We start from the raw sequence: 50345 nt of genomic DNA, 5'->3' as shown, positions 1-50345 counted from the left end.
CAGGCGGCGGCGCGGGCGCGGGCTCGGCTGTGGGTGGCGGCGCGGGCGTGGCTGCGGACGGCGTTTCGGCGGTTGCTACGGGCGGCGGCGCGAGCGCGAGCGCGGGCGTGGCTGCGGACGGCAGCGCCGGTGTGGCTGCGGACGGCGCGCCGGCGATCGCGGCCGAGAGCGGCGCCACCCGGACTTCCTAACCGCGCAGAGGACGGCCAGCCACGGGTGCGGGCGTCAGCGCCAGACACAACACCAGACATAACAAGGGCGGCCCCGGCTCGTCGCGCACAGCGCGAGCCAAGGCCGCCCCAACAAACCCCTACGCGCGAGCTACCGCCCGCGAAACAAGCGTCGCCAGGATCTGCCCCAGATCCATCCCCGCCGCCTGCACCGCCAGCGGCAGCAGCGAAGTCTCCGTCATCCCGGGCGACACGTTGATGCCGAGGACCTGCGGCGACCCGTCCTCCGCGACGATCAGATCGACCCGCGACAGATCCCGCAACCCCAGCGCCTTGTGCGCCGCCAGCGCCGTCTCCGACACCCGGGCCGCCGTCTCCGTGTCCAGCCGCGCCGGGGTGTGCCACGTCGTCAGCCCGGCCGTGTAGCGGGCCGCGTAGTCGTACACGCCGTCGCGAGGAACGATCTCGACGATCGGCAGCGCCTGCGGGCCCGAACCCAGGTCGACGATCGACACCGCCACGTCCTTGCCGGGGACGAACTTCTCGACGAGTGCCGTGGAGTCGTACGCGAAACAACCCACCATCGCGGCCGGCAGGTCCGCGTCCTCCCGGACCACCGCGGCGCCGAGGCCCGAACCGCCCTGGGCCGGCTTGACCATCAGCGGCAACCCCAGACGCTCGACGATCCGGTCGAGCACCGCCACCGCGCCCAGCTCGGAGAACCGATCGTGCGGCAACGCCACCCCGTCCGGCGTCGGAATGCCGGCCTCGCGCAGCATCGACTTGGCGGACGGCTTGTCCCACGCCAGGCGGGAGGCCTGGGCGTCACAGCCCACGTAGGGCACGCCGCACAGGTCGAGCACGCCGCGCAGCGAACCGTCCTCGCCGGTCGCGCCGTGCAGGGCGATGATCACCGCGTCGGGCGGGTCTTCCCGCAGGGCCGGCAGCAGCGTCACGTCCGCGTCGTGCATCTCGGCGTGGACGCCCACCGCCCGCAGCGCGTCGAGGACCCGGCGGCCGGAGCGCAGCGACACGTCCCTCTCGTAGGAGAGCCCACCCGCCAGAACCATTACGCGCACGTCTTCTCCGGATGCGACAGAAGCGACAGGATCGACCGAAGCCATGGGACTGATCATGCCAAGTCGGGGCCGGGAGCGTCGGCGGCGGCCGCGCCCCGGCGACGGTGGTGGTGCGCCGCGGCGGCGGGACCGAAGACCGCCCGCATCGCGAGCTCCTGCTCCATCACCCCGGCCAGCCGCCGGATGCCCTCACGGAGGCGCTCGGGCGACGCGTACGAGAAATTGAGCCGCATGTTGCTCGTGCCGGTGCCGTCCGCATAGAAGCCCGTGCCCGGCACGTAAGCGACGCGCGCCGCGATGGCGCGCGGCATCATCGCCTTGGAGTCCAGACCCTCGGGGAGGGTCGCCCAGACGAACAGGCCGCCGGTGGGATGGGTCCACGTGGTGCCGGCCGGCATCAGGTCGCGCATCGCGGTCAGCAGGATGTCGCGACGCTCGCGGTAGATCTCGCGATACGACTTGATCTGCTCGCGCCACGGCATGGCCGTCAGGTATTGCGTGACCGCCGCCTGGGCGAACGCGCTCGGGCACAGCACGTTCGCCTCGCTCATCATCACGAGTTTTTCGCGGACCGCGTGCGGCGCCAGGATCCAGCCGACCCGCAGGCCGGGCGCGAAAGTCTTGGAGAAGGTGCTGACGTAGAAGACGCCCTCGCGCCGGCGGGCACGCAACGGCAACGGCGCGTCACCCTCGAAGGACAACATTCCGTACGGGTCGTCCTCCACCACCAGCAGCCCGGCCCGTGCACAGATGTCGAGGATCTGCTCGCGCCTCTCCTCGGAGAGCGTCACGCCGGCCGGATTTTGGAAGGTCGGGATCGTGTAGAGGAACTTCGCCCGGCGTCCCGACCGCGCCACCGAGGCGATGGCCTCCTCGAGCGCCGACGGGATCAGCCCGTCGTCGTCCATCGCCACGTGGTGCACCTGTGCCTGGGCGGCCTGGAAGACCCCGAGTGCGCCGACGTAACTCGGCCCCTCGGCGAGCACCACGTCGCCCGGGTCCAGGAAGAGGCGGGCGAGCAGGTCGATCGCCTGCTGGCCGCCGACCGTGACCACCACGTCGTCGGGGGAGGCGCCGTGGATGCCGGAGAGCGCCATCACCTCGCAGATGCGCTCGCGGAGCTCGATCGTGCCCTGGCCGATGCCGTACTGAAGGCTGACCGCGCCCTGGTCGGCGGCGAGGCTGCCGAGCATTTCGCCGACGGCGTCGAGGGGGAGGGCGGCGATGAACGGTGAGCCGCCTGCCAGCGACACCACCTCCGGACGACTGGCGACGGCGAACAGGGCGCGGATCTCGGAGGTGGTCATCCCGCGCACGCGTCGCGCGTACACATCGGTGTAATCGTCCTGGGTGGTGCCGGTCATCTGTGCCCTCCCTAAGGCATGCCGGAACCCCAAATGGTAGACGGCGGCCGCTGCAAAGGCCCTCGGTTAACCGGCCGGATGCCCGACCTGGTCCCGTTCATGGATTTTGCGGCGTAGGATCCTCGCGGGGGCGCGGGGTAGGCACGGGACAGGAGCGGAGCGCCGCCCGGAAAGAGGGGGATTGCAGTGTCGCGGCGCCTGGTCAACCTCACCCTGGACACGCTTGAGGATCTTCCTCGTCCCTGCCGGGAGTGCGTCTTCTGGGAGCTCGACCCGGTGTCCGCCGAGCGGGCCTGCGCCACCGGCGATCCCGGCCTCGAAAAGGAGGCGTGGGTTTCGCAGACGCTGCTGGAGTGGGGCGCGTGCGGCAAGCTGGCGTACGTCGACGGCATGCCGGCCGGCTTTGTGATGTACGCCCCACCGGCGTACGTCCCGCGCTCGATGGCCTTCCCCACCTCGCCGGTGAGCGCGGACGCCGCATTGCTGATGACCGCGCACGTGGTGGCCGCGTTCGCCGGCGGCGGCCTGGGACGCATGCTCGTGCAGGGCGTGGCCCGCGATCTCACCAAGCGGGGCGTGAAGGCGATCGAGGCGTTCGGCGACGCGAAGTTCGGCGAGGCGGACGAGGAGAAGCAGGCTGGCTGCGTCGCGCCGGTCGATTTCTTCCTCTCCGTCGGCTTCAAGACGGTTCGCCCGCATCCGCGCTATCCGCGACTGCGCCTCGAGTTGCGCACGGCCCTGTCGTGGAAGTCCGACGTCGAGTACGCGCTCGAGAAGCTGCTCGGCTCGATGAGCCCCGAGACCTTGCTGCGCCCGGTGCGGCCGGCGACCGCGACACGCAGCGTCGAGAATTAAGAGCCGGCGCCGAGCGCCACCCGCAGCTGTCGCACGTCGATCGACCCGGTCGGCACATCGATCTCGACCGGGTAGTACATGCGCTGCACCGCGGCGAGGATCGCCTCCACGATCTGCTCGCGGAAGAGCGGGTTGACCAAGCGGTCCCGGTCGATCGGCGACGTCAGATAACCCAGATCCACGCGTACGGCGGGCATGCGCGTCAACCGCAGCAGCTCCCACGTCTTCGAGTGGATCCGGCAGTCGCGCATGCCGGTCCGCACCACGATCTCGCGCTGCACCAGGTTGGCCAGCCGCTCGCCGACCGTCGAGCTGAGGCCGTTGCCGGTGCCGTAGTGGTACGTCGCCACGCCGTGGGCCGCCTCGCTGTGGTGGCCGTCGAGGTGCAACGAGATGAGCAGGTCGGCCCCCAGGCTGTTGGCGAGCGTGGCCCGCTCGGCGCCGGTCATCGGCTGGGCCGGGTGCGGGCCGCGGGTCAGGTGCACCCGCATGCCGGCCGCCGCGAGCCGCCCCTCGAGCCGCGCGGCCAGGTCGAAGACCAGATCGGCCTCGGTCCAGCGCAGCGGACCCTCCGGGACCACCACGCCGAGATCCTCGCCGCCGCCGTGGCCCGGGTCGATCACGATGGTCTTGCCCATCAGGTTGGTGCCGGCCTGGCGGAAGGCCTCGGCCTCGCGCAGCCACTGCGGCCGGCCCCCGACGACCTTGCGGCCGAGCCGGCGCAGCGCCTTCATGGTCTGCGGACCGCAGGAGCCGTCCTGGGTGAGACCCACCTCGCGCTGGAACTGCGCGACCGCACGAGCCGTGCGCGGCCCGTAGATCGAGTCGGCGCGTCCGGTGTCGTACCCCATCTCGAGCAGCCGCTCCTGGAGCGTCCGCACGTCCTCACCGACCAGGGCGTTGGGCACCGAGTGGAACAGGGTGCGCGCGCCGAGCCGCCAGCGGGCCGCGTCCAGCGCGCCCCACGTCTCGTCACCGACCAGGCCGTCCACCCCGATTCCGCGGCTCTGCTGGAATGCCCGCACCGCGTGGTCGGTGGCGTCGTCGAAGACCTCCGATCCCTCCTCGGAAAGCAGCTCCAGGCCGACCAGGATGGATCGGATCTCGGCAACGGCCGGGCCGCTGTCTCCACGTCGGATGGAACGCACGCGCGACTCCCTTGAATGAGGTCCGAGGGAAAAGGAAGAACGACTCGGAGCGTACTCCGGTGACGCCGCCCCCACCGGACGGCAACGCCCCGCATCCCAGGGGATGCGGGGCGTGACGGATTGGCCTAGAGAGCCGACTCGATGAAGTTGACCAGGGCACTCTTCGGCTTGGCGCCGGTGACCGAATTGACGGGCTCGCCGCCCTTGAAGATGGTCAGCGTGGGCACCGACATCACCCGGTAGGCGCGCGTGGTCTCCGGGTTCTCGTCGATGTTGATGCTGACGATCTCCACCTTGTCGCCCATTTCCTTGGCGATCTCACCGAGCAGCGGGTCGACCTTCTTGCAGGGCATGCACCACTCCGCCCAGAAATCCACCAGCACCGGCTTGTCCGACTGCAACACGTCGCTTGTGAACGTGGCGTCGGTCACGGGCTTGCCTGCTCCCACGACGACCTCCCTTTACAGCTCTACGAATGAGGCGATGAAACGCTCGGCGTCGAGCGCCGCGGCACAACCCGTGCCGGCCGCCGTGATGGCCTGACGATAGGTGTGGTCGACGAGGTCGCCGGCGGCGAACACGCCCTGGATGTTGGTGCGGGTGGACGGCGAGTCGACCTTCACGTAGCCCTCGTCGTCGAGCTCGATCTGGCCCTTGAACAGCTCGCTGCGCGGGTCGTGGCCGATCGCCACGAAGACGCCGGTCACGTCGAGGACCTTGCTCTCGCCGGACTTGACGTTCTTCAGCCGGACGCCGGTGACCTTCCCATCCTCGCCGAGGATCTCCTCGACCACCGAGTTCCACTCGACCTTGATCTTCGGGTTGTTCATCGCCCGCACCTGCATGACCTTGCTGGCCCGGAACGTGTCGCGGCGGTGCACGATCGTGACCGTCTCGGCGAAGCGGGTCAGGAAGGTCGCCTCCTCCATCGCCGAGTCGCCGCCGCCGACCACCACGATGTGCTGGTTGCGGAAGAAGAAGCCGTCACAGGTGGCACAGGAGGAGACGCCGTGGCCGAGCAGCTCCTGCTCGCCGGGCACACCGATCGGGCGCCACGCGGAGCCCGTCGCGAGGATCACGGCGCGGGCGAAGTATTCCTTGTCGTGCACCCAGACCGTCTTGAGGCCCTCGGTGCCGGCCTCGGTCGGCTTGTCGGTGAGCTCGACGCGGGACACGTCGTCCGTGATGAACTCGGCGCCGAACTTCTCGGCCTGCGCGCGCATGTTGTCCATGAGCTCGGGGCCCAGGATGCCGTCGCGGTGACCCGGGAAGTTTTCCACCTCGGTGGTGGTCATCAGCGCGCCACCGGACTGGACGCCTTCGATCACGAGCGGCTTGAGATTCGCCCGGGCCGCGTACAGCGCCGCGGTGTAGCCGGACGGCCCCGAACCGATGATGATCAGATTGCGGACCTCGTCCACTGCCGACTCCCTGTCGTCTGAAATCGCCGGGTGAAGGCCCGGCGACACTGCACGCTAGAACGCCATGCTAGGCACACACCATTCCCCCCTCGCGCGGGCCGTGGCCCACCTCACCGGGGGGTGTCGCTCAGCGTACCGGGACCTTGGCCAGGGTGTCCGCGTGGCCGCTCACCGTGCCGCAGGACGGGCCGCTGGCCCAGGCCCAGGCGCCGTTGCCGGCGGTGAAACGCACCACGATCGCGGGCTTGCCTTCGAACTTCGCGTAGTCCACCGTCTCGGTGGTGATCGGACCGGCGCCGTTCGCCGCGGCGATCAGGTCGAGGCACTGCTGCAGCGTGGCCGTGGCGTTCAGCCGGGCCAGCGGCGCCGGAGCGGCGGCGGAGCGGCTGGACAGGATCTGGGCCGGCGCGAGGGCCAGCGTCTGTGCCGAGTAGTTCGTGCCGGTTGCCAGGATCTGTGGCGGCCGGGGGGCCTCGCCCTTTCCGGCGACGGCGGCTCCGGGTCCCGACTCGGCCCGCGCCGGGGCCGGCGCGTTGTTGTCCCGGCGGGCCGCCGAATCGGCCGCGCCGCCGGCGGTGGTGGCGGCTTTGTCAGCCGAGGAGGTGTCGCGGCCGGCGAGATAGTCGAGGCCGAACCCGACAAAGGCCACGGCCCCGGCGGCCACGGCGATCGGGGTGACCCAGCGCAGCCGACGACCCGCCCGGCGCTTCGCCAGATCAAATTCCTTTTCCCGTACGGCGTCGGCAGCGTCGCCCGCGTCCCGCACCAGGGTCATTCGCGGGGCGGCGAACGCCTCCTCCAGCCGCGCCGCCACGTCGTCGGGCATCGGCTCGGGCTCGAACTGGCCCAGCTCGGCCTGGACCGCCGCCATGCCGCCGCTGAGCGACTCGTAGGCGTCCCGCCAGGCGGGGTCGTCGGCGATCAGGGTGGCGACCACGGACTCGTCGGGCGTGCCGGCCAGGGCGCCGCCGATGTAGTCGGCCAGCAGGTCGATGTCGACCCCGCGGAACTCGGCCCCGGTCACCTCTCGTCCCTCCCCTCGCCCGACGTGGGCAGCGGTCGGCCCGCACCCGGTCCGGATGAGACGGCCTGGGCGGCCTGCTGGTTCCCCTCGGCGGCGTGACCCCGATCTCCCCGCGCCGCCGGCTCGTGGCCGCGCAGGCTGCTCAAGGCCAGTGCCATGCGGGCCCGGCCGCGGGCGCAGCGGCTCTTGATCGTGCCCTCGGCCACGCCGAGCATCGCGGCGGCCTCGGCCACCGGGTAGCCCTGGATGTCGACCAGCACGATCGCGGCCCGCTGCTCGGCCGGCAGATCGGCCAGCGCCTGCCGCACCACCAGCGCGGTGTCGTGATCCTCGGCCGGGGCGGCCGGCTCGGGAGCGGACGGGCGGTCGTCGCCGCGGTTGCCGTCGGGCAGGGGCACGGTCGGGTGGGCCTGCCGCCGCCGGATCCGGTCGAGGCAGGCGTTCACCACGATGCGGTGCAGCCAGGTGGTGACGGCCGCGTCGCCGCGGAACTTCGCCGCGTTGCGGTGCGCCGACAGCAGCGCGTCCTGCACCGCGTCGGCGGCCTCCTCGCGGTCGCCGATCGTGCGCAAGGCGACCGCCCAGAGCCGGTCACGATGGCGGCGGACCAGCACGGCGAACGCCCGCGCGTCGCCGTCGAGATGCGCGCGCAGAAGATCGGCGTCGCTCGCGCCACCCTGCGGATCCACGCTGACAAGCTATCGGAGTCGCGAACGGCCCGGCGACCCTGCCGATCAGTAGCCGTACACCTCGATCTTGTTGACCGCGACCTTGAAGCCGCCGTTGCCGTCGTCGGCCGGCGGCAGGTCGGTGAGAAAGACCAGGACGTACTGGTATTTCTGGTCGGGGTTGAACGCGGAGAAGACCCGGTTGGTGCCGTCGGTCTTGCCCTCGGCGTCGTCCTCGAGCTTCTTGTACGTCTTGACGATCTTGTCGTCACCCGAGGACGTGTCGCCCGGGTCGGTCGTGCCCGTCCGGATGTCCATCGTCACGCCCGGGGTGGACATCTCGACCCGCACCTCGGCCAGCGAGCGCGGGGCGCCCAGGTTGATCAGCACGCCCATGCCCGGCTTGCGGGTGCCGAAGTTGGACTGCTTGAAGCGCTGGGTCACCCAGGCGGTGTCGGGGTCGTTGTCGACCGTGTTCGCCGCCTGGCCGGTGTCCATCCGGTCGCCGTGCGGCGGGTCGACGATGCGCACCATGTCGGCGGTCAGCGGGATCTTCTTCGGGTTGGCCACCGGAGCCTGGGACGCGGTCGACGAGTCGCCGTTCGGCGTGCCGCCCACCTGGGCCGTGGTCGTCTTGCCACCCGAGGAGTTGGAGCTGGTGATCGCGCGGATGCCGAAGACCAGGCCGACGATCGCGATGACGACCAGCGCCGCGACCCCGACCACGATCTTCGAATTGTTGCGCGCCGGCTCGGACGTCGCGTTGCCCTGGGTGAAGCGCAGCGGGCCGACGTCCTCGTAGTCGTCGTCGGCGGCCGCGTCGAGCCGGGCCAGCTCGGCCGCGAGCGCGTCGGCCGCGGGCGCCGCGACCCGCCGGTCGAGCAGATCCATCGTCAGGTCGTCGAGGTAGGCCGGGACGCCGGCGCGGATCTGGCGCGGGGCGGCCGGGTTGCCGGACGTGTCGCGGGTGGCGTCGGGCAGCGCCGAGTGGCTCACCTCGGTCTGCGGCCAGTGCGCGGTCAGCGCGTAGTAAAGAAGGCCGCCCACGGCCCGGATGTCGCCCTCGGTGCTGTCGGCCGAATCGGCCCGCGCGTCGGCGAGCACCACCCGGCCGTCGTCGGCGATCAGCGTGGTGCCGGGGTGCACGTTGCCGTGGACCATGCCGGTGGCGTGCACCGCGGCGAGCGCGTCGGCGATCGAGTGGGCGATCGCGGTCGCCCGGGCCGGGTCCAGCGGACCCTCCTCGGAGACCATCTCGCGCAGCGACTCGCCATCGACCCACTCGCGCACCACATACGCCCGGGCGCCCTCGTCGATCGCGTCGTAGACGCCGACCAGGTTGGGGTGGATCACCCGGCTCGCGTCGACGGCGGCCTGCAGCATCTCGGTGGCGGAGTCGCCACCGGGATAACGCAAGACCACCGCGACGGGCCGCCGCAGCACGACATCGACGCCGCGCCAGACCTGCCGGCCCGCGCTGTCGTCGTTCACGTGCTCCTGGAGCTCGTAGCGCTCGGCCAGGATCTCACCGACGGTGGGTGCACCGAAGGTCATGACCGGCCCGTCCGCATCGGCCGCGGTCTCGTGGCCTTCGCCGACCTGGGTCACCCGTCCTCCCTCGGTGCTCGCAGCGCGGTTTCCCACGCTGGCGCAAAAGGCTGTGCATGCCGACACCGACCATACCCGCCCACGGCCACCGTACGGCAGGTCGTCCCCCCGGCGCGGCACCTCGGATTCTGCGGCCGGATGGCGGGCACTTCCGCCTCAACGGCGGAAAAACCGCAGCTCAGCGGCCGAGCTTGCGCCGCACCATGCCCATCACCTGGCTCACTTCTCGCACCCGGAGCAAAGTCGCGGCCGCGAGGTAGACGATCAGGATGACCGCGCCCCCGGCGAGCAGCTGCACGAAAGCCTCGCCGCGGCCGGACGGCGCGCCGGCGCCGGGCAGGAAGTGCACGACCAGCAGGCCCAGCGCGGCGGCGACCGCGGCGGCGATCAGCACCTTCATCAGGGCCGCGGCGACTGAGCCGAGGTTGAGCCGGCCGATCCGGCGGCGCAGCACGGCCAGCGAGATCAGCGCCGAGACGAGATAGGAGAGCGCGTTGCCGGCGGTCATCCCGGCGGCCGAGTGCGCCTTGCTGAGAACCGCGGCGAAGACCAGATAGGCCCCGATCCGCACCGCCACCACCGGCAGATTGATCAACGCGGCGGTCTTGTTGCCCTGCAGGGAGTAGAACGCGTACGTGCACAGGTAGCTGATCGAGAGCGGGATGACCGCGAACGCGGCCACGGCGAGCACCGTGCCGGTGGCGAGCGCGTTGGCGTTGGTGTACTTGCCGCCCTGGAAGAGCATCACCGCGATGGGTGCGGCGAGGACGCCGTACACGACCGCGATCGGCGCCAGCGCGGTGGCGGTCAGCCGGATGCCGCGGCTCAGGTCGGCGCTGACATCGGCGTACCGGCCGTCGGCGGCGGCCGCGCTCATCTTCGGCAGCAGCGCGGTCATCACCGACACGCCGATGATGCCGTGCGCCATCATCGTCAGCAGGAAGACGTTGTTGAATGCCAGCACGCTCGCGCTGTCCCCGTCGGCCACCCGGTTGAGGATGCGCACCACGACGAAGACGGCGACCTGGTTGGCGGCGACGTAGCAGAGCATCCAGCCGGCCAACCGGCCGATCTCGCCGAGGCCGAGCGAGCGCGGATCCCAGCGCCACTTCCAGCGGAAACCGACCTTGCGCAGCGCCGGGAGCAGGCCGATCGCCTGCACCACCATGCCGAGCAGGGTGCCGAGGCCCATCAGCAGGATCGCGCCGCCGCTGATCGTCTCTTCGGTGAGGTTGTCCTTGCTGAAGAACATGATGAACACGCCGCAGGTCGCGATCACCACGAGGTTGTTCAGGATCGGCGCCCAGGTCGGGGCGGCGAAGTGCCCGCGCACGTTGAGCACCGCGCCGATCAGCGCGGACAGGCCGGTGAAGAAGATGATCGGCAGGATCAGGTACGCGAAGTGGGTGACCAGATCCCGGTAGGCGGCGTTGTTGTCGCTGCTGGCCTGAATCGCGGTGATCAGCGGGGCGGCCGCCACCACCAGGATCGTCGCGATGCCGAGCGACACGATCGCGAAGGTGAGCAGCTTGCGGGTGAATTCGAGTCCGCCGTCCGGGTCACTCTTGCGCCGCCGCACCAGCAGCGGGATCAGCACGCTGGAGAGGATGCCGCCGAGCAACAGTTCGTAGATCTGCCCCGGCAGGAACTGGGCGCTGGTGTACGCGTCGCCGATGCCCGCGCCGAGGGTGATGCCGATCAGCGCGTTGCGCACGAAGCCGATGAGCCGGCTGACCAGGCTGCCGGCCGCCATGATCGCGGAATTGCCGGCCGTTCCGCCGTCGCCGTCCGCGTGCAGCTCTTCCGGTGGCAGCGCCTGCTCCTGACCGATGACTCCGGAGTCCACCGAGATCAGGGTGACGCCGTCCTCGGCGACCGGGCGCACACCATCCGGCGTGGCGTGCGCGCTGCGGTACAGGCCGCCGTTCACCCGAGCCTCCCGACTTGTCCCGACAATTGAGGGTTATTCACGACTCTCCGTGAGTTCGCAGCAAGAGCGAGGTTGGCGGCTTGGTCTCCACCGTCGTGAATAGCCCTCACCGGAGTCACCATAAAGGGGTACGTCATACCCGGCGGCGCAGGAGGGTGCCGGGTTCGGCGCCGGCCAGGGTCTCCACCATCCAGCAGGCCTCGACCGGGACCAGCGGCTCGCTCAGCGCGTCCAGCACCGTCGGATGATCGCAACCGGCCTCGGTGAGCGCGCCGAGCAGGGCCGGAACGGGTGCCAGGTCACCGGTGTCGAGGATCTCCCGGGTCAGCGGACGGGTGACCGGGTGCCAGGGCTCGTCCGGCAGCCGGGCCAGGCGGGCGGACGCCAGGCGTACGAGATGGGCCAGCTCCTCACCCGGGAAGCGCGACCCATGACGTACCTCGGAGAAGCGGAACGTCGGACGGGTGATCTCCGCGATCGTGGCCTCGTCGAGCACCTGCGGCGAAGCCGCGGGTGGAGACGGCCACCAGTCGTCGCCCGCGAAGAGCGGAAGGGGAGCCTGCTCCGGACCGTGGGGCGGGGCGGGCGGCACATCGCGGCGCAGCGACCGGTACGCGGCCTCGCGCATCGCGCCGATAGTGGCCCCGTCGTCGTCCGGGGTCGCCGGCGCGAACGGGGAGAGCAGCGCCACCACCAGGCCCGGATGCGGCAGGGTCGGGTCCTCGAGGGCGGTCACCCGGGCGCAGAGATCGAGCTCCCACCATCGCAGGGCGGCCGGATACGGGCCCTCGGCGGGCGCCCAGGCCAGCTGGATCGGCTCCGAGGAGGCGGGGACGCGCAGGCCGAGGGCGCGCTCGCCGGACGGCAGGCCGATGTCGAGGACCAGAGCGTATCCGCCGGTGACCGGGAAGGTCACCCGGAGCTCGCGCGGGTCGGGGTCGTCGGTGGTCGCGCCGGCGCCGGTCCAGAACCCAGGGTTCTCGCTCAGGCTTCGCAGCGCCTCGGAAACGGGCACGCCGTCAATCCTGCCCGCTGAAATTCGGTCGTGCCACGCCCTCCATCCAACCGCCCCGCCCACCACCCAAGACCGGACTGAAGGCCAGCCATCCAACCGCCCCGCCCACCACCCAAGACCGGACTGAAGGCCAGCTAGGCTTGTAACCCCATGTCTGTGTTGAATGCCGCCCAGCGCAAGGCCGTCGCCGAGCTGCTCCGAGTTTCCCCCGTCGCCGACGAGCTGGGGCGCCGGTTCGAGTCCGCGGGCCATGAGTTGCACCTGGTCGGCGGGTCGGTGCGGGACGCGCTGCTCGGCGCCCTCGGCGACGATCTCGACTTCTGCACCGACGCCACGCCCGAGCAGACCCTCGCGGTCGTGCAGGGCTGGGCCGACGCGATCTGGGAGACCGGCCGCGAGTTCGGCACCATCGGCGTGCAGAAGAACGGCCTCCGGCTGGAGATCACGACGTTCCGGGCCGAGGCGTACGACGGGGTGTCGCGCAATCCGGTCGTGGTCTATGGGAAGTCGCTGCTCGACGATCTCGAGCGGCGGGACTTCACGATCAACGCGATGGCGGTGTCGCTGCCCGGGCACGTCTTCACCGATCCGTACGGCGGGCTGGCCGACCTCGCGGCGCGAGTGATCCGCACACCGGCCGCGCCATCGGTGTCGTTCGGCGATGATCCACTTCGGATGCTGCGCGCTGCCCGGTTTGCCGCGAAGCTCCGGTTTACAGTGGACGAAGCGGTCATTTCGGCTATGTCGCGCATGGCCGCCGATCTCGACCGGATCACCGCCGAGCGGATCCGGGACGAGTTCACCAAGCTGCTGTGCGCCGCCGACCCGATCACCGGGCTGCGGCTGCTCGTCGACACCGGGCTGGCCGACCGGTTCCTGCCCGAGGTCTCCGGGCTCAAGCTCGAGATCGACGAGCACGCCCAGCACAAGGACGTCTACGAGCACACCCTGATCGTCGTGCAGAACGCGATCCGCCTCGAAGGGTCTGCCGAGCCCGACTTCGTGCTGCGGATGGCCGCGCTGATGCACGACGTCGGCAAGCCGGCCACCAAGGCGGTCGGCCGCGACGGCCGGGTCAGCTTCCACCACCACGAGATCGTCGGCGCGCGGCTCACCAAGCAGCGGATGAAAGCCCTGAAATACCCCAAGGACGTCATCTCGGATGTGGTCGAGCTGGTCGCCCTGCATCTCCGGTTCTACGGGTACGGCCGGGGCGAGTGGACCGATTCGGCGGTGCGCCGCTACGTGACCGACGCCGGACCGCTGCTGCCGCGCCTGCACAAGCTCACCCGCTCGGACGTCACGACGCGCAACAAGCGCAAGGCGGCCAACCTCGCCGCCGACTACGACGCGCTCGAGGAGCGGATCACCCGGCTCGAGGCCGAGGAGGACCTCGCCCGGGTGCGCCCCGACCTCGACGGCAACGCCATCATGGAGCTGCTCGGCGTCCCACCCGGCCCGATCGTCGGCCAGGCGTGGCGCTATCTGAAGGAGCTGCGCCTCGACCGCGGGCCGCTCAGCCGGGACGAGGCCGAGGCCGAGCTCTTCAAGTGGGCCCGCGACAACGGCCACCTTCCGTCGTAGCGGTCTTGTCGTACCCCCGGGGCAGAATCGGGGCCATGTTCGTCGTCGACTCACCCATCGGCCCGCTCGGCGTGGTCGTCGCCGGAGACGCGGTGATCAACGTGCGCTTCGGCGCCGCGCCCGGCCCGTCCGCCGACCATCCCGCCGCGGCGCAACTGGTGTCGTATTTCGCCGGCGAGCTGACCGACTTCACCGTGCCGTTCGAGCTGCGCGGCGGTTCCGAGTTCGAGCGCGCCGTCTGGGCCGAGATCGCCAAGATTCCGTATGGCGAGATGGTCACCTACGGCTCGATCGCCACGGCGCTCGGCGACCCGGGCGCCGCCCGGGCCGTCGGCACCGCCTGCAACCACAATCCCGTCCCGGTCATCGTCCCCTGCCACCGCGTCGTCGGCGCCGGCGGCAAGATGGTCGGCTTCGGCGGCGGCCTCGACCGCAAGCGGCGGCTGCTCGAGCTGGAGGCCGGGGTCGCGTTGGCACGCGCTTGGGGTTGACGCACGCTAATAGGCGAGAGAACACTTGTTCTATGACTACCCAAGACATGCAGCCGTCGACGGACGAGGACTTGGACAGAGCCGTCGAGCGCCTGCAATACGCACTCGGGTGTGAGCCCGAGTTCGCCAGGGCGATCTTGACGAGAGACCCCGAGGGGCTCAAGCAGATCAGAGAATTCGTCCGCCGTGACGAGGTGGAGAATGCGGACTTCTACCGTGCGCTGGGCAACCGATGACTCGGCGAATCGATGCCGAGGAGCTGCTTGCATTCACCGGTGAGTCCACCGCCCCGTACACGCGGGTGCGGGACGCCGGCATCCTTTACTCAGCGGCCGCGCGACCGCACTCCGCCATCATGACGAGACAGACTTACGAGTCAGTTCCTGAGCGGACGGCTGCGCTCCTTCACGCGATCATCCGCTGGGAGCCATTGGACATGTGGAACGCAAGCTTCGGCTGGGCTGCCGCCGGGTTTTTCGCCGAGACGAGCGGCGCCGATCTTGCCATGTCTCCGCTCGATCGGATGGTGCTCACGAGCGAGATCCTCGACGGACGAGTGGACGATGTCGGCGAGATCGCGAAACGGCTCGCGCCGTTCATGCGTACCGAATGAAGGGACGGAGAAGGCCGGGTCGCCTCGGCGGCCCGGCCTTTCTCGATGATCGCGGCGGTCAGCGCTCGATCTCGCCGCGGATGAAGGCCTCGACGGCCTCCTTCGCGTCGTGGTCGTTGTACTGGACCGGCGGGGACTTCATGAAGTACGACGACGCCGAGAGGATCGGGCCGCCGATGCCGCGGTCCTTGGCGATCTTCGCGGCGCGGACGGCGTCGATGATGACGCCGGCCGAGTTCGGGGAGTCCCACACCTCGAGCTTGAGCTCGGCGTTCAGCGGGGTGTCACCGAAGGAGCGGCCCTCCAGGCGGATGTAGGCCCACTTGCGGTCGTCGAGCCACGGCACGTGGTCGGACGGGCCGATGTGCACGTCGCTCTTGACCATCTCGTGCGGGATCTGGCTGGTCACCGACTGGGTCTTCGAGATCTTCTTGGAGACCAGGCGGTTGCGCTCCAGCATGTTCATGAAGTCCATGTTGCCGCCGAAGTTGAGCTGGTACGTGCGCAGCAGCTCGACGCCGCGGTCCTCGAACAGCTTGGCGAGCGCGCGGTGCACGATCGTGGCGCCGACCTGGCTCTTGATGTCGTCGCCGACGATCGGGAGGCCCGCGTCGGTGAACTTCTGCGCCCACTCCGGGTTGGAGGCGATGAAGACGGGGAGCGCGTTGACGAACGCGCAGCCGGCGTCGATCGCGGCCTGGGCGTAGAACTTGTCGGCCTGCTCCGAGCCCACCGGCAGGTAGGAGACGACCACGTCGACCTGCGCGTCGCGCAGCGCCTGGGCCACGTCGACCGCCTCGGCCGCCGACTCCTCGATGATCTCGCGGTAGTAGGTGCCCAGACCGTCGAACGTCGGTCCACGCTGGACGGTGACGCCGGTCGGCGGCACGTCGGTCAGCTTGATCGTGTTGTTCTCGCTGGCGACGATCGCCTCGGCCAGGTCCATGCCGACCTTCTTGGCGTCCACATCGAACGCCGCGACGAACTGCACGTCAGATACGTGGTAGTCGCCGAAGGTCACGTGCATGAGACCCGGGACGCGGTCGTTGGGGTCGGCGTTCTTGTAGTACTCCACGCCCTGTACCAGGGACGAGGCGCAGTTACCCACACCGACGATGGCGACGCGGACGGAGCCCATCGCGTTTGCCTCCTTGTTGTTCATCACGGCCGGTCCTCGTGCGGACGCGGGGATTCGGGGGGTGCGTCCCCAGACAGGTCGTCGGGGAAGCCGAGAGTGCCGGGGGTGGCCGGCGCACGGCCGGAGCGCTCGTTGGTGATGAGCTCCTCCAGCCAGCGGACCTCGCGCTCGCAGGCGTCGAGTCCGTGGCGTTGCAGTTCCAGCGTGTAGGCGTCGAGTCGCTCGCCGGCCCGGGAGAGAACCTCGCGCAGGCCCTCGCGGCGCTCCTCGATCCGCCGCCGGCGGCCCTCGAGGATCCGCAGCCGGGTGGCGCGATCGGTGCGGGAGAAGAAGGCGAAGTGCACGCCGAAGCCGGCATCGTCGTACGTCTCGGGGCCGGCCTGGGCGAGCAGATCGGCGAAGCGCTCCTTGCCCTCCGCAGTGATCTTGTAGACAACCCGGCCGCGTTTGCTCGTCATCGGCGGGATGATCGAGGGATCCGACGCCGACTCGGTGATCCAGCCGGCGGTCTGGAGCCGCTTCAAGGTCGGATACAGGGTGCCGTAGCTGATGGCCGCCCGGATCGTGCCCAGCTTGGTCGCGAGCTCCTTGCGCAGCTCGTACCCGTGCATCGGGGTCTCCTGCAGGAGACCGAGGATCGCCAACTCCAACATCGGCCACCCCCTCCTCGTACCCCGATGTATCGGCCCGATACATCGCAACCGTAGATCGCCGCGGTGAAGGACGCAAGAAGAACCCGTTAACGCGACCGCCACGCCACGCTGAGTGATGGCTGTCGCCGCGCACGCGCGGACCGCGTACTCTCTTCGCCATGCGCACGCAGCGGCAGGTCGTCGACTACTCGCTACAGAAGCGGGCAGTGCTGCGTGACGTGCACAACGGTCGAGTCGCGACGCTCGAGGTCTGCGACGCGTCCCCGTACTTGAAAAACGCAGCTCGGTTCCACGGCGAGCCGACCGACGACCGCTGTCCGGTCTGCCGCCGCGACAATCTCACCCTCGTGCATTACATCTACGGCGATGAACTCAAGCAGTCCGCCGGGCAGGCCCGAAAGCTGGCCGAGCTCCCCATCCTGGCGATGACTCTGCGTGAGTTCCAGGTGTTCGTCGTGGAGGTGTGCCGCTCTTGCGCGTGGAATCACCTGGCCCAGCAGTACGTGCTCGGCCGGGACGCGCTGACCGCCGACGAGCTTGATCAGGACGAGGCGGTTGCCTCGTCCCCCGCGGGCCGCCACCGCGGGCCAGGGTCGTCGCCGCAACGCCGGGAGGGCCGCCGATGAGGTGGTTCCATCCGGATACCGTGTGCACGACCCCGACCGACTCGGGCATCCAGCGCCGCAATCGGTCATTCATGACATCCGACAGGGCGGCTGCCGGTTTGCAGCCCAAATCGTCCGCGCGTGGCGTCTTCGGCGGGGGCCCCTCCAGGGCTCCTTCGTCGTGCGCCCCCGTGACCGAGGTGTGACCGCATGAACTCGTACGGCGAATCGCAGTCTCCGCGTGCCCGGGCCAGCGTGCCCGGGTCCGGTGCCTCCGCGCCTGACGACGTGTCCGACGGCCGATATTCGGCCGCGGCACGCCCCGCGCCCGACGCGTACCGCCGTGGTACCGGCGGGCGTGCGTCTGTGGGTGCCGCCAAGGTGGGTGCCGCGTCCGTGCCGGGCCGGGCGTCGGTGGGCAGCGCGTCCGTCGGCGGCCCGCCCGTGGGTGGGACCACCGGTTCCGCCCGGGTGGGCGCCCGCGCCTCGGTCGGCGCGGGAACCGGCTCGGTGGGCGCCCGAGCGTCGGTCGCCCGCGCGGCGGTCCGGCCCAACCCGGGATTGGACGCGCCCGGTGGCCCCGGCACTCCCGGCAACGGCAAGGACAAGTCGAAGGCGGCCAAGCGCCGCCGGCGCACCAACATCCTCACCGCCGCGGCCGCCGTGGTGGTCATCCTGCTGGGTGCCGGCGTGGTCGGCGGCACCTACTTCTTCGACGACGTGGCGCTGCCCCCGCCGAAAAGCGAGGACCAGTCCAATGTGATCAAGTACGCGAACGGCGCCGTGCTTGCCAACATGGGCGAGCAGAACCGCACGGTGGTGCCCGAGGAAAAGATCAACAAGGTCGTCGAGCACGCCGTGGCGGCCGCCGAGGACAAGAACTTCTACTCGCACCACGGCATCGACATGAAGGGCATCGTCCGGGCCGCGTGGAACAACTTCACCGGCGGGGCCACCCAGGGCGCGTCGACGATCACCCAGCAGTACGCGCGGCACGCGGCCGACCTGAAGGCCATCAGCATCAACCGCAAGCTGCGCGAGGCGGTCATCGCCCGCAAGCTCGAGTCGCAGTACAACAAAGACCAGATCATGGGCATGTACCTGAACTACATCGACCTCGGTGAGGGCAGGTACGGCATCGAGGCCGCGGCGCAGGGCTACTTCGGCAAGTCGGTGACCACACCGGCCGGTCAGAAGAACGCGATCACGCCGTACGAGGCCGCGGTGCTCGCCTCGATCATCAAGCAGCCCTACCCGAACGCGGCGCACAAGGGCTTCGATCCGAACTACAACCTCCCGGCCGCCAAGGAGCGGTGGGAGTACACGATGAAGAACATGCTGGAGATGGGCTGGATCACCCCAGAGGTCTACAACGCCCGGAAGTACCCGGCGGTCCGCAAGCCCTCCGCGACCGCCTGCAAGACCTGCGCCGCCAACAAGCCGGTCGGCATGATCCTGCGGCACGTCAAGGCCGAGCTCGCCCAGATGGGCATCAGCGAGGCCGAGTTCGAGCAGGGCGGCCTGACCGTCACCACGACGATCGACCCCGAGGTGCAGAAGGCCGCCGAGGAAGCCGGCTCGGCCACCAGCAAGGACTCCCCCATGCACGGCCTGCCGAAGTCGTACCAGGCGGCCGTGATCGGCATCGATCCGAACACCGGGCGGGTGCTCGGCTACTTCGGCGGCGACAACCCGAACGGCACCGACTACGGCGGCTACATGGCCGGCGACGGCTCCGGCATCGTCGGCGGCCAGTCCCCCGGCTCGACGTTCAAGATCTACACGCTCGCCGCCGGTCTCCAGGAGGACCTGTCCTTCGACAGCATCTGGGACAGCACCAAGCTGCGCCCCAACGGCAAGCCGATCAACAACGCCGGCGCGGACCCGGGCACGATCTGCAAGAACAAGCCGAAGAACTGTGACCTCGAGACGGCGACGATCAAGTCGTACAACTTCCCGTTCTACTGGATCGCCGACACGATCGGCCGTTCCAAGGTCATCGCGGCGGCCAAGGCGGCCGGCATTAAGCACATGTACACCGACGGCAACAAGCAGTTCCCGAACGGCAAGCTGGTCGACCTCACCAAGACCGACAAGTCGACCTGGGAGAAGTTGGGCTACTTCGACAACGAGGTCGCGTTCGGCCAGTACCGGGTGGTGCCGCTCGAGCACGCCGAGGGCGTCGCGACGATCGTGAGTGGCGGCGTGCACCACAACGCGCACTTCATCCGACAGGTGAAGCGGGTCAACCCGGAGGACGGCAAGGTCGAGGTGATCAACGCGGAGAAGACCGCGGGCACCCGGGTCTTCGACGCCGACAAGATGGCCAACCTCCAGGGCGTGATGAAGAAGATCGTCCAGGTCGACAATCGCGACCTGCGCAACGGCCGGGAGAGCATCGCCAAGTCCGGCACCTGGGAGTACAACGACGGCAAGGACAAGCACACCGGCTCCGGTGACTGTTGGTTCGTCGGCGGCATCCCCCAGCTCGCGGCGACCGTCTGGGTCGGCGGCAAGAACAACAAGGTCGAGCTGCACGATCCGAACAGCAGCAGCAGGTTCAAGGACATGTTCGGCGCGGGCGTGCCGTCGAGGATCTGGAGGCAGTTCCTCGACTCGGTCACCAAGGCGCTCGAGTGGAAGCAGGCCGACTTCCCGCAGCGCGTCAACACCGGTGACCCGGAGAAGTTCGGCAACGGCATCAAGCCCGTCGAGCCGCCGAACCCCGGCAACTGCGCGCTCACGCTGATCGGCCTGACCTGCGACGGCAACGGCGGGAACAACAACGGTGGCAACGGCCCCGGCGGCCCGGGTGGTGGCAACGGCGGCCCGGGCGGTGGCAACAACAACGGCGGCAACGGTCCCGGCGGCGGCAACGTCACGAACCCGTTCAACCAAGAGACAACCGCGGGGGCAGATGGCGGCGATTAGCGTCTGATCCCGTGCGCGCGGCCGGCGTGCGCCCTCCGGGGCGCGTGTCGGCCGTTGCCGTTTCATCAGGCTTTCTCACATACGCCGGAAGTGGTGTCCGACGATTGCCGCCCGATACGGCATGATGCGTTGTCATGAGCACCCAACCGTCCGAGGACATCGATCGCCCCGAGGCCGAGCCGAGCGCTCCGGCGACCGGCGACTCGTTCGTACGCGGCCTCTCCGAGGCGATCGGCGGCCCGCTCGGCGCGCACGCCGTGCGGCCGGACGCGAAACCCGGACGGTTCTGGACGGCGGCGCGGATCATCATGGCGCTGATGTGCATGACGCTGGCGTTCTCCTGGGTGCAGAAGTCGCCGTGCCAGACCGGCGACTGGCAGAAGAACATCCAGTACACCCGGTTCTGCTACACCGACGTGCTGGCGCTGTATTACGCCGAGGGGCTCAACGAGGGCAAGGTTCCGTACAAGGACCACCCGGTGGAGTACCCGGTCGTCACCGGCTACTTCATGGGGGCGCTGGGCCTGCCGGTGCACGCGTACGGGGTGAAGCACCCCAACATCAACCAGGGCCGGTGGTTCTACAACGCGAACGCGGTGGTGCTCTCGGCGCTGGCCGTGATGACCGCCGCCGTGATCCTGGCGTTGCGCCGGCGACGGCCCTGGGATGCCGCGATCTTCGCGCTGTCCCCGATCATCTTCTTCACCGCCACGGTCAACTGGGACTTCCTGGCGATCGGGCTGGCCGCGGTCGGCATCTACCTGTGGGCCAAACGACATCCGGCGTGGGCCGGCTTGTTCCTGGGGCTGGGTGCGGCGGCCAAGCTGTGGCCGCTGTTCATCCTCGGGCCACTGCTCGTGCTGGCGTTGCGCTCCCGCACGCTGGACAAATGGCTGTGGGCGTTCCTCGCCACCGCCGGCACGTGGATCGTGGTCAACTTCCCGGTCTGGTACCTCTGGCACGACAGCTGGCTGCGTTTCTTCCAGCTCAACAGCGAACGGCCCATCGACTGGGGCACGTTCTGGTACGTCGGCCGCTACCTGGACGGCAAGTGGCACACCGGCGGGGGCGGGGACCAGGGCCCGTTCCAATGGCTCAGCAACCACGTGCCGACGCTCAACATCCTCACGTACGGGTTGTTCGGACTGGCCTGCGTCGCGATCGCGATCCTGGCGCTCGCCGCGCCGAAGCGCCCCCGCATGGCGCAACTGGCCTTCCTGGTCGTCGCGGCCTTCCTGATCTTCAGCAAGGTGTGGTCGCAGCAGTACGTGCTGTGGCTCCTGCCGCTGATCGTGCTGGCCCGCCCGCGTTGGGGCGCGATCCTCGCCTGGACCGTGGCCGAGTTCGGCTACTTCACCGCCTTCTACGCCGAGCTGATGGGCGCCGGGGGCAAGCCGGTGATCCCCGAGGGCACGTTCGTGCTCGCCTCGACCCTGCGCCTGGTCACCGTGGCGGTCCTCTGTGGCCTGGTGATCCGCGAGATCTGGCGGCCCGAGCTCGACGTGGTCCGGCAGACCTACCAGGACGAGGACCCGGACGGCGGCTTCCTCAACCGCCCGGACGCCGGCTGGATCGAAGGCTTCGGCAACGTCTTCCGCCGCAAGCCGAAGCCGGACGCGACGGCCGACGCCGCCGAGCCCGAGCCGCCGGCGTCCGCGGAGCCCGCCCTCATCAGCTGAGCGCTCATCGGTAAACCACAGCAGCCCGGGCGATTCGGCCCGGGCTGCTGTTTGCTTTCGGTTCCTACCGGCCGGCGGCGATCAGCCTCGGTGGTCCACCCGGCTGGGCGTTGAGTGTGGGCCCGCCGGGGAAGGTCGGCACGATGCCGCCGAATCCCGGCTGCGGATTCTCCCCGCGCGGCAGCGTGCCGCTCCCGGGCTGCAAACCCGTGCCCGGATCAGTGCCCACGCCCGGCAGCGTGCCATCCCCCGGCACCGTGCCGTTTCCGGGCACCGTGCCGTTTCCGGGCACCGTGCCCGTGCCCGGCAGCGTGCCCGGCTGGCCGGCCCCGGGCTGGCCCGGCTGCTGACCGGACTGGCCGGGCGGGGTCAGTCGGAAGAGGACCGCGTCATCGAGGTCTTCACGGGTGATGCCCATGCCGTCGACCGGGATGTCGCCGGCCCGCTCCCACGCGGTGCCCGCCACGTAGTCGCGCAGCAGCAGGACCGTGGTGACGCCCTGGGTGCGCAGGTATTGAATGCTGGCCGCGTCGGGGAACGTCTGCACCGACCGGCGCATCTCGGCCTGATGCGCCGCGGCGAAACCACCGGCGCCGTTGGCGATGTGCTGGAAGCGGGTCGTCGACCAGAGCATCACCATCTGATCGGTGAGCTCGGCGGTCGGCAGCACCAGCATCGGACCGGTGACCGTGCGCATCGCCCGCGGCTGGTAGGGCACGACCGGGTGGGCGGTCGAGGCCCAGCCCTCGGCCAGCACCAGGGCCAGCGGGATGAGTGTGGCCAGCCGCAGCCACGGGCCGGGCCACGGCGGGATGCGCTGCTCGGCCCAGTGGTCGGCGCGCCGGACGAACTCGGCAACCGCGCCGGCCGCGAGGATGGCCAGCAGTAGCGTCACCCACAGCATGAGGCGGCCCGGGATCCGGACGCCCAGCCCGGCCGGCAGGTGGCCGAAGAGCGGCAGGTAACTCCAGCGGCCGTCGAAGAAGTTGGTGCCCAGGGCCAGGATGATCGTGGCGGCGAGGCCGGCCAGCAGCAGCAGGCGCTGCCAGAGCGTCCAGATGGAGAAGGCCAGTCCGGCCAGGGCCAGGGCGTAGAGCACGAAGCCCGGCAGCAGCGACATCTCGGCCGGCCAGCTCAGCGAGGAGCGCGGCACCTGGTGCGGGCCGCCCCACAGCCGCGACTCGGCGGGGCCGATCAGCAGGCTGCGCAGCGGCGGCGAGAAGAACTTGATCTCGGCGGTGGCGGTGCTGGTGCCGCCGGCCTTGAAGTACGGAAGGGCGATCAGCGCGGCGACGCCGGCCACGATCAGCGGGCCGATGACGTCGGTGGTCAGCAGGCGCCAGCCCAGCACCGGGCGCTCGGCGGGTCGGCGCAACCAGCGGATCGGCACCCGCACCAGCAGCACGAGCAGGATGATCCCGAGCACGCCGAGGAACGGCAGCCCGAGCGAGAAGCCGAGGCTGACCTGCCAGGCGGCGACCAGCCAGCCCGCCACGGCCCAGCCGGGGCGCCGATGCGTACGCCGGAAGCCGCGCCGCATCGACCAGCCGTGCCCGCGGGCCAGCATGGCCAGCGCGAGCGGGATGCCGCCGGCCGAGACGATGTCGAGGTGGCCCTCCTGCGCGAGGCGCCACGGCGCGTACGCGAAGGCGACCGCGGCCAAAGCGGCGCCGGTGCGGCCGGCGCCGAGCTGCCGGACGAGGGCGTACGCGCCGATCAGCAACAGCGCGTGGGCCAGGACGAAGAGGATGTTGTATCGCAGCGCGGCCGCGAGCGGGCCCTCGCCGATCATCCCGGCCGGGGCGTAGCCGAGCAGGCTGTCGCCGAAGGCGAAGCTGTTGGGCACCGGGAAGAACGCGTTGGCCTGCCACAGCTTGACCGGATCGGTGAGCAGGATGTGCCCGCTCCAGGCGACCTGCCAGGCCTGACGGGCGGGGTCGCCGAGATCCTGCGGCAGGGTGTGCAGGGGGTACTGCAAAGCCGGCCAGGTCATCGCCACGGCCAGCGCCAGCGCGACGTAGACGACCACCGCGTACTCATGGATGAGCGCGCGGCCGAATCTTCGGGTCGCCCGGCGGAAGCGGCCGGGCGGCCGCTCGGGTGTCGTGGCGAAGGCGGTCCAGGGGTCGGGTGGGGCGTCGGCGGGGCGAGCGGTGGGGAGCGGCTCCTTGATCCGCGCGGACGGCGGGGTCTCTTGTGGAGCAACCGTCGCACCAGGCGCGGAATTGGACACATCGGACGGCTGTGCCACCGCGGCGCCCACCGCGACAAGCTCGCGCGCGGGCACCGCCGAGCGTCGCCGTCTGGTGACACTCAGAAACCGCCGCCACCCGGACGGGGCGTCGGCCGAGCGGGCCGCCGGCTCCGCCAACGCGGCCGTCATGCGCGCGGCTCGATCCGCCTCACTCCCCGCGACGCCCGCAGCCGGCGAAGGAACAGGTGGAGCAGCCGGAGCAGCCGACGGAACCGGAGGGCCGGATCCCGCCCCCGGGCCCCCACTCGGCGCCGAAGGGAAACGCGGCGCCGAGGCAGGAGAAGAAGGAGGCGCGGAAGCGGAGGGCGGCGCCGAAGCGGAGGGCGGCGCGGAAGGGGAAAGCGGCCCCGGCGCGGAAGGCGAAGCCGAAGGGCGCGCCGGGGGACCGCCGGGCATGGAGGTGTGCGTCGGCCCGGGTGGCGGAGCCGGGGCAGCGGGGCGCAGGGCCTCGGCCGCCGGGGCGCGGGGCGGGGCCGGCTCGGTGGCCGGCTGCTCCTGCGGCTGCTCGGTGGTCATGGTCCTCCCCAGTACCCCGTGGTCAGCGGCTCGCCCGCGCCCTCAGGAGGGCGATGTCGGCACCCTGACCCTCGGCGCCGCCCGGGGTCTCGACGACCGCCGGAGCGCCGGAGGCCCGGATGGCGGCCACCACCAACTCCGGGTCGATCTTGCCATTGCCGAGGTTGTCGTGCCGGTCCTGGCCGGAATCGAAGCCGCCCTTGGAGTCGTTGGCGTGGATCAGGTCTATCCGGCCGGTGATCGCCTTGACCCGGTCGACGATGCCGGTCAGGTCTTCCCCGCCGGCGAACGCGTGGCAGGTGTCGAGGCAGAACCCCGCACCGAAGCCGCCCACGGCGTCCCACAGCCGGGCGAGGTCGTCGAAGCGGCGGGCACATGCGTTGTCGCCGCCCGCCGTGTTCTCGATCAGGATCGGCAACGGCAGGCCGCCGTCGGACTCCGCGTACTCGAAGGCCTTGCGCCAATTCTCGAAGCCGGCGGCGAGATCGGCGCCCGCGCCGACGTGGCCGCCGTGCACGATCAGGCCTTTCGCGCCCAGCTCGGCGGCGGCCTTGGCGTGCGCCATGAGCAGCTTGCGGCTCGGAATCCGGATGCGGTTGTTGGGCGAGGCGACATTCACGATGTACGGCGCGTGGATGTAGATGTCCACCTCGGACTCACGCAGGGCCGCGGCATCCTCGCGCGGTTTGGGGTTTTTGTAACCCTGCGGGTCGGTCAGGAAGAACTGCACGGCGTCGGCCCCGCGTTCGCGTGCCGCGTGCAGGGGATCGGCCGGATCGACATGGGCTCCGATGCGCATGGGTCGAGCCTACGACGAGGGTCCGACGCTTTCCGCACGCGTCACCGTGTCCGGCCGGGCCTCGTTAGACCCGATCGAAGCAGGACGAACTGGGAGATGGTGCATGTCGCGGCAGTTCCGCTACCGGGTCACAGCGTTCGTGCTCGGCGGTCTGATATTCGGAGCGCCGCTGCTGACGAATGGCACGGCGAGCGCAGAGCAGACCGGTCCGGCTCCGGAGGGCGGCCGGCAAGTGACCTTCGAGGGCGGCGGGATGCTGGATCTCGCCTGCCGTTCCCACCCCGACATCGAGCGCATGACGGTGCCGGCCGACAGCACGGTCCGGGTGATCAACCGCACCGGATACAGCGCGCGCCTGCAGCTCAGCGGCGACACCAAGGGCACGCTGCCGGACGACGCCGCGACCGAGGTGGTGTTCCGCCGGGGCACGACCTCGGTGTTGCTGAGGCCGAACTGCCCGCTCGGCGAGGACGCGGTGCCGGTGCTGGTCACGGCCGCGCCGTCGGCGTCGGCGCAGATGCCGGACCCGATGCCGGCGCCCTCGGACGGCGGCGCGAGCGCCTCGGTCACGGCCGCCACGACCTCGTCGGGTTCGCCGTCCGGTCCGGCGTCGGGATCCACGCTTCCGGATTCGGCGGCGGCGAGTCCGTCGCGGCTGACGCCGGCGACGGGACATTCGAGTGTGCGGGCTCCGGCGACCGCGCGGACCTCGGCGGTGGCGCAGGCCGCGGCGGCAGCGGCGCAGGCCATGCCACAGGGTGGCAGCTCCGGACGAACCAAGATCAAAACATCCACGGGTACGGCGGGAAGCACTGCTCCCGCGTTCGCGGGCATGCCGCCCGGCGATCGGAAGGCGCTTCTTCCCGGCGTACCCCACCTGGATCTGAGCCCGGACACGCGGCAAGCGGCGCACGCGGCACCGCCCGCACCACCCACCGAGGCCGCGGCGACGCAGCCGGCGGCCGAACCGGTGGCCGCGATGGAGCCGGTCGGCGAGACCGGGCCCATCGGGTTGCTGGCGCTGACGGCGGCCGTCTGTGTGATGGGAGTGGGCGCCGCGGCGATCCGGGCGCTCGTGTCGCAACGTGCAAATCGGGCAAAAGTGGCGTAACGTAGTCGTCAACAAGCTCCGCGGGGCGGCCGCGTCCAACCTCATCGGTGTGGTCGTTCCTCCCCAGGTCCCACCCAGCGAAAGCGGAACGGACGCCCCGCGGCTCCCGAACGAAAGAGGACCCCGTCCGTCGACGGGGTCCTCTTTCGTGTGCCGACCTGGATTTGGGCAGCTCCGGCCGGGTGGGTATGCTTGCCCGGTTCGCAGTCTCGGCCGTGGGCTCAAACACCCACGGCTTCTGTTTGCGATCGACACAAGACCTCCTGCCACGGAGAGACCGTGGCCGCTCAGCCCACAGGAGGTGAGAAAGTCTTGCGTCATTACGAACTCATGGTGATCCTCGATCCTTCGCTCGAGGAGCGCACCGTTGGCCCGTCGCTCGATCAGTACCTGAACGTGATCAGGACCGCGGGTGGCTCGGTGGAGAAGCTCGACGTGTGGGGCCGTCGCCGGCTCTCGTTCGAGATCAACAAGAAGGCCGAGGGCATCTACGCCGTCGTCGACCTTCAGGCGACCCCCGAGGCCGTCGCCGAGCTGGACCGTCAGCTGCGGCTGAACGAGAACATCCTGCGTACCAAGGTCATCCGGCCCGAGACCCGCTGAGTTACCCCAGGCGGCTCCGCCGCACTGCAAGGGTAAAACCGCTGGAAGCTCGTTTTTGTCGGGGGGTTCTGAGAACCTCCTACGAACGAGAACAGCGGCGAGGAGTAGATCATGGCAGGAGAAACCGTTATCACGGTCGTCGGTAACCTCACCGATGATCCCGAGCTGCGCTTCACCCCGTCGGGTGCGGCGGTTGCCAAGTTCCGCATCGCGTCCACGCCGCGCACTCTGGACCGGCAGTCGGGCGAGTGGAAAGACGGCGAGCCACTGTTCCTTGCGTGCAACATCTGGCGCGACGCCGCCGAGCACGTCGCCGAGTCGCTGCAGCGCGGCACTCGGGTGATCGTGCAGGGCCGGTTGCGCCAGCGGTCTTACGAGACCCGCGAGGGAGAGAAGCGCACCGTCTACGAGCTCGAGGTCGACGAGATCGGCCCGTCGCTGCGGTACGCCACGGCGAAGGTGCAGCGGATGAGTCGCTCCGGTGGCGGTGGTGGTGGCGGCGGCTTCGGCGCCTCCAACGGCGGCGGTGGCGGCGGCAACCGGCCGCAGTCCAGCGGTGGCGGCGGAGGCAACTTCGACGACCCGTGGGCGACGGCCGCTCCGGCCCAGGGCAGCCGCTCCGGCGGCGGCAGCAGCAGCTCCTCGTTCGACGACGAGCCTCCCTTCTAGCCCTGTCGGGCTGTTAAACGAGTTCAGGAGTAAGAGCAATGGCTAAGGCTGCGGCGCTTCGCAAGCCGAAGAAGAAGGTGAACCCGCTCGACAAGGACGGGATCACCTACATCGACTACAAGGACACCGCCCTGCTGCGGAAGTTCATCTCCGACCGCGGCAAGATCCGCGCTCGCCGGGTGACCGGGGTGACCTCTCAGCAGCAGCGGCAGATCGCACGCGCGGTCAAGAACGCCCGCGAGATGGCGCTCCTGCCGTACACCGCGACGGCTCGCTGAGGAGGATCCGCGACATGAAGATCATCCTCACCCAGGAGGTGTCGGGTCTCGGCACCCCCGGCGACATCGTCGAGGTCAAGAACGGCTACGGCCGCAACTACCTGCTGCCGCAGGGCTTCGCGATCCAGTGGAGCAAGGGCGCCGAGAAGCAGGTCGCCGTCATCAAGCGGGCCCGCGATGCCCGCGAGATCCGCGACCTGGGCCAGGCCAACGAGGTCAAGGCCCAGCTGGCCGGCCTCAAGGTGACGCTGAGCGCGCGCTCCGGCAACGGCGGCCGCCTGTTCGGCTCGATCACCCCGGCCGAGATCGTCGACGCGGTCAAGGCCGCCGGCGGTCCGATGCTCGACCGGCGTCGCCTCGAGCTGCCGGGGCACATCAAGACCACCGGCGCGTACAACGTCCAGGTCAAGCTGCACCCCGAGGTGACCGCGACGTTCCCGGTGAACGTGGTGTCCGCCAAGTAAGACCAAGAAAGAGGCCCTGGTCCACGAATGCCGTGGAGCAGGGCCTCTTTCGCATGCTGTGGGCACCTCCGACGGCGCGCGTTTTGCGTTTCAGCGACAGCCCCGCCGATCGCCCGCGGAGCGAAGCGGAGCCGGTCGGCTGAGCTCAGCTCAGCTCAAGCTGTTGCCGGTGATGGCGGAACTGAGCACTGTGGCCAGTCCGCCGCCCACCACCGCCGCGGCGAGGCCGACGCTGATGGCCTTCCAGGAGCTGCTGAACTTTCGCAGGCCGACCGCCACGATCACGCTCAGGATCAGCGAGATGAGGAACTGCGGGGCCGCCTTCGCGAGGGTGTCGAGGGCGTGTGACTGCGAACCGTTGTTGACCACCAGCATGTAGACGACAAACAGGGCAATGGGCACGCCGTACCAGATCACGGTGTAACCGACCGCGGCGAGGGGACCGCCGGTGTCCTGGTCGTCCTCCTCGTCGTCCGGATCGAGCAGGTTGCTCCTCCGGCTCGTCGGGAAGCCGCCGGTGACCGGGCGGCGCTCGTAGGAGCCGGTGAAACTCTGCTGCAGGCCGTTGCCCGCGCGCTGCGGACGGACCATCGGATCGCGCTGCTCGCGGGGCACCGGCGAGATCAGCGACGTGGACGTCATCGATAGGTTCGAGGATCGCGGGGCCGCTGCCGCCCCGCTCGCCCGAAAGGGCACGAAATCCGAGGTGCCGAAGCGCCGGGACTCACCCTCGGCGAGGTTGCCGTCGGCCAGCCCGCGCCGCCAATCGTCGCCGCCACCCTCGCGATAGGCGGCCGAGCCGAGTCCGCCCCCATCGCTCTCGGCCGGTTCGGCTAGTTCGCTCCGCCAGTCACCGCCGGCCGGTGCTAGTTCGCTCCGCCAGTCGCCGGCGGCTGGTGTGGCGAGTTCGCCTCGCCAGTCGCCCGCGGCGGGTGCGGTCAGCTCGCTCCGCCAGTCGCCGGCCTCGGGTCGCTGCCTCGGGTCGGACGGCGCCCCGCCCGCCCAGGGCGGGCTTTCCGGGGCCGCGCCGAGGGCCCGGCTCTGCCACGAGGGACCGGCGCCGGGGTCGCGACGCCAAGGGTCGGGGCTGGGCGGCTCGTCATAGTCGGCGGCGACACGGCGCCGGCCACCGCCCATCGACGGATCGTCGTCGTCGCGCCGACGGACGCCGGCACGATAGTCGGACGGGGCGCCGTAGGAGGGGCCACCGCCCGGTCGTTCCCCGAACGGCATGCTCCCGCTCGGCCGTTCCCCGAACGGCATGCTTCCGCTAGGCCGCTCGCCGGACGGCATGCTGCTGCGCGGCGCGTTGCCGGGCGGGTCGCCGTAATACCGGTCGTCGCCGGGATCGCCACCGTTACGGAAGTCGGTCCCGTCATCCGGGCGGGCGCGGCCGCTGGGAAGCGCGCGTCGAGCGCTGCCGTAAGCCGGACCGCTCGGGGCGGCGCTGTCATAGGCCGAACCGTTCGCACCGGCGCTGCCGTAGGCCGGCCCGCTCGCCGGTCCACTGGCCGGTCTGCTGCCGTAGGCCGGTCCGCTCGCCGGTCCACTGGCCGGTCCGCCGCCGTAGGCCGGTCCGCTCGCCGGTCCACTGGCCGGTCCGCCGCCGTAGGCCGGTCCGCTCGCCGGGCCGTTGCCGTAGATGGGGCCGCCCGCCAGACCGTTGCCGCCGACGGCGCCTCCCGCCGGGCCGCCGCCGTAGGCCGGTCCGCTCGCGGGACCATTGCCGTAGGCGGCGCCGCTCGCCGGCGCGGCGCCGAATCCGGTGTCGTCGGGGCGCCCTCGGCCGCCCGGGAGCGCCCGGCCGCTGGGAAGCTCGCGCCGGGGAGAACCGTAGGGCGTGCCGCTGCGCGGGGCCGGGCCGGGGTAGCCGGGCTCGTCGTCGGGCCGGTTGCCGTAGGGCGTGGCACTGCGCGGAGCGGGGCCGGGGTAGCCGGGCTCGTCGTCGGGCCGGTTGCCGTAGGGCGTGGCACTGCGCGGAGCGGGGCCGGGGTAGCCGGGCTCGTCGTCGGGCCGGTTCCCGTACGGCGTGGCACTGCGCGGGGCGGCCGACGGCAGGCCGGTGCGGGGTGCGGCAGGCATGGCGCTGCGCGGCGAGCTGGACGGCGGGTTGTGCCATTCGTCGGCGGGGGCCTCGGGCTTCGCGGGGCCGGCCGGAAGCGCGCGGCGCGGCGGGGCGGCTTGGCCCATCGCCTCGCGACGCGCGGCCTCCTCGCGCCAGGCCTGCACCCGCGGGTCGTCCTCGGCGCGGCTCCACTGGCCGGTGTCGGGGTCGCGCACCCAGCTACTGGTGTCGGGCTCGGCCACCCAGGAGCCGGTGTGCTCGCGCCAGTCGTCGTCGTGGCCCTCTTTGTAGCGGGCCTTGCCGCCGGACGGGCGCTGCCGCTCCTCGCCACGACCACGGCGGCCACCGCCGGGCGCCCCGCCGGGGCGGCCGTCGCCGAACGCTCCCGGACCGCTCGACGCCGCGGCCTCGCGAGCGTCATCACCGAAGGCTCCGGGTGCGCCGGGCGCGTTGCGAACATCGTCGCCGAATCGGCCGGGAGCCGCGGCGTCGTCGCGGCCGCGACGACGGCCCGCTCCGGGAGCCGGCTGCTCGGCGGGGTAGGCCGCGCCGCGCCCGAACCCGGTGGTCGGTGCGGCCGCCGGCGGATCCACGCCGCGCCCGAAGCCCGTCGAGGGCTCCGCAACACCCCGCCCGAAGCTGGAGATCGGTGCGCCGGGCGGCGGCTCGGCCAGTCCGGCGCCCCGCCCGAAGCTGGAGGTGGGTGCGGCCGGGGGCCGCTCGCCGCGGCCGAAGCCGGTGGTGGGCGAGGACGACGGCGGCTCGACGGGATAGCCGCCGGCCGCGCCGCGACCGAAGCCCGAACCGGACGGGGCCTCGGGCGGATAGGCGGCGCCGCGGCCGAAGCTCGACGTCGGCGCCGCGGGCGGTGGCTCGGCCGGGCCCGATCCGCGACCGAAGCCCGAGGCGGGCGCGGCCGATGGTGGCTCGGCGTAGGTGCCGCGGGTGAAGGTCGTGGTCGGCGACTCGGTCGCGTACCCGCGCGGGGTCTCGACCGGCGGGGCCTCGTCGGCGTAGCGGCCGCGGCGGGGGCCGGGCGCCGCCGGGTCGGCGGCGTGGCTGCCGCCGGGACGAGTGTCGTAGCTGAGCGGCATCGCGGCCGACGCGGCGCCGCCGGTCGGGCGTGGGCCGGGGTCGGCGACCGGGTCGGTGTGCCGGCTGCGGCGACCGGTTTCGCCGTACGGCGCGGAAGGCGTACCCGGCTCGCCGTACGAGGGCAGCGCTCGGCGGCCCGTGGACCCGTCATGGCGGCCGGCGCCGTCGTCGTGCCGCCGGGCGGCCGGATCGGCACCGGCCCACGTGGGGGTGGTCGGCGCGGCCGGCTCGGCGAAGAGCGGAATGTTGCCCGTGTCGGTGTGCCCGGCCCAGTGGTCGGGATCCGAGCGCGTGGCCCAGCCCGTACCCCCGGATGGTCTTGAAGATCCACCCTCGGGCGCCCGGCGGCGGCCGACCGGCGGTGACCCACCACCCAGCTCCGCATCGCGCCGCCAGGCGGCGCGGTCGTCCTCGCGGACCAGATGGCGCCCGTCGTCGCGCGGCGTCTGCCAGCTGGGCGTCTCGGCCGGATCGTCCATGCGCAGCCAGCTCGACATCGACTCCGGGTCTTTCGTGGAGCTGGTCGCGGCGGCATCGTTCCAGGTCGCGGTGCCCTCGATGGCGTCGCGCTGCCAGGGCTGCCGGGCCGGCTCGGCGGAACCGCCGTCGACGAGCTGGTGCCACGCGTTGCTCTCGGCCGGGGGACGCGGGGCGGGCTGCGGCCGGCTCGGCGCGGACTGCTGCTGCTCCCAGGGTTTCGCCGGCTCGGTGAACTGCTGCCATGCGGGCCGCGGCTCGTCGGCGGCCGAGTCGGGCGAGGACCACGCCGTGCTGGAGATCGCCGGCTGGGAGGTGGGCGTTTCCTCGGCCGGCGGGTAGGAGCTGTTACCGCCGGTCTGCCAGGCCTCGGTGGTGGACCGCCAGCCGTGCGTGCCGGTCGTGGAGCGCCACTCGGTGGTCTGCCGCCAGCGCGCGCCGGTGGCCCGCCACTCGGCCGTCTCGGTGCGCCAGCCGACGCCGTCGGCCGGGAAGGTGGGACGGCCGGTCGCGGCCACGTCGGACCATCTGTTGGCCGGCTCGACCGCCTGGGAGTCGGACTCGGCCTGCTGCGCCCACGCGTCGGCGCGCTCCTGCCAGGCCTGCGCCTCGGGGCTGGGCTGCATGCTGCCCGTGTCGGTCAGCGACGCCCATTTCGGCTCGGGCTCGGCGAAATCGGTACGTTCCGGACTCGGGGACGGCCACGGCTGCGCAGCGCGCCTGTCGCGCGGCATGCGTGTGCCGTAGTCCCATTCCCGTTGGTCCACCCAGAAAGCGTGACGTGCAAGTGGGCGAACCGCAACGCCTCCGGGCGATGGCTTGCTCACGCCGGGCAGCTTTTCTTTTCTCCACAGGTCGTGGATGAGGTTGTTCCTGTTGGAAAGGCACAGGTCATGCCGCCCGCGGCGGTTGTGCACAGGCTGTGCACAGGGCTGTCCCCAGGTTGGGCCGGGATGTCCACAGGTTGTCCAAAGGCTCGTCCACCGGGGTGCTTGGGCAGCCGGTGCCGCTCTTCGTAGAGTGATCCCGCCTCGTGATCGGATCAGTTTTTTGATCATGGGCTGGTTTAGCCGAAAGTGTCATACCCGGGCTGTTGGATCACGACATAGGCGTACGGCGAGCGGAGGAGGTCCGGGTGTCGATCACCGACGACGCGCGGCCGGAGTCGCGGCCACCAGCCCAGCCGTCGGCCGGTGGGCCGCCGCGCGGTGGTGGCGGCGACGGGCCGGGCGGTGGTGGCGGCGGCTTCGACCGCTCCCCGCCGCAGGATGTCGCGGCCGAGCAGGGCGTGCTCGGCGGCATGTTGCTCTCCAAGGACGCGATCGCCGACGTCGTCGAGATCATCAAGGTGCAGGACTTCTATCGTCCGGTGCACGCCACGATCTACGACGTCATCCTCGATCTGTACGGGCGGGGCGAGCCGGCCGACGCGCTGACCGTGGCCGCGGCCCTTTCCGACGCGGGCGACCTGCAGCGCGTCGGCGGCGTGCCGTACCTGCACACCCTGATCGAGAGCGTGCCCACCGCGGCCAACGCCTCCTACTACGCACGCATCGTCTCCGAGCGGGCGATCCTGCGCCGGCTGGTCGAGGCCGGCACCAAGATCGTGCAGCTCGGCTACGGGGCGAACGGCAACGGCGGGCGCGACGTCGACGACATCGTCGACCTGGCCCAGCAGGCCATCTACGACGTCACCGAAAAGAGGGTGAGCGAGGATTTCGCCGCCCTGGGCGACATGCTTCAGCCGACCCTCGACGAGATCGAGGCGGTCGGCGCCTCCGGCGGCGTGATGTCCGGCGTGCCGACCGGCTTCAGCGATCTCGATCGCCTGCTCAACGGCCTGCACCCGGGCCAGCTCATCATCGTGGCCGGCCGCCCGGGTCTCGGTAAGTCCACGGTGAGTATGGACTTCGCCCGTAATGCCGCGATTCGCAGCCAGTGCGCCAGTGCCATCTTCTCGCTCGAAATGAGCAAGATCGAGATGGTCATGCGCCTGCTGTCCGCCGAGGCCCGGGTGCCGCTGCACGTGCTGCGCTCCGGCCAGCTGACCGACGACGACTGGAGCAAGCTCGCCCGCCGCATAGGCGAGATCAGCGAGGCGCCGATCTTCGTCGACGACACCCCGAGCATGAATCTCATGGAGATCCGGGCCAAGGCGCGCCGCCTCAAACAGCGGCACAACCTCAAGCTCCTGGTGATCGACTATCTCCAGCTGATGACGTCGCCGAAACGCACCGAGAGCCGCCAGCAGGAGGTCTCCGAGCTCTCCCGTGGCCTCAAGCTCCTGGCAAAGGAGATCGAGTGTCCGGTGATCGCCGTGTCCCAGCTGAACCGTGGCCCCGAGCAGCGCACCGACAAGCGCCCCCAGTTGTCCGACCTGCGCGAAAGTGGATCAATCGAACAGGACGCGGACGTCGTTATTCTGCTGCACCGCGACGACTACTACGACAAGGAGTCGCCGCGGGCGGGCGAGGCCGATTTCATCGTGGCCAAGCACCGAAACGGCCCCACCGACACCGTGACCGTGGCCGCTCAGCTGCACCTCTCCCGCTTCGTCGACATGGCAATCGTCTAATCGGCCACCGGCCACTGACCGGGCCCGTGGTAGGGCAGCGGCGCCGGTCGGCCGCGCCCGTCCACGACCAGGGCATCCATCGAGACGACGTTGCCGGGCGACGCGGTGCCGCGGTGGTGGTACAACGGCTCGTCCTCCCTCAGCAAGCCCACCTGCGGGTCGAGGAAGAGGATGGTGCCGTTGTGGTTCACCGCCGCCCACGTGTGGCAGCCCCCGCCGGCCAGGTCGGTGAGGATGAGGGCTAGGGCGCCGTGGCCCGAATTGTGCAGGTGGTTCGCGAGGTTCCGCATGGCGGCGTCGACCGCCGGCTTGGCGATCATGGGCCCGGCGTGGCCCAGGAACGGGCACAGGTTCTGAAACGAGGCGCCGGTCGCCTTCTCCATGCGCTGCACGCCCAGCCACTCGCCGCCGATCGGCCGGTCGGGGTCGCCGTGCGCGTAGGAGTCGAAGGTGCGCGGCGCCGCGACCCTCGGGGTGCCGTTCAGATAGGTGTCGTAGAAGGCCAGAACGGCGTCGACGCAGTTGAGGCCGCGGGTCGGGTCGGACTCCGGGCCGCCGCCGTTGAGCAGGCGGAACCAGTCGCCGACGCGCGGATCGGCCCGGCGGGGCGCACCCGGCGGCATCGCCTTCGCCAAGGCTTTCTGATGCACCGCCAGGGGCGCGCGCTGCAGCGGCACGGTGGGCCGCCCGCGGGCGGGGATGACGACCGTCCGCGTCCCGGGCTCCACCAGCTCGGACCGCAGGCGGATCCGCCGGGTGATCTCGGCGCTGGACGGCGGCGACGGGGCACCGCCGAGCCTCGTCGTGAGCCGCCCGGAGATCTCCAGCACGGCGACCCGGGTGGCCGCGGCCAACCCGTCCGCCGCCGCGGTCGCGGCACCCATCGACAGCGCCGCCGCTACTTTCATCCCGGTCAGCTCGATGAGGAACCGGCCGATTTCGATCCACGCCTCGAGCTTCGCCGCCTCGATCGCCCGCCCGCACTCCTCGACGAGCGCTCCCAGCGATGCCGCGATCTCCACCAGCGCGTTCAGCGGCGCCGCGGAATCGCCGGCCAGCCGTTGCCACGCGTCCCGGAATCCTGGGTCGTCGAGCTCTCCCGCGGCGGCCACCGCCTCGTCGCGCCTCGCGCCGAGCGCCCGGGCCACCGCGTACCAGCGATCCGCGACATCCCAGGTCGCCACCTCGTCGCCGGCCGGCCAATCCGGGCCGAGCACCGCGGCGAGCACCTCGGGGCGCACCTCGGGAAGACCGAAGTCGAGCGGGTGCGGAACGGGGCTGGACAGGACCGTCACCGAGCATCGTCCTTGATGGATCGCGACGCCGCCTCGCCGAGGCCCTCGACGTACCTCGCGAGCTGCTCCCACGCGGTCAGGATCTGCGACGCCATCGTCCGGTAACGACCGTCGAAGGCCCGCCCGGCCTCGTCGTCGCCCCACGGCCGCGCGGCCGACGCGGCGGCCACCGCGGCCCCGGCGGACTCCCGCTCGGCGCCGAGCATCCGCCCGGCGTCGCTGATCCGCCGCCCGGGATCATCCCGCGTCATGATGACCCAGCAGCGAACGGAGCTCGTTGTCGCGCAGGAACTTCCGCGTGCCCGACTCGGCCGGCAGATATTCGGCGACCATCTCCTCGATCTGCGCGGCCGACCGCGCCGCCGCCTCCCGCGCGGTCGCGACGATCGTGCGAGCCAGCCGGTCGCTGTCGGCTTCCCGATAGATGCCCCGATCGAGGCTCAGATCGACGAGCTGACCTCGCGGCCCGACCGTCGCGCGCACCAGCCCGTCGTCGGAGACGCAGCTGACCCGCAGCGAGGCGAGCCGTCTCTGCAGATCGTCCAGATCGGACCTGAGCCGCGCATATTGCCCGTAGACCTCGGCCAATCGGGCACGTAATCCCTGGTTGGCATCGCGGTCCGCCGTTTCTGCCACCGTTGCCACTCCGTTCGCCGCCATCGAACTTCGTGACAATACCGGGCTTCGCCACGAAGCGTGGTTCGGTAACTTCATTCCGCACCGAGGAGGCGAAAAACCACGATGATCACGCGGGTGGAGGCCGAGGCGATCGCCGCGCGCTGGGCGCGCGGAGAGGCCGAGCAGCGGGGGTACGGGTGTGAGCCCGCGATCGCCGAATTCGACCTCGGCTGGGTGATCTGGACGCGTCCGCCGCCCGGCGTGCTGCCGCTCCCCGGCGACGGCGCCCGCACGGTGATCGACCGGGAGACCGGCGCGCTTTCGACGTGGCCCGCCATTCCGTACGAGACGATCGCCGCCCTCTATCGCACGCGCCGTCCCCGGCCGTCCGCGACGGTCGATCCCGCGGTGGCGTTGCGCCGCGCGGCTCGGCGCCGTCCCAGCCCGACCACCGCGGCCGAGGTCTTCGTCGAGGGCCGGGTGTTCCGCGCGCAGGGCGCCAAGGGCGATCAGCAGATCAACCTGCATCCGCGGGTGGCCGCCGCGCTGGCCGGGCTGCCGTCCGCGGCACGGGTCCGCGGCGCCGACCGGCACGCCGAGATCATCGCGGTGTCCGACGCGCTGCACGAGACGGGCAAGGTGGGTGGTGGGTTCCGCGCCTTTCGCGTACGCGAGAAGGCCGACCCCGACGCCGGCGGCCCGGCACCACCCTGCGAGACCTGCCGGGCCGTCCTGGTGGATCTCGGCGCGCTGCCGCGGAGCGAGCTGACCTACGCCTCCGAGTGGCGGCCCGCCCCCGACCAGATCGCCGGGCGGTTCCCACCCGATGTCGCGCAGGTGCTCGCCGACGGTGGTTGGCTCGGGGTCGAATCGCCGGACGTGCCGGCCATCGACGCGGCGTCGACGCTATCCGGCCGGCCCGCGTTCCCGGCCGCCCGCCGAGCCCTGGCGGAGTTCGCCGGCGTGCGCTGCGCCCGGCGTGGCCCGGGCCGGCAGCGGGCGATCCGGCCGCTGACCTTCGATCCGCTCCCCGGCGCCGGTCAGGCCGGCGCGCTGGCCGAGTTCGCCGAGGTGCTCGGCGTCCCGGTGTTCCCGCTCGGCGTCGAGGCCGGCGACTCCTACCTGGTGATCGACGAGCCCGGCCGCGTGTTCCTGCTCGACCAGGCGGGCGAGTGGTTCGTGGGCGCCTCGCTCGACGAGGCGGTGGTCGCCCTCCTGACCGGAGACGGGCCGGCGGAACGCCTCCACGACGACGGCACCTGGGCGTCGGCCTGACGCTTGCCTGTCGGGTTGAGGGCTGGGTGCCGGTCTGACGCCAGGCGCCGGGGCAGACTGCGCGCCCGGCGGCTCCAACCGCCAGCGAGACCGAGGACCGAGGCGCCCGCCGGCTTCGCCCGAGAGAGCGGAACCGGCGGGCGCAAGCCCCGTGAGTCGACGAGCAGCCCTGGCCGGGGAGCAGCCCCTCAGCCGAAGCCGACGAGCAGTCCGTCAGTCGAAGAGGTCGTGCAGGAAGCTCTTCCGCCTGCGGTAGTGGCCGTGGTGACCGCCGCGTGCCCGGTAGTGGCCGTGGTAGTGCCCGTGATGGCCGTAGCCCGGCGCCGGATATCCGTGGGCGACCGGCGCGCCGTAGGCCGGCGGCGGGGCCGCGTAGCCGCCGTGAACCGGAGCACCGTGGGCGGGAGGGGGCGGAGGCGGAGAGTATGCCCCGGGCGGCCCGGTCGGCGCCGCGGGGCGGGGCGGGGCCTGCCGCATGTTGAAGTTCGCCTCGGCCTCGAAGAGTTTCTCGAGCTCACCGCGGTCGAGGAAGATGCCGCGGCATTCGGTGCACTGATCCACCGTGACGCCGCTGCGTTCGTACACTCGCATCTCGCCGTGACACTTCGGACAGGTCATCTGCATCTCACCGACGGTACAAGGACGTGTCACCGTCGCGGGCTCTCTGCGGCTGTGTGGTTGCTGAGTGCTCGGTGGGAAACGTCCGACTTCAGCGCCGGCGCCCACGCCAGAAACGCGATCGGATAGAGCAGGTAGCCGAAGCGCGTCGAGGGAATCAGCAGGATCGCCGCGAGCAGTCCCCAGCCGCAGACCAGCGCCGCGCTGGTGGCGTTCCGCGGCGGCCGCCGGACCAGCCGCACGGCGATCACGACGGCGGTCGCAACCAGCAGTCCGGTGGCCAGGAGCCGGCCGCCGGGCAGGTGCTGCGCGATCAGATAACCGGGAAACGGCGACTGCGCCGGGCTGGTGACCAGGCCGTGCCCGAGCGGGAATCGCACGACGTTCTCGAGAAACGCGTCCGCGTTCACCAGGAACGCCGGGATCAACACGAGAATCGGCAGCCCGACGGCGCCCGGCAGGAACGACCGCCATCGCCCGCTGACGATGGCAAGTACCAGCAGCACCGCCACCACCGGAAAGGCGAACGGCTTGCAGGCCGCCGCCGCGCCGACCGCCAGCCCGGCCCATCCCCACCGGCCGGTCGTCGCGAGCGCCAGCGCGAGCAGGCACAACGCCAGCACCGGCAGGTCGTCACCCCCGGTGGCGAGGGTCAGGGCACAGATCGGCACGACCGCGACGGCCTGAACGGCCCGCACCAGGGCCGGCGACATCGGCGTCCCCAGCGGGGAAAGCGGCCCACCCGAGCGACCCGGCAACGACGCAGGCTCGCCGACCGGCATCAGCAGGCGAACCGCCAACGCCAGCGCCCCCACGGTCACCACCGCGAACCACACCCGCGCGTCCGTCCACCAGAAGTCTCCGAAAGCGGCCCGAGGCAGCCCGAAGACCGCCATCCCCGGCTGGTAGGGGCTGTACCCCATCAGCCGCTCGTCGACAGGCAGCGCCGCGATCGCGTCGCGCCCCAGATAGGGCGTGCCGTCGTGCAGCAGCCGCTCGCCCATCCGCTCGACGACCAGCACTTCCTCCTGCGCCCGGCCGGTGCGCCCACCGGCTCGCTGCACCGCCTCGACCACCAGCGGCACCAGCGCCGCCAAAACCCCGGTGGTCCAGGCAAGCGTTCCCCTCCCGCTCAGCGTGCGACGCATGATCTGTGCGACGACCAGCACCGTCGCCGCGGCATACGGCCACAGCGCGATCGCTCCCCACGCCCGGTGCGGCAGCAGCGTGGAGGTGAGCGCCGTGATCAGCGCGAAGGCGGCCGCGATCGCGTACAGGAAAAGGTCGGCCGTGCGGCCACCACCCGCCCGATCGACGCGCTGAAGCAGGCGAACGGCGCGGTCGGTCACGCGCGCCAGTGTGGCAGAGCGATTCAGCCTCGGCGCCGCGGCCGGCTAAGAGAGTGACCGTTGCGCGCGTCGCGGGGTGGACCGCGGCATCGCAGGCACGGGGCGCGGCGCGTGACGAGCCGTGACGCGCGACGGCGTTATGGCCGGCGCATGGGGGCGGCGTGTGTCATGGGCGGCGCGTGGGGCGGCGTGCGTCATGGGCGGCGCGTGGGGCGCCGTGCGTCATGGGCGCCGCGTGGGCTTGGGGTGCGTCGTGGGGTGGGCGGCGCGTGGGTTGGGGTGCGTCGTGGGCCTCGATGGCGCGTGATGTGAGGTTCCGTCGTGAGCGGGTGCGCCACGTGGCGAACGGGCACCGCAGGTGCCGCGAGTGCCGCAGGTGCCGCGAGTGCCGCAGGTGCCCGGCGAGTGGGCGCGGAGCGGTCAGCTGGGCTGGTGCGGCAGGGCGGAACGGCTCGTGCCGGGCGGGCGGCGGCGCGGCAGGCGCACCACCGAGCCGACGTCGTGCAGGGCGGCGGCCAGGGCGCCGGGGCGGCCGCCGGAGCCGCGCTGGAGCGTGCCCAGCAGTCGCGCCGAGGACATCGGCCGGGCGAACAGGTGGCCCTGGCCGGCGGCGCAGCCGAGCTCCCACAGGGCGTGCCGCTGCGGTTCGCTCTCGACGCCCTCGGCGACCACCGTGAGGCGCAGGCTGCGGGCCAGGTCGACGGTCGAGCGGATCACGGCGGCGGCCTCGGACGAGGTCTCGACGGCGGTGACGAAGTCGCGGTCGATCTTCAACTGGTTGATCGGGATGTGCGACAGGACCGAGAGCGACGAGACCCCGGTGCCGAAGTCGTCGAGGGCCAGGCCGACGCCGGCGTCGCGCAGCTCGGTGAGCGCGCGGCCGACCGTGTCGAGCTGGCTGATCGTGAGGGTCTCGGTGAGCTCGAGCACCAGCCGGTCGGCCGGCACGTCGTGGCGGGCCAGGCCGGCGAGCACAGTGGACGGGAAGCGCGCGTCGAGCAGGCTGCGGGGCGACACGTTCACCGCGACGGGCAGGTCGAAGCCGGCCTCCCGCCACACCCCGGAGGCGGCCAGCGCCTGGTCGAGCACCGCCTCGGCGAAGGCCGGCAGCTGGCCGGAGCGCTCCACCGTCTCGAGGAACTGCATGGGCGTGAGGTATCCGTGCTCGGGGTGCTGCCACCGGGCCAGCGCCTCGGCCGAGATGATCTCGCCGCTGCCCAGGTCGACGATCGGCTGGAAGTCGACCACGAACTCCTGCTCGGCCACCGCGCGCTGGAGCTCGCCGCCGAGCATCAGCCGGCCGACGTCGGCGGTGTCGAGCGAGTGCGCGTACGTCGCGGTCGGCTGGCCGGCCCGCTTGGCCTGGTACATCGCGACGTCGGCGCGACGCATCAGCTCGTTGATGCCGCCGCTGCCGGGCGCCAGCGCGATGCCGCCGGCCGCCTCGACGGTGATCTGCATGCCCTCGACCTCGAGGGTCGCCTCGAGCGCGCTGAGCATCTGCTCGGCGCGGTGCGTGGCCAGGGCCGGGGTGGCCAGGTTCACCAGCAGCACGGCGAACTCGTCGCCGCCGAGCCGGGCCACCAGGTCGCCGGGGGCGGCCGAGTCGTCGAGCCGCCGGGCCACCTCGCGCAGCACCGCGTCGCCGGCGCCGTGGCCGAGCGTGTCGTTGACCTCCTTGAAGTGGTTGAGGTCGATGAGCAGCAGCGCCACGATGCCGTCGTCGGTACGGCCCGCGAAGTACTCGATCGCCCGCTCGTACAGCTCGCGGCGGTTGGCCAGCCCGGTCAGCGGATCGTGCGCCGCCTCCCACGCGTTCTGCTCGTTGAGCCGCTGCAACTCCGCGTAGGCGGAGGCGTTGCGAATCGCCGTGCACAGCGCCGACGCGAACGTCTTGAGTTTGTACCGCTCGAACTCGGTGAGTTTGATCTTGCCGTGGAAGTCGAGCACGAGCGCGCCCGCCCGGTAACTGCGGTCGCGGGTTTCCAGATCGGTGGTGATTGCCGTGTCACCGCCGAACTTCCGCGGGCCGGGGCCGTCGTAGGTGACGCCCTCGGCGCGCGCTCGCACCACCCGGTCGACGCCGGTCGCGGCCAGGTCGATCTCCACCTCGTCGGCCGAGAAGAGCCGCGCACCCTGCTCGGCCGCGTGGTAGAGCACCTGGTTGAGGTCGACCGAGCTGAGCTCGTCGGTGGTGTCGGCGAGCCGCCGCCAGGACTCGCGCTCCTCGGCCGTGCGCAGCCGCCGCGAGTGCCAGAGGTGCAGGCAGGCCACCACCAGCGGCACGAAGCCGAGCAGCAGCGGGCTGGCCCCGCTGACCAGCACGCCGACGACGTATACGACGGTGGCCAGCTTGGCCGCGTTGTCGACCAGGTCGGAGACGAGGTCGCGGAAGAAGACCTGGCGGATCGTCGAGTGTGAGGCCACCGCGATGACGGGCAGGAACGCGGCCTGGTCGACGATGTTGAAGGCCAGATAGGCCAGGACGACGGCGCTGATGCTGACCTGCGGGTGGCGCAGGTCGGGCTGCGCGCCGGTGAGGATCAGCACCAGGCCGAACGCGCTGGAGAACAGCACCATCTTGCCGAGCGCATGCCACGTCTTGAGTGGTGGCTGGCGACTCACGATCTTGGCGATGGCCAGGCCGGCCGTGGCGCTCAGCAGCACCCAGGGCATCGGAGCGAGGACCATCCCGATCATGATCGGGATCTCGCTCCAGTTGGTGGCGTTGTGACTGGACTGGACTCGGACATAGATCTTGACGCGTACGCCAAGCCAGACGCCGAAGAAGACCAGCAGCAAGAGAGCGGGCTGTGGCATCGGCGGCCGGGCGTGGATTGCGTACCAGACATTGAGGACAGCGGCGCTGAAAGCCAGAACGACGACGAGACCGATGAGCAGCCGGAGCCGCCGATCGGTCGCGTCGTCGTTGGAGCTTCGCTGTGTTGGCACGGGATGTCCTGTCGCCGAGCTCAACGGGGCAAGTTTCCCCGGGCTCAAGCCTATGCAATTAACGCCGGGTGGCGCACTCGCCTACTCCCAGTCGCGGCTTCGCATGTTCTCTCCTCGCGTCGGAACCCGGCCCAGTCCGGGTCCAAATGATCTTTAAATCGTCGCGACGAGCGAAACGTTATGCGTTGATCCGTGCAGCCGTAACCCTTTTGTGTCGGTATGCGCAGAAAGCGATAATCGGGGGAGCGGTCGTTACTCCCTGCATAAGAAACAAGACTCTGTGCAATGTGATTAGTCGATTTGGACGCAGTGTCCGTATCGCAGAGGGTGCCGTTTGTATAACGCTGCGGATTGACAAAACAAGTGGCTAATCCGTAACGTCGGCAGGCTCCTGAGCAGCGGATAGATCATGAACATTGAACAACTTTCAATGGTGAACCGCATGTCTCGATTGCGCTGGCGGACGGCTTCGGCGAACGTTCTATAAACTCCCGTTATGCCCGAGAAATCGCTGCTCAGTCACGTCGACCAGACCGGCGCCGCGCGGATGGTCGACGTTTCCGCCAAGGCGGTCACCACCCGTCTCGCCGTCGCTGCCGGCCGGGTCGTGACGACCCCCGAAGTGATGGCGTTGTTGCAGGCTGACGGCCTGCCGAAGGGTGATGCGGTGGCCGTCGCGCGGCTCGCGGGCATCATGGGCGCCAAGCGGACGCCCGACCTCATCCCGCTCTGTCACCCGATCGGGCTGCACGGCGTCGTGGTTGATCTCGAGCTGACCGCGAATGCGATCGAGATCACGGCCACCACCAGGACCGCCGACCGCACCGGGGTGGAGATGGAGGCCCTGACGGCGGTCGCGACGGCCGGCCTCGCGATGATCGACATGATCAAGGCGGTGGACCCGGCCGCGAGCATCGAATCGGTCCGTGTGCTGCGCAAAGAGGGCGGCAAGACCGGCGAGTGGGTACGCCCGGAGGACCGGCCGTGAGGGGCCGGGTGATCGTCGCCAGCAACCGCGCCGCGGCCGGCGTCTATCCCGACACCAGCGGCCCGCGCCTGGTCAGCGGCCTGCGCGAGCTGGGCTGCGAGGTGGGCGACCCGGTCGTCGTGCCGGACGGCGATCCGGTCGAGCGCGCCCTGCGCGAGGCGGTGGCCGACGGCGTCGATGTGGTGCTGACCAGCGGCGGAACGGGTGTCACCCCGACCGACCGCACCCCCGAGGCGACCCGCGGCGTGCTCGACTTCGAGGTTCCCGGCATCGCCGAGGCCATCCGGGCGTACAGCCGCGACCGGGTCCCGGCCGCCGCTCTGTCCCGAGGTATTGCGGGAGTAGCGGGACGAACACTTATAGTTAACTTGCCGGGTTCGACCGGAGGCGCCAAGGATGGCCTGGCCGTGCTCGCGCCCCTGCTCAAGCACACGATTGAGCAGATCAACGGCGGGGATCATCCGCAGGCGTAGCCCGCGAGTACTAGACGCGTGGGCGTACGCAGAAAGTCCTAGACACATGCTGCAAAGTCGGACACTGCCCGCCGTCCACATAATGGGAAAAGTGGCGCCCCCATGCCCGCGCACGGCGGGAGACGATCGCGCTGGATAGGCTCGGGCGGTGAGCGAAGAGATCCCGGTCGACTGGGGGCAGGCCCGCGCCCTCGCGTACGAGGCGGGCCGGCGCGCCGCCGGACCGGCCGAGACGATCTCGCTGCCCGACGCCGACGGCCGTACCCTCGCCGAGCCACTCCGCGCGCTCACCGACCTCCCCGCCTTCCCCACCTCGAGCATCGACGGCTGGGCGGTGCGCGGCCCGCAGCCGTGGCGCGTGGTCGGCCGCGTGCTGGCCGGTGGCGTGGCCGATCCGCTCGACGAGGACGGCACGTGCGTCGAGATCGCGACCGGCGCCATGGTGCCGGCCGGCGCCGACGCGCTGATCCGGATAGAGGAGTCCACACGCGACGCCGACGGCCTGGTCAGCGGCGAGCCGCGGGCGGTGCCCGAGTGGCGGCTGCCGGGCGAGGAGGCGCACCAGGGCGAGGAGCTGCTGCCCGCCGGCACGGCCGTGGACCCGGCGGTGATCGGCGTCGCCGCCACGTGCGGATACGAATCGCTCAGCGTGCGCGCACGCCCCCGCGCCGGGCTGCTGGTCTTCGGCGACGAGCTGCTCACCGCGGGGCCGCCCGGGGCCGGCCGCGTGCGCGACTCGCTCGGCCCGCAGGTGCCGGGCTGGCTGCGCCGCTGTGGCGCCGTCGTCGAGCCGGGCGCGATCGCCGGCCCGGTGCGGGACACCCTCGAGGCGCACCTCGAAGCGGTGCGCGGCGCGTTGGCCACTGCCGACCTGGTCTGCACGACCGGCGGCACCATGCACGGCCCGGTCGACCACCTGCACCCGGCGCTGGCCAAGCTCGGCGCCGAGTACGTGGTGAACACCGTCGCCGTCCGCCCCGGCTTCCCGATGCTGCTGGCCCGCGTGCCCGGCCCGGACGGCCGCACCCGGTTCCTGGCCGGGCTGCCCGGCAACCCGCAGTCCGCCGTGATCGCCCTGATCACGCTGGTCGCACCCCTGCTCGCCGGGCTGCAGGGCCGCCCCGCGCCGAGACTCGCCATGGTCGAGGCGTCCGCCCCCGTGCCGGGTCGCGGCGGCTTCACCCACCTGGCGCTCGCCCGGCTCGACCACGATGGACGCTCGGCCGCTCCGGTGGGCCACGTCGGCTCGGCGATGTTGCGCGGCCTCTCCCACGCCCACGGTTTCGTCGTGGTGCGTCCCGGCGCGCAGGCCGCGGCCGGCGATCTCGTGCCGTTCCTTCCGTTGCCACTCGTCGCCGGGGAGCGCCCATGACCGGGGTTGTCGTGATCGCCGAGGTGCGCGATGTGCCGCTCGACCTGACGGCCCATGAGAGGGCGGTGGCCGAGGCCCGGGCCGGGGCGGTGGTCTCCTTCCAGGGCGTCGTCCGCGACCACGACGAGGGGCGCGGCGTGACGCTGCTCGAATACGAGGGCCACCCGACCGCCGAGGCGATTCTGCGAGAGGTGGCGGCGGAGATCGCCGACGACCCCGACGTGTACGCGGTGGCCGTGTCCCACCGGATCGGCGCGCTGGCGATCGGCGACGTCGCGCTGGTGGCCGCCGTGAGCACGGCACACCGGGCGGCCGCGTTCGCCGCCTGCGCCCGCCTGGTCGACGAGGTCAAGGCCCGCCTGCCGATCTGGAAGCGCCAGGTCTTCACCGACGGCACCGACGAGTGGGTCAACTGTCCGTAGGGCGCATCGGGCTGGCAACCTTGATGATTCGGTGCGCGCAGTTAGCGGGAACTCATCAAGGCTCGACCGATGTATTGGCTGCGGCGGGCGGGAGTCACGGGTCGCGGGGGCCAGGGATGGCCAAAGCCCGGGGTATCGGCTGCGGCCGGCGGGAGTCACGGGCCGCACGGGGGGCCGGGGATGGCCAGAACCCGGGGTATCGGCTGCGGCGTCACCGGCCGCGGGGGCCGGGGATGGCCGGCGCTCGGGGTATCGGCCGCGGTCGGCGGCTGAGCATGGCGGGGGCGACGCCCGGTCGCCACGGTAGCGAGTTCAGCAGCAGGATCAGGATGAAGGCGTAGCCGTTCCAGCCGACTAACCATCGTGGAGCCGCCACCAGCGCCAGGTAGGCGATCAGCGCCACGGCCGCGAAACCGGCGCCGGGGAATCGGCGCGACTGCGGTCGGCGGACGGTGACCCAACGGCGGGCGGCGGCTTCGATCAGAGCGAGGACGGCCGGCACCAACCAGATCAGCGAGTGAACCCGGCTGACCGGTCCGACGGCGGCACCGGTCAGGCCGATCAGCGTGCAGGCGGTGACCTCGTCGCCGTCGGCGTGTGCCGAGCGGGCGCGGATCAGCCCGACCGCGATCAGCAGGCCGGCGAACGAGAGCCAGATCAGCACCGGCGTGCTCGTCGAGTCGTAGAGACGGGCCAGCACGCCGGCCAGGGACTGGTTGTCGGGGACGTCGAACGGGCCGGAGCGGGCCAGCCCGGGCAGGATCGGCGCCGGGCCCGGGGCCACGAGCAGGGCGGCGCCGAACAGGGTGAGGGCGGTGACGGTCGCGGTCACGGCGGCCCGCCACCGCCGGGTCACCGCGAAATACAGGATGAAAAGCCACGGGCCGACTGCCACGGCCGTGGCGATCCCGGTGCCGACGCCCGCCCACGCGCCGGTCACCCAGACCATGCGCAGCCGGGACGGCGAGCGGTCCGGCGGCCAGACGGCGCGGCTGCTGGGCCCGCCCGAGCGGTCCGGCGGCCAGACGGCGCGGCTGCTGGGCCCGCCCGAGCGGTCCGGCGGCCAGGCGGCGCGGCTGCTGGGCCCGCCCGAGCGGTCCGGCGGCCAGGCGGCTCGGCTGCGCGGCCCGCCCGAGCGGTCCGGCGACGAGGTGGCGGTGCCGGGGCCGCCCGAGCGATCCGGGGACCAGGCGGCGCGGCTGCGGGCTCGGGCCGATCGGCGCAGGGCGATCACGTCGGCCGTGATCAGGCCGAACAGGAGCAGGTCGAGGCCGCCCAGTCCGAGGGTGGCGCGGACCGGGGCGACGAGCAGGGCCAGCAGCAGAGCGGCGAGAACGGCCGGGAAACGGGGACGTCCGTATCGGCGCGCGATCGGGCCGACCAGCGCTGTCAGGGACAGCAGTAGGGCGATGACGCCGGCCGCTCCGGTCAGCAGCGCCGCCGCCCGCAGCGGAAGCAGGCACAGCGGAGAGACGAGCAGTGCGGCGGGCGCGGTCAGCGGGGCGTTCAGCCGGCCGCCCGCCTGCCAGTCGCGCACGGCCGCGAGTGAGGCGGCGAGTGTGCTGACCCCGTACGCGTGCTGGATCACGACAATCGCCGAGCCGGCGGCGAGGCACGCCAGAGTGACCACAACGGACCTTGCGTGCTTCGCCGGCATGGCGCGACCCCCGTCGCTCTTGGAAGGCGCAGACCAGCCGCGCGGCCCCTCGTCCGCTTTAACGCGGAGACCGCGACAAGGTCACCCGGTGGATCAGCCGGGCATCTTCCGGGCGGCCGCCGCCGACATCGCGGCGATCTTGGCGTCGCGCCTGGCGGTCTTGGCGGCGCGCTTCACGGCCCGCGACGAGCGATCGACCGCGTGCGTCGTGCGATAGCGCAGGCTCGGCCGGCCCTGGGTGTCGGCCGCCGCCAGCAGGAGACCGCCGATGAGACCGAGGTTCTTGAGCAGATCGGTCGGCTGCTTCTCTCGGGCGAAACCCGCGGCCGTCGTGGGCAGGAGGCCGGCGGCCAGCAGAGCCGCGGCCGGCCGGGTGAAGTGTCCGGTCGCCAGCGCCAGCCCGGCCAGCACGTCGGAGGCCGCCTTGGCCCGCACGACCGTGCGCGGGTCGGTCGGGATGCGCGGATCGGTCTTCTCCAGCGTCGGGCCGACCCGGTCGAGGACCCACCGCGCCGTATCGACCTTGGAGTCCGGGTTGATGAAATGGCGAACGCCGTCGACCACGAAGATCGACGCGAGCATGGCACGGGCCGCAGTGCGTACGGGTCTCATGAATTTCGTTATACCCGCCGGGCGGGTCTCATACCGGCTGGGTGCGCAGGTATCGGCCGAAGTGCGGCACCGTGAACGCGACCGTGCCGCGCTCGCCGGAGTAGATCAGACCCTTTTTGATCAGGGCGTCCCGGGCCGGGGAGAGGCTGGCCGGCTTGCGGCCGAGGGCGGTGGCGATCTCGGCGGTGGGCACCGCCGCGTCCATGTCGTTGTCCGGCTCGCCGGAGAGCGTCGCCATGGCGCGCATGTACTCCCGCTCGGCCGGGGTGGCCCGCTCGAATCGGGAGCCGAAGAAGCCGACCGCGAGCTCGGCCTCGGCCTCGGGCGCGGCGACCCGCACGTCGGCGTCGGTCACCGGGGATTGCGGCGCGTGATCCCAGGTCGCCTTGCCGTAGGCCTGCACGAAGTACGGATATCCACCCGACTTCTCGTAGAGCAGGTCGAGGGCCTTCGCCTCGTACTCGACGTCCTCGCGGGCGGCGGGCGCGCTCAGCGCCAGGTCGGCCGAGACCCGGTCGAGACGGTCGATCCGCTGATAGCGGAAGAGGCGCTCGGAGTACGACTTCGCCGCCGACAGCACGGCCGGCAGATGCGGCAGGCCGGCGCCGACCACGATCAGCGGGGCGCCGAGCTGGGAAAGCTCGTGGCAGGCGGCGCAGAGCGCGGAGACGTCGGCCGGGCCGAGGTCTTGCATCTCGTCGATGAACAGCGCGATGCCGGTGCCGACGTCGGTGGCGATCGACGCCGCGTCGGTGAACAGCTCGACCAGGTCGATCTCGATGTCGCCGGAGTCGGCGCGACCGCGGGCCGGCGGCACGTCGATGCCGGGCGACCAGCGGTCGCGGATCTTGCCGTTCGGGTCGTTGACCCGCAGTGCGAACGCCTTGAGCACGGCCAGCACCTCGTCGACCCGGTCGGGGTCGCGGTGGTGCGGCGCGAGCTCGCGGATCGCCATGTGCAGGGCGGCCGAGACCGGGCGGCGCAGCGACTGGTCGGGCCGGGCCTCGATCTTGCCGGTGCCCCAGAGCCGGCCGATGGCGGCCGAGCGCAGCGTGTTCAGCAATACCGTCTTGCCGACGCCGCGCAGGCCGGTGAGGACGAGGCTGCGCTCGGGCCGGCCGCGGGCGACCCGCTCGAGCACCACGTCGAAGGCGTCGAGCTCGCGGCCGCGCCCGGCCAGCTCGGGCGGGCGCTGACCGGCGCCGGGGGCGTAGGGATTCCGGACCGGATCCACGCATTGCACCGTATCGGGTCGTCTAGCGAAATAGCTAGAGTCCGCTAGGGAAACCTCGCGAGTGTCTTCTACCAGAGTCTTGGAAAAATCGTAGAGGAGGCTAGAGCGCCTTATGCTCCTTCAGGCAGAGCACGAAGTCGAGGTCGTCGAAGGGGCTGTCGTAGAAGTACCACTTCGTGTACCCCGCCACCTTGGCGCACTTGGACTCGGCGTCCTTTTCCCCCGTGGTCTTGCCGTCGATGCGTTTGAGCACCTGATAGGTCCCCGAGACGCAGGCGGTCGCGCGCATCTCGGGCCGCTCGTCGGTGCCCTCATTGACCACGCAGTCGCCCTGCTTGACGTTGAACCGGGCGTCCTCGCTGCCCAACGGCACCGGGCCCGGATTTGTCGCCGCGTCGGACGGTGACGGCGCCGCCGCCGGCTTGTCGGCCCGCTCCTTCAGCAGCCACGCGGTCGTGCCGAGGCCGATGCAGATCAGCAGGCCGAGCGTCACCACGAGCGCGAGGATCGGCGTGTTCCTTTTCGGCGGCGGGGGCGTGGGCTGGCTCCACAGCGACCCCGAGGGAAAGGACGACTGCTGCTGCGGGATGGACTGCGC

45 protein-coding genes (1 of these 45 only partly in view) are annotated in these 50345 nt (G+C 71.3%); 20 read left to right on the top strand and 25 right to left on the bottom strand.

The features are described from left to right. A partial coding sequence (locus ACFQS1_RS22490) for a hypothetical protein (protein ID WP_378971486.1) occupies positions 1–191 on the top strand: 191 nt, incomplete at its 5' end. A 119-nt stretch (positions 192–310) separates the two neighbouring features. On the opposite strand, the gene ACFQS1_RS22485 is transcribed toward ACFQS1_RS22490, so the two are convergent. Both ACFQS1_RS22485 and ACFQS1_RS22480 read right to left on the bottom strand, forming a co-directional pair. After that, positions 311–1294 carry a D-alanine--D-alanine ligase family protein gene (locus tag ACFQS1_RS22485; RefSeq protein WP_378971484.1) on the bottom strand — a complete coding sequence of 328 codons (984 nt, stop codon included), beginning with the start codon at positions 1292–1294 and terminating at the stop codon, positions 311–313. Positions 1295–1302: 8 nt separating this feature from the next. Beyond that, the gene (locus tag ACFQS1_RS22480; protein WP_378971482.1) at positions 1303–2613 is read right to left on the bottom strand and encodes an aminotransferase-like domain-containing protein; all 1311 of its coding nucleotides are present in this window, start codon (positions 2611–2613) and stop codon (positions 1303–1305) included. Between the two features lie 186 nt (positions 2614–2799). Here ACFQS1_RS22480 and ACFQS1_RS22475 point away from each other — a divergent pair, with 186 nt between their 5' ends. Beyond that, positions 2800–3468 (top strand): GNAT family N-acetyltransferase, encoded by a 669-nt coding sequence (locus ACFQS1_RS22475; RefSeq protein ID WP_378971479.1) that lies wholly within the window; start codon positions 2800–2802, stop codon positions 3466–3468. On the opposite strand, the gene ACFQS1_RS22470 is transcribed toward ACFQS1_RS22475, so the two are convergent. The 8 genes from ACFQS1_RS22470 to ACFQS1_RS22435 form a co-directional block, all read right to left on the bottom strand. Then, positions 3465–4616, bottom strand: coding sequence for an N-acetylmuramoyl-L-alanine amidase (locus ACFQS1_RS22470; protein WP_378971477.1), 1152 nt, complete (start codon positions 4614–4616; stop codon positions 3465–3467). The two genes, ACFQS1_RS22475 and ACFQS1_RS22470, sit on opposite strands and share 4 nt — an antisense overlap. A gap of 125 nt (positions 4617–4741) precedes the next feature. After that, positions 4742–5065, bottom strand: coding sequence for a thioredoxin (trxA, locus tag ACFQS1_RS22465; protein ID WP_020511170.1), 324 nt, complete (start codon positions 5063–5065; stop codon positions 4742–4744). A 12-nt stretch (positions 5066–5077) separates the two neighbouring features. Continuing rightward, positions 5078–6037, bottom strand: coding sequence for a thioredoxin-disulfide reductase (trxB, locus tag ACFQS1_RS22460; RefSeq protein ID WP_378971475.1), 960 nt, complete (start codon positions 6035–6037; stop codon positions 5078–5080). Between the two features lie 127 nt (positions 6038–6164). Then, positions 6165–7061, bottom strand: coding sequence for a hypothetical protein (locus ACFQS1_RS22455; RefSeq protein WP_378971472.1), 897 nt, complete (start codon positions 7059–7061; stop codon positions 6165–6167). Continuing rightward, a complete protein-coding gene (gene sigM / locus ACFQS1_RS22450) occupies positions 7058–7750 on the bottom strand; it encodes an RNA polymerase sigma factor SigM (RefSeq protein ID WP_378971469.1) in 693 nt (230 codons plus the stop codon). Before sigM ends, ACFQS1_RS22455 begins: the two co-directional genes overlap by 4 nt. A 45-nt stretch (positions 7751–7795) precedes the next feature. Continuing rightward, the gene (locus ACFQS1_RS22445; RefSeq protein ID WP_378971467.1) at positions 7796–9337 is read right to left on the bottom strand and encodes a protein kinase family protein; all 1542 of its coding nucleotides are present in this window, start codon (positions 9335–9337) and stop codon (positions 7796–7798) included. Positions 9338–9515: 178 nt separating this feature from the next. Beyond that, positions 9516–11267 (bottom strand): murein biosynthesis integral membrane protein MurJ, encoded by a 1752-nt coding sequence (gene murJ, locus ACFQS1_RS22440; protein ID WP_378971464.1) that lies wholly within the window; start codon positions 11265–11267, stop codon positions 9516–9518. A gap of 133 nt (positions 11268–11400) precedes the next feature. After that, complete coding sequence (locus ACFQS1_RS22435) at positions 11401–12282, bottom strand: hypothetical protein (RefSeq protein ID WP_378971462.1); 882 nt, start codon at positions 12280–12282, stop codon at positions 11401–11403. Between the two features lie 150 nt (positions 12283–12432). On the opposite strand from ACFQS1_RS22435, the gene ACFQS1_RS22430 reads away from it, so the two are divergent. From ACFQS1_RS22430 to ACFQS1_RS22415, 4 genes are read left to right on the top strand one after another with little or no spacing between them, the layout of a single operon-like run. Beyond that, complete coding sequence (locus ACFQS1_RS22430) at positions 12433–13866, top strand: CCA tRNA nucleotidyltransferase (RefSeq protein ID WP_378971460.1); 1434 nt, start codon at positions 12433–12435, stop codon at positions 13864–13866. A 35-nt stretch (positions 13867–13901) separates the two neighbouring features. Then, a complete protein-coding gene (locus ACFQS1_RS22425; protein ID WP_378971458.1) occupies positions 13902–14357 on the top strand; it encodes a methylated-DNA--[protein]-cysteine S-methyltransferase in 456 nt (151 codons plus the stop codon). A 32-nt stretch (positions 14358–14389) separates the two neighbouring features. Then, on the top strand, positions 14390–14593 hold the full coding sequence (locus tag ACFQS1_RS22420; protein ID WP_378971456.1) for a hypothetical protein: 204 nt from the start codon (positions 14390–14392) through the stop codon (positions 14591–14593). Further along, positions 14590–14970, top strand: a complete 381-nt coding sequence (locus ACFQS1_RS22415) for a hypothetical protein (RefSeq protein WP_378971453.1) — start codon at positions 14590–14592, stop codon at positions 14968–14970. The genes ACFQS1_RS22420 and ACFQS1_RS22415 overlap by 4 nt, the downstream gene beginning before the upstream one ends. Positions 14971–15028: 58 nt before the next feature. Here ACFQS1_RS22415 and ACFQS1_RS22410 read toward each other — a convergent pair whose 3' ends face one another. Further along, positions 15029–16108, bottom strand: a complete 1080-nt coding sequence (locus ACFQS1_RS22410) for an inositol-3-phosphate synthase (RefSeq protein ID WP_378971452.1) — start codon at positions 16106–16108, stop codon at positions 15029–15031. A gap of 23 nt (positions 16109–16131) precedes the next feature. Then, complete coding sequence (locus ACFQS1_RS22405) at positions 16132–16761, bottom strand: PadR family transcriptional regulator (protein WP_378971450.1); 630 nt, start codon at positions 16759–16761, stop codon at positions 16132–16134. A 158-nt stretch (positions 16762–16919) separates the two neighbouring features. On the opposite strand from ACFQS1_RS22405, the gene ACFQS1_RS22400 reads away from it, so the two are divergent. The 3 genes from ACFQS1_RS22400 to ACFQS1_RS22390 all read left to right on the top strand — a co-directional run bounded on the left by ACFQS1_RS22400 (position 16920) and on the right by ACFQS1_RS22390 (position 21976). Further along, a complete protein-coding gene (locus tag ACFQS1_RS22400) occupies positions 16920–17387 on the top strand; it encodes a DUF5318 domain-containing protein (protein WP_378971448.1) in 468 nt (155 codons plus the stop codon). A 360-nt stretch (positions 17388–17747) separates the two neighbouring features. After that, positions 17748–20297: a transglycosylase domain-containing protein gene (locus ACFQS1_RS22395; protein WP_378971445.1), complete on the top strand. Its 2550-nt coding sequence runs from the start codon at positions 17748–17750 to the stop codon at positions 20295–20297. Positions 20298–20431: 134 nt separating this feature from the next. Next, positions 20432–21976, top strand: coding sequence for a glycosyltransferase family 87 protein (locus ACFQS1_RS22390; protein WP_378971443.1), 1545 nt, complete (start codon positions 20432–20434; stop codon positions 21974–21976). A 64-nt stretch (positions 21977–22040) separates the two neighbouring features. On the opposite strand, the gene ACFQS1_RS22385 is transcribed toward ACFQS1_RS22390, so the two are convergent. Together ACFQS1_RS22385 and ACFQS1_RS22380 are read right to left on the bottom strand one after the other, a co-directional pair. Further along, the gene (locus ACFQS1_RS22385; protein ID WP_378971440.1) at positions 22041–24359 is read right to left on the bottom strand and encodes a hypothetical protein; all 2319 of its coding nucleotides are present in this window, start codon (positions 24357–24359) and stop codon (positions 22041–22043) included. Between the two features lie 409 nt (positions 24360–24768). Continuing rightward, positions 24769–25545 carry a deoxyribonuclease IV gene (locus tag ACFQS1_RS22380; RefSeq protein WP_378971438.1) on the bottom strand — a complete coding sequence of 259 codons (777 nt, stop codon included), beginning with the start codon at positions 25543–25545 and terminating at the stop codon, positions 24769–24771. Between the two features lie 103 nt (positions 25546–25648). Here ACFQS1_RS22380 and ACFQS1_RS22375 point away from each other — a divergent pair, with 103 nt between their 5' ends. From ACFQS1_RS22375 to rplI, 5 genes are all read left to right on the top strand, one after another. After that, positions 25649–26656 (top strand): hypothetical protein, encoded by a 1008-nt coding sequence (locus tag ACFQS1_RS22375; RefSeq protein ID WP_378971436.1) that lies wholly within the window; start codon positions 25649–25651, stop codon positions 26654–26656. Between the two features lie 312 nt (positions 26657–26968). After that, positions 26969–27259 (top strand): 30S ribosomal protein S6, encoded by a 291-nt coding sequence (gene rpsF / locus ACFQS1_RS22370; RefSeq protein ID WP_378971434.1) that lies wholly within the window; start codon positions 26969–26971, stop codon positions 27257–27259. A gap of 111 nt (positions 27260–27370) precedes the next feature. Further along, entirely contained in the window at positions 27371–27928 is a 558-nt protein-coding gene (locus ACFQS1_RS22365; protein ID WP_378971432.1) for a single-stranded DNA-binding protein, read from the top strand. Between the two features lie 38 nt (positions 27929–27966). Then, positions 27967–28206 (top strand): 30S ribosomal protein S18, encoded by a 240-nt coding sequence (rpsR, locus tag ACFQS1_RS22360; RefSeq protein WP_007073789.1) that lies wholly within the window; start codon positions 27967–27969, stop codon positions 28204–28206. Positions 28207–28220: 14 nt separating this feature from the next. Further along, positions 28221–28670, top strand: coding sequence for a 50S ribosomal protein L9 (rplI, locus tag ACFQS1_RS22355; RefSeq protein WP_378971429.1), 450 nt, complete (start codon positions 28221–28223; stop codon positions 28668–28670). 150 nt (positions 28671–28820) lie between these two features. Here rplI and ACFQS1_RS22350 read toward each other — a convergent pair whose 3' ends face one another. Next, positions 28821–33041 carry a hypothetical protein gene (locus tag ACFQS1_RS22350; protein WP_378971427.1) on the bottom strand — a complete coding sequence of 1407 codons (4221 nt, stop codon included), beginning with the start codon at positions 33039–33041 and terminating at the stop codon, positions 28821–28823. Positions 33042–33442: 401 nt separating this feature from the next. Here ACFQS1_RS22350 and dnaB point away from each other — a divergent pair, with 401 nt between their 5' ends. After that, a complete protein-coding gene (gene dnaB / locus ACFQS1_RS22345; RefSeq protein WP_378971425.1) occupies positions 33443–34882 on the top strand; it encodes a replicative DNA helicase in 1440 nt (479 codons plus the stop codon). Here dnaB and ACFQS1_RS22340 read toward each other — a convergent pair. From ACFQS1_RS22340 to ACFQS1_RS22330, 3 genes are read right to left on the bottom strand one after another with little or no spacing between them, the layout of a single operon-like run. Beyond that, positions 34879–36177 carry a toxin glutamine deamidase domain-containing protein gene (locus tag ACFQS1_RS22340; protein ID WP_378971422.1) on the bottom strand — a complete coding sequence of 433 codons (1299 nt, stop codon included), beginning with the start codon at positions 36175–36177 and terminating at the stop codon, positions 34879–34881. The genes dnaB and ACFQS1_RS22340 overlap by 4 nt on opposite strands. Further along, on the bottom strand, positions 36174–36428 hold the full coding sequence (locus ACFQS1_RS22335) for a hypothetical protein (RefSeq protein ID WP_378971420.1): 255 nt from the start codon (positions 36426–36428) through the stop codon (positions 36174–36176). Before ACFQS1_RS22335 ends, ACFQS1_RS22340 begins: the two co-directional genes overlap by 4 nt. After that, complete coding sequence (locus ACFQS1_RS22330) at positions 36415–36837, bottom strand: YbaB/EbfC family nucleoid-associated protein (protein WP_378971418.1); 423 nt, start codon at positions 36835–36837, stop codon at positions 36415–36417. The genes ACFQS1_RS22335 and ACFQS1_RS22330 overlap by 14 nt, the downstream gene beginning before the upstream one ends. 81 nt (positions 36838–36918) lie before the next feature. Between ACFQS1_RS22330 and ACFQS1_RS22325 the strand changes: the two genes are divergently transcribed. Then, positions 36919–38070: an SUKH-3 domain-containing protein gene (locus ACFQS1_RS22325; protein WP_378971416.1), complete on the top strand. Its 1152-nt coding sequence runs from the start codon at positions 36919–36921 to the stop codon at positions 38068–38070. A gap of 213 nt (positions 38071–38283) precedes the next feature. Here ACFQS1_RS22325 and ACFQS1_RS22320 read toward each other — a convergent pair whose 3' ends face one another. The 3 genes from ACFQS1_RS22320 to ACFQS1_RS22310 form a co-directional block, all read right to left on the bottom strand. After that, a complete protein-coding gene (locus tag ACFQS1_RS22320) occupies positions 38284–38694 on the bottom strand; it encodes a TFIIB-type zinc ribbon-containing protein (protein WP_378971413.1) in 411 nt (136 codons plus the stop codon). Between the two features lie 23 nt (positions 38695–38717). After that, on the bottom strand, positions 38718–40046 hold the full coding sequence (locus ACFQS1_RS22315) for a glycosyltransferase 87 family protein (RefSeq protein ID WP_378971502.1): 1329 nt from the start codon (positions 40044–40046) through the stop codon (positions 38718–38720). A 411-nt stretch (positions 40047–40457) separates the two neighbouring features. After that, the gene (locus ACFQS1_RS22310) at positions 40458–42989 is read right to left on the bottom strand and encodes a putative bifunctional diguanylate cyclase/phosphodiesterase (protein ID WP_378971410.1); all 2532 of its coding nucleotides are present in this window, start codon (positions 42987–42989) and stop codon (positions 40458–40460) included. 496 nt (positions 42990–43485) lie between these two features. On the opposite strand from ACFQS1_RS22310, the gene moaC reads away from it, so the two are divergent. From moaC to ACFQS1_RS22290, 4 genes are all read left to right on the top strand, one after another. Next, positions 43486–43977, top strand: a complete 492-nt coding sequence (moaC, locus tag ACFQS1_RS22305) for a cyclic pyranopterin monophosphate synthase MoaC (RefSeq protein WP_378971407.1) — start codon at positions 43486–43488, stop codon at positions 43975–43977. Then, complete coding sequence (locus ACFQS1_RS22300) at positions 43950–44450, top strand: MogA/MoaB family molybdenum cofactor biosynthesis protein (RefSeq protein WP_378971405.1); 501 nt, start codon at positions 43950–43952, stop codon at positions 44448–44450. The genes moaC and ACFQS1_RS22300 overlap by 28 nt, the downstream gene beginning before the upstream one ends. 148 nt (positions 44451–44598) lie before the next feature. Beyond that, the gene (locus tag ACFQS1_RS22295) at positions 44599–45822 is read left to right on the top strand and encodes a molybdopterin molybdotransferase MoeA (RefSeq protein ID WP_378971402.1); all 1224 of its coding nucleotides are present in this window, start codon (positions 44599–44601) and stop codon (positions 45820–45822) included. Beyond that, positions 45819–46244, top strand: coding sequence for a molybdenum cofactor biosynthesis protein MoaE (locus ACFQS1_RS22290; RefSeq protein WP_378971400.1), 426 nt, complete (start codon positions 45819–45821; stop codon positions 46242–46244). Before ACFQS1_RS22295 ends, ACFQS1_RS22290 begins: the two co-directional genes overlap by 4 nt. Before the next feature lie 211 nt (positions 46245–46455). On the opposite strand, the gene ACFQS1_RS22285 is transcribed toward ACFQS1_RS22290, so the two are convergent. The 4 genes from ACFQS1_RS22285 to ACFQS1_RS22270 form a co-directional block, all read right to left on the bottom strand. After that, positions 46456–47874: a glycosyltransferase 87 family protein gene (locus ACFQS1_RS22285; protein WP_378971398.1), complete on the bottom strand. Its 1419-nt coding sequence runs from the start codon at positions 47872–47874 to the stop codon at positions 46456–46458. Between the two features lie 120 nt (positions 47875–47994). After that, positions 47995–48513: a DoxX family membrane protein gene (locus ACFQS1_RS22280; protein ID WP_378971396.1), complete on the bottom strand. Its 519-nt coding sequence runs from the start codon at positions 48511–48513 to the stop codon at positions 47995–47997. A gap of 28 nt (positions 48514–48541) precedes the next feature. Continuing rightward, the gene (locus ACFQS1_RS22275) at positions 48542–49747 is read right to left on the bottom strand and encodes an AAA family ATPase (protein ID WP_378971394.1); all 1206 of its coding nucleotides are present in this window, start codon (positions 49745–49747) and stop codon (positions 48542–48544) included. 100 nt (positions 49748–49847) lie between these two features. Beyond that, a protein-coding gene (locus tag ACFQS1_RS22270; RefSeq protein WP_378971391.1) for an LppU/SCO3897 family protein crosses the window boundary here: on the bottom strand, positions 49848–50345 show its 3' portion. It continues 126 nt past the right edge of the window; the window shows 498 of its 624 coding nt (coding positions 127–624); the start codon falls outside the window, past its right edge; the stop codon is at positions 49848–49850.

The sequence above is a fragment of the Paractinoplanes rhizophilus genome (genome assembly GCF_042664765.1).
GTDB classification, from domain to species: domain Bacteria; phylum Actinomycetota; class Actinomycetes; order Mycobacteriales; family Micromonosporaceae; genus Actinoplanes; species Actinoplanes rhizophilus.
This window is presented reverse-complemented; position numbering and strand designations above follow the sequence as displayed.

Bases quoted from the DNA above. Each gene is read 5' to 3' on its own strand.
- ACFQS1_RS22325 (WP_378971416.1), top strand. From the start codon at position 36,919: ATGATCACGCGGGTGGAGGCCGAGGCGATCGCCGCGCGCTGGGCGCGC.
- ACFQS1_RS22320 (WP_378971413.1), bottom strand. From the start codon at position 38,694: ATGCAGATGACCTGTCCGAAGTGTCACGGCGAGATGCGAGTGTACGAA.
- ACFQS1_RS22390 (WP_378971443.1), top strand. From the start codon at position 20,432: ATGAGCACCCAACCGTCCGAGGACATCGATCGCCCCGAGGCCGAGCCG.
- ACFQS1_RS22280 (WP_378971396.1), bottom strand. From the start codon at position 48,513: ATGAGACCCGTACGCACTGCGGCCCGTGCCATGCTCGCGTCGATCTTC.
- moaC (WP_378971407.1), top strand. From the start codon at position 43,486: ATGCCCGAGAAATCGCTGCTCAGTCACGTCGACCAGACCGGCGCCGCG.
- rpsR (WP_007073789.1), top strand. From the start codon at position 27,967: ATGGCTAAGGCTGCGGCGCTTCGCAAGCCGAAGAAGAAGGTGAACCCG.
- ACFQS1_RS22290 (WP_378971400.1), top strand. From the start codon at position 45,819: ATGACCGGGGTTGTCGTGATCGCCGAGGTGCGCGATGTGCCGCTCGAC.
- ACFQS1_RS22330 (WP_378971418.1), bottom strand. From the start codon at position 36,837: ATGGCGGCGAACGGAGTGGCAACGGTGGCAGAAACGGCGGACCGCGAT.
- ACFQS1_RS22480 (WP_378971482.1), bottom strand. From the start codon at position 2,613: ATGACCGGCACCACCCAGGACGATTACACCGATGTGTACGCGCGACGC.
- ACFQS1_RS22485 (WP_378971484.1), bottom strand. From the start codon at position 1,294: ATGGCTTCGGTCGATCCTGTCGCTTCTGTCGCATCCGGAGAAGACGTG.
- ACFQS1_RS22375 (WP_378971436.1), top strand. From the start codon at position 25,649: ATGTCGCGGCAGTTCCGCTACCGGGTCACAGCGTTCGTGCTCGGCGGT.
- ACFQS1_RS22380 (WP_378971438.1), bottom strand. From the start codon at position 25,545: ATGCGCATCGGAGCCCATGTCGATCCGGCCGATCCCCTGCACGCGGCA.
- ACFQS1_RS22430 (WP_378971460.1), top strand. From the start codon at position 12,433: ATGTCTGTGTTGAATGCCGCCCAGCGCAAGGCCGTCGCCGAGCTGCTC.
- ACFQS1_RS22425 (WP_378971458.1), top strand. From the start codon at position 13,902: ATGTTCGTCGTCGACTCACCCATCGGCCCGCTCGGCGTGGTCGTCGCC.
- ACFQS1_RS22350 (WP_378971427.1), bottom strand. From the start codon at position 33,041: ATGCCGCGCGACAGGCGCGCTGCGCAGCCGTGGCCGTCCCCGAGTCCG.
- rplI (WP_378971429.1), top strand. From the start codon at position 28,221: ATGAAGATCATCCTCACCCAGGAGGTGTCGGGTCTCGGCACCCCCGGC.
- ACFQS1_RS22335 (WP_378971420.1), bottom strand. From the start codon at position 36,428: ATGACGCGGGATGATCCCGGGCGGCGGATCAGCGACGCCGGGCGGATG.
- ACFQS1_RS22410 (WP_378971452.1), bottom strand. From the start codon at position 16,108: ATGGGCTCCGTCCGCGTCGCCATCGTCGGTGTGGGTAACTGCGCCTCG.
- ACFQS1_RS22365 (WP_378971432.1), top strand. From the start codon at position 27,371: ATGGCAGGAGAAACCGTTATCACGGTCGTCGGTAACCTCACCGATGAT.
- ACFQS1_RS22385 (WP_378971440.1), bottom strand. From the start codon at position 24,359: ATGACGGCCGCGTTGGCGGAGCCGGCGGCCCGCTCGGCCGACGCCCCG.
- ACFQS1_RS22415 (WP_378971453.1), top strand. From the start codon at position 14,590: ATGACTCGGCGAATCGATGCCGAGGAGCTGCTTGCATTCACCGGTGAG.
- ACFQS1_RS22400 (WP_378971448.1), top strand. From the start codon at position 16,920: ATGCGCACGCAGCGGCAGGTCGTCGACTACTCGCTACAGAAGCGGGCA.
- ACFQS1_RS22420 (WP_378971456.1), top strand. From the start codon at position 14,390: ATGACTACCCAAGACATGCAGCCGTCGACGGACGAGGACTTGGACAGA.
- ACFQS1_RS22405 (WP_378971450.1), bottom strand. From the start codon at position 16,761: ATGTTGGAGTTGGCGATCCTCGGTCTCCTGCAGGAGACCCCGATGCAC.